The 46,881-nt window shown below is 37.0% G+C and carries 45 protein-coding genes, 2 tRNA genes, 1 pseudogene and 1 riboswitch; of the genes and pseudogenes, 40 read left to right on the top strand and 8 right to left on the bottom strand.

The window, feature by feature from the left end; all coding sequences use genetic code 11:
• A pseudogene (locus ACTTKP_RS03305) lies at positions 1-944 on the top strand (DNA repair protein RecN); the annotation flags it as partial.
• A gap of 25 nt (positions 945-969) precedes the next feature.
• Here ACTTKP_RS03305 and ACTTKP_RS03300 read toward each other — a convergent pair.
• Positions 970-1,233 (bottom strand): AbrB/MazE/SpoVT family DNA-binding domain-containing protein, encoded by a 264-nt coding sequence (locus tag ACTTKP_RS03300; protein ID WP_442552480.1) that lies wholly within the window; start codon positions 1,231-1,233, stop codon positions 970-972.
• Between the two features lie 217 nt (positions 1,234-1,450).
• On the opposite strand from ACTTKP_RS03300, the gene ACTTKP_RS03295 reads away from it, so the two are divergent.
• Positions 1,451-2,428 (top strand): sensor domain-containing diguanylate cyclase, encoded by a 978-nt coding sequence (locus ACTTKP_RS03295; RefSeq protein ID WP_442552479.1) that lies wholly within the window; start codon positions 1,451-1,453, stop codon positions 2,426-2,428.
• Positions 2,429-2,530: 102 nt separating this feature from the next.
• Positions 2,531-4,186, top strand: coding sequence for an ABC-F family ATP-binding cassette domain-containing protein (locus tag ACTTKP_RS03290; protein ID WP_442552478.1), 1,656 nt, complete (start codon positions 2,531-2,533; stop codon positions 4,184-4,186).
• Positions 4,187-4,273: 87 nt separating this feature from the next.
• Here the strand turns inward: ACTTKP_RS03290 and thiT are convergent, their stop codons facing one another.
• A complete protein-coding gene (gene thiT, locus ACTTKP_RS03285) occupies positions 4,274-4,984 on the bottom strand; it encodes an energy-coupled thiamine transporter ThiT (RefSeq protein WP_442552477.1) in 711 nt (236 codons plus the stop codon).
• Between the two features lie 27 nt (positions 4,985-5,011).
• Positions 5,012-5,112: riboswitch (TPP riboswitch) on the bottom strand.
• A 204-nt stretch (positions 5,113-5,316) separates the two neighbouring features.
• On the opposite strand from thiT, the gene rbr reads away from it, so the two are divergent.
• The 8 genes from rbr to ACTTKP_RS03245 all read left to right on the top strand — a co-directional run bounded on the left by rbr (position 5,317) and on the right by ACTTKP_RS03245 (position 12,982).
• Positions 5,317-5,880 carry a rubrerythrin gene (gene rbr / locus ACTTKP_RS03280; RefSeq protein WP_442552476.1) on the top strand — a complete coding sequence of 188 codons (564 nt, stop codon included), beginning with the start codon at positions 5,317-5,319 and terminating at the stop codon, positions 5,878-5,880.
• Between the two features lie 157 nt (positions 5,881-6,037).
• Positions 6,038-6,697 (top strand): hypothetical protein, encoded by a 660-nt coding sequence (locus ACTTKP_RS03275; protein ID WP_442552475.1) that lies wholly within the window; start codon positions 6,038-6,040, stop codon positions 6,695-6,697.
• Positions 6,669-7,340, top strand: a complete 672-nt coding sequence (locus ACTTKP_RS03270; protein WP_442552474.1) for a response regulator transcription factor — start codon at positions 6,669-6,671, stop codon at positions 7,338-7,340. The genes ACTTKP_RS03275 and ACTTKP_RS03270 overlap by 29 nt, the downstream gene beginning before the upstream one ends.
• 28 nt (positions 7,341-7,368) lie before the next feature.
• The gene (locus tag ACTTKP_RS03265; protein WP_442552473.1) at positions 7,369-8,901 is read left to right on the top strand and encodes a HAMP domain-containing sensor histidine kinase; all 1,533 of its coding nucleotides are present in this window, start codon (positions 7,369-7,371) and stop codon (positions 8,899-8,901) included.
• 14 nt (positions 8,902-8,915) lie between these two features.
• Positions 8,916-9,677: a hypothetical protein gene (locus ACTTKP_RS03260; protein WP_442552472.1), complete on the top strand. Its 762-nt coding sequence runs from the start codon at positions 8,916-8,918 to the stop codon at positions 9,675-9,677.
• A gap of 148 nt (positions 9,678-9,825) precedes the next feature.
• Positions 9,826-10,725: a chemotaxis protein gene (locus tag ACTTKP_RS03255; RefSeq protein ID WP_442552471.1), complete on the top strand. Its 900-nt coding sequence runs from the start codon at positions 9,826-9,828 to the stop codon at positions 10,723-10,725.
• Positions 10,726-10,770: 45 nt separating this feature from the next.
• Positions 10,771-12,297 (top strand): hypothetical protein, encoded by a 1,527-nt coding sequence (locus tag ACTTKP_RS03250; protein WP_442552470.1) that lies wholly within the window; start codon positions 10,771-10,773, stop codon positions 12,295-12,297.
• 13 nt (positions 12,298-12,310) lie between these two features.
• A complete protein-coding gene (locus tag ACTTKP_RS03245) occupies positions 12,311-12,982 on the top strand; it encodes a uracil-DNA glycosylase (RefSeq protein ID WP_442552469.1) in 672 nt (223 codons plus the stop codon).
• A 48-nt stretch (positions 12,983-13,030) separates the two neighbouring features.
• Here ACTTKP_RS03245 and asnA read toward each other — a convergent pair whose 3' ends face one another.
• On the bottom strand, positions 13,031-14,044 hold the full coding sequence (asnA, locus tag ACTTKP_RS03240; protein WP_442552468.1) for an aspartate--ammonia ligase: 1,014 nt from the start codon (positions 14,042-14,044) through the stop codon (positions 13,031-13,033).
• A 167-nt stretch (positions 14,045-14,211) separates the two neighbouring features.
• Here asnA and ACTTKP_RS03235 point away from each other — a divergent pair, with 167 nt between their 5' ends.
• The 3 genes from ACTTKP_RS03235 (at position 14,212) to ACTTKP_RS03225 (ending at position 15,978) form a co-directional block, all read left to right on the top strand.
• On the top strand, positions 14,212-15,075 hold the full coding sequence (locus ACTTKP_RS03235) for an NAD(P)/FAD-dependent oxidoreductase (RefSeq protein ID WP_442552467.1): 864 nt from the start codon (positions 14,212-14,214) through the stop codon (positions 15,073-15,075).
• 123 nt (positions 15,076-15,198) lie between these two features.
• Complete coding sequence (trxA, locus tag ACTTKP_RS03230; RefSeq protein ID WP_442552466.1) at positions 15,199-15,513, top strand: thioredoxin; 315 nt, start codon at positions 15,199-15,201, stop codon at positions 15,511-15,513.
• 27 nt (positions 15,514-15,540) lie between these two features.
• Entirely contained in the window at positions 15,541-15,978 is a 438-nt protein-coding gene (locus ACTTKP_RS03225; RefSeq protein WP_442552465.1) for a MarR family winged helix-turn-helix transcriptional regulator, read from the top strand.
• Between the two features lie 51 nt (positions 15,979-16,029).
• Here the strand turns inward: ACTTKP_RS03225 and ACTTKP_RS03220 are convergent, their stop codons facing one another.
• Entirely contained in the window at positions 16,030-16,401 is a 372-nt protein-coding gene (locus ACTTKP_RS03220; protein WP_442552464.1) for a metal-dependent transcriptional regulator, read from the bottom strand.
• A gap of 185 nt (positions 16,402-16,586) precedes the next feature.
• Here ACTTKP_RS03220 and ACTTKP_RS03215 point away from each other — a divergent pair, with 185 nt between their 5' ends.
• The 5 genes from ACTTKP_RS03215 to ACTTKP_RS03195 all read left to right on the top strand — a co-directional run bounded on the left by ACTTKP_RS03215 (position 16,587) and on the right by ACTTKP_RS03195 (position 20,803).
• Positions 16,587-17,225 carry a DUF3793 family protein gene (locus ACTTKP_RS03215; protein WP_442552463.1) on the top strand — a complete coding sequence of 213 codons (639 nt, stop codon included), beginning with the start codon at positions 16,587-16,589 and terminating at the stop codon, positions 17,223-17,225.
• Positions 17,226-17,261: 36 nt separating this feature from the next.
• Positions 17,262-17,693: a flavodoxin gene (locus ACTTKP_RS03210; RefSeq protein WP_442552462.1), complete on the top strand. Its 432-nt coding sequence runs from the start codon at positions 17,262-17,264 to the stop codon at positions 17,691-17,693.
• A gap of 36 nt (positions 17,694-17,729) precedes the next feature.
• The gene (locus ACTTKP_RS03205; protein WP_442552461.1) at positions 17,730-18,020 is read left to right on the top strand and encodes a DUF2325 domain-containing protein; all 291 of its coding nucleotides are present in this window, start codon (positions 17,730-17,732) and stop codon (positions 18,018-18,020) included.
• 316 nt (positions 18,021-18,336) lie between these two features.
• On the top strand, positions 18,337-18,627 hold the full coding sequence (locus ACTTKP_RS03200; protein ID WP_442552460.1) for a DUF6110 family protein: 291 nt from the start codon (positions 18,337-18,339) through the stop codon (positions 18,625-18,627).
• Between the two features lie 94 nt (positions 18,628-18,721).
• On the top strand, positions 18,722-20,803 hold the full coding sequence (locus ACTTKP_RS03195) for a heavy metal translocating P-type ATPase (RefSeq protein WP_442552459.1): 2,082 nt from the start codon (positions 18,722-18,724) through the stop codon (positions 20,801-20,803).
• Here ACTTKP_RS03195 and ACTTKP_RS03190 read toward each other — a convergent pair.
• Positions 20,796-21,986, bottom strand: coding sequence for an alanyl-tRNA editing protein (locus ACTTKP_RS03190; protein WP_442552458.1), 1,191 nt, complete (start codon positions 21,984-21,986; stop codon positions 20,796-20,798). The genes ACTTKP_RS03195 and ACTTKP_RS03190 overlap by 8 nt on opposite strands.
• Positions 21,987-22,180: 194 nt before the next feature.
• On the opposite strand from ACTTKP_RS03190, the gene ACTTKP_RS03185 reads away from it, so the two are divergent.
• Entirely contained in the window at positions 22,181-22,540 is a 360-nt protein-coding gene (locus tag ACTTKP_RS03185) for a response regulator (protein ID WP_023353798.1), read from the top strand.
• A gap of 125 nt (positions 22,541-22,665) precedes the next feature.
• Here the strand turns inward: ACTTKP_RS03185 and ACTTKP_RS03180 are convergent.
• Positions 22,666-22,736 (bottom strand) — tRNA-Gly (locus tag ACTTKP_RS03180).
• Between the two features lie 95 nt (positions 22,737-22,831).
• Here ACTTKP_RS03180 and ACTTKP_RS03175 point away from each other — a divergent pair.
• Entirely contained in the window at positions 22,832-23,809 is a 978-nt protein-coding gene (locus ACTTKP_RS03175) for a tRNA-dihydrouridine synthase (protein ID WP_442552457.1), read from the top strand.
• A gap of 57 nt (positions 23,810-23,866) precedes the next feature.
• Positions 23,867-25,087, top strand: coding sequence for an NADP-dependent isocitrate dehydrogenase (locus ACTTKP_RS03170; protein WP_442552456.1), 1,221 nt, complete (start codon positions 23,867-23,869; stop codon positions 25,085-25,087).
• Positions 25,088-25,169: 82 nt separating this feature from the next.
• On the opposite strand, the gene ACTTKP_RS03165 is transcribed toward ACTTKP_RS03170, so the two are convergent.
• A complete protein-coding gene (locus ACTTKP_RS03165) occupies positions 25,170-25,703 on the bottom strand; it encodes a glutathione peroxidase (protein WP_442552455.1) in 534 nt (177 codons plus the stop codon).
• Between the two features lie 236 nt (positions 25,704-25,939).
• Here ACTTKP_RS03165 and ACTTKP_RS03160 point away from each other — a divergent pair, with 236 nt between their 5' ends.
• The 6 genes from ACTTKP_RS03160 to ACTTKP_RS03135 all read left to right on the top strand — a co-directional run bounded on the left by ACTTKP_RS03160 (position 25,940) and on the right by ACTTKP_RS03135 (position 34,305).
• Positions 25,940-27,103, top strand: a complete 1,164-nt coding sequence (locus ACTTKP_RS03160; RefSeq protein WP_442552454.1) for a PucR family transcriptional regulator — start codon at positions 25,940-25,942, stop codon at positions 27,101-27,103.
• A gap of 31 nt (positions 27,104-27,134) precedes the next feature.
• A complete protein-coding gene (locus ACTTKP_RS03155; protein WP_442552453.1) occupies positions 27,135-28,559 on the top strand; it encodes a diguanylate cyclase in 1,425 nt (474 codons plus the stop codon).
• An 82-nt stretch (positions 28,560-28,641) separates the two neighbouring features.
• Positions 28,642-29,661, top strand: a complete 1,020-nt coding sequence (pheS, locus tag ACTTKP_RS03150) for a phenylalanine--tRNA ligase subunit alpha (RefSeq protein WP_442552452.1) — start codon at positions 28,642-28,644, stop codon at positions 29,659-29,661.
• 129 nt (positions 29,662-29,790) lie between these two features.
• The gene (gene pheT, locus ACTTKP_RS03145) at positions 29,791-32,229 is read left to right on the top strand and encodes a phenylalanine--tRNA ligase subunit beta (RefSeq protein WP_442552451.1); all 2,439 of its coding nucleotides are present in this window, start codon (positions 29,791-29,793) and stop codon (positions 32,227-32,229) included.
• 81 nt (positions 32,230-32,310) lie between these two features.
• Positions 32,311-33,822 (top strand): carboxypeptidase M32, encoded by a 1,512-nt coding sequence (locus tag ACTTKP_RS03140; protein ID WP_442552450.1) that lies wholly within the window; start codon positions 32,311-32,313, stop codon positions 33,820-33,822.
• Between the two features lie 9 nt (positions 33,823-33,831).
• On the top strand, positions 33,832-34,305 hold the full coding sequence (locus ACTTKP_RS03135) for a VanZ family protein (RefSeq protein ID WP_442552449.1): 474 nt from the start codon (positions 33,832-33,834) through the stop codon (positions 34,303-34,305).
• Positions 34,306-34,352: 47 nt separating this feature from the next.
• Here the strand turns inward: ACTTKP_RS03135 and ACTTKP_RS03130 are convergent.
• Positions 34,353-34,426, bottom strand: a tRNA-Arg gene (locus ACTTKP_RS03130).
• 83 nt (positions 34,427-34,509) lie between these two features.
• Between ACTTKP_RS03130 and ACTTKP_RS03125 the strand changes: the two genes are divergently transcribed.
• From ACTTKP_RS03125 to ACTTKP_RS03070, 12 genes are all read left to right on the top strand, one after another.
• Positions 34,510-35,730 carry an EAL and HDOD domain-containing protein gene (locus ACTTKP_RS03125; RefSeq protein WP_442552448.1) on the top strand — a complete coding sequence of 407 codons (1,221 nt, stop codon included), beginning with the start codon at positions 34,510-34,512 and terminating at the stop codon, positions 35,728-35,730.
• An 81-nt stretch (positions 35,731-35,811) separates the two neighbouring features.
• Positions 35,812-36,492, top strand: coding sequence for a F0F1 ATP synthase subunit A (locus ACTTKP_RS03120; protein WP_442552447.1), 681 nt, complete (start codon positions 35,812-35,814; stop codon positions 36,490-36,492).
• A 32-nt stretch (positions 36,493-36,524) separates the two neighbouring features.
• Positions 36,525-36,746 carry an ATP synthase F0 subunit C gene (atpE, locus tag ACTTKP_RS03115; protein WP_023353816.1) on the top strand — a complete coding sequence of 74 codons (222 nt, stop codon included), beginning with the start codon at positions 36,525-36,527 and terminating at the stop codon, positions 36,744-36,746.
• A 21-nt stretch (positions 36,747-36,767) separates the two neighbouring features.
• Positions 36,768-37,259, top strand: a complete 492-nt coding sequence (locus ACTTKP_RS03110) for an ATP synthase F0 subunit B (RefSeq protein ID WP_442552446.1) — start codon at positions 36,768-36,770, stop codon at positions 37,257-37,259.
• Complete coding sequence (gene atpA, locus ACTTKP_RS03105) at positions 37,249-39,078, top strand: F0F1 ATP synthase subunit alpha (protein WP_442552445.1); 1,830 nt, start codon at positions 37,249-37,251, stop codon at positions 39,076-39,078. The genes ACTTKP_RS03110 and atpA overlap by 11 nt, the downstream gene beginning before the upstream one ends.
• A 2-nt stretch (positions 39,079-39,080) precedes the next feature.
• Positions 39,081-39,971, top strand: a complete 891-nt coding sequence (gene atpG / locus ACTTKP_RS03100; RefSeq protein ID WP_442552444.1) for an ATP synthase F1 subunit gamma — start codon at positions 39,081-39,083, stop codon at positions 39,969-39,971.
• A 2-nt stretch (positions 39,972-39,973) separates the two neighbouring features.
• Complete coding sequence (gene atpD, locus ACTTKP_RS03095) at positions 39,974-41,374, top strand: F0F1 ATP synthase subunit beta (protein WP_442552443.1); 1,401 nt, start codon at positions 39,974-39,976, stop codon at positions 41,372-41,374.
• Positions 41,375-41,791: a FoF1 ATP synthase subunit delta/epsilon gene (locus tag ACTTKP_RS03090; protein ID WP_442552442.1), complete on the top strand. Its 417-nt coding sequence runs from the start codon at positions 41,375-41,377 to the stop codon at positions 41,789-41,791.
• Between the two features lie 141 nt (positions 41,792-41,932).
• Positions 41,933-43,138, top strand: a complete 1,206-nt coding sequence (locus tag ACTTKP_RS03085; protein ID WP_442552441.1) for an FprA family A-type flavoprotein — start codon at positions 41,933-41,935, stop codon at positions 43,136-43,138.
• A 189-nt stretch (positions 43,139-43,327) separates the two neighbouring features.
• Positions 43,328-45,289, top strand: a complete 1,962-nt coding sequence (locus tag ACTTKP_RS03080; RefSeq protein WP_442552440.1) for an NAD(+) synthase — start codon at positions 43,328-43,330, stop codon at positions 45,287-45,289.
• A 15-nt stretch (positions 45,290-45,304) separates the two neighbouring features.
• Complete coding sequence (locus tag ACTTKP_RS03075; protein ID WP_442552439.1) at positions 45,305-45,952, top strand: acetyltransferase; 648 nt, start codon at positions 45,305-45,307, stop codon at positions 45,950-45,952.
• Positions 45,953-45,965: 13 nt separating this feature from the next.
• The coding region (locus ACTTKP_RS03070; RefSeq protein ID WP_442552438.1) for a glycosyltransferase family 4 protein at positions 45,966-46,881 on the top strand (916 nt) is incomplete at its 3' end.

Here is a 46,881-nt window from a genome sequence, read left to right as displayed (position 1 = left end):
GAAGTATTGTAAGAGCTATGTCAAGGCTATCAGATGTAGACGATGGAGCTGTAGAGCTTCTTAATCAAATATCCGAGATAGAAAGTTTATTAAATGATTTTGAAAGGTCGCTTTCAGACTATGCTGAAGAAAACTTATTTGATGAAAGTGATTTTATGCAGTCTGAAGCAAGGTTGGATAAGATAAGAAACATATTTGCAAAGCATGGTGGCTCATATGAGACTACTTTAGAATTTCTTGAAACTTCGCTTAAGCAGATAGAAAAGTATAAAAATGCCTCTGAGTATAAGGCAAGATTATCAGTAGAAGTAGAAAAATTACGGGGAGATATACTTAGTGAGTGTGATAAACTTACAGAGGTTCGCAAAAAAGGTGCAAAAGAACTTGTAAGTAAGGTAAAGCAGGCACTCGTAGATTTGAACTTCTTACAAGTGGAGTTTGATTTGGAATTTACTAAGGCGAAGGATTTCACGGCAAAAGGCAATGATGAGGTTATATTTAAAATCTCTACCAACCCCGGAGAAGAGCTGAGATCTATTTCTGAAATAGCATCAGGTGGTGAACTTTCCAGAATAATGCTTGCAATAAAATCTGTTATGGCAGACACTGATGAAGTTCCTACATTGATATTTGATGAGGTGGATACAGGAATTAGCGGCAGAACAGCACAGATGGTTGCTGAAAAAATGGCACTGCTCTCGGGTAAAAGACAGATTATTGCAATTACCCATCTTGCACAAATAGCTGCAATGGCAGACAGCCATTATCTGATAGAGAAGAAGTCTGACAAAACTCATACTGCTACGCATATAAGGAAGCTTGATGATGAAGCAGAAATAATGGAACTTGCAAGAATTTTAGGAGGAGTTGCGATTACAGAAAATGTAATCAATTCTGCTAAAGAAATGAGAATTCTTGCCTTGGAGACTAAATCTAAATTCTAAAACAAAGATGATAGAGTCGGTAGCTTTAATCAATTATGCCGGCTAATTTTGCCAACGCCAGTATTGAAGTTTTGGCAACTTTATTTCCGTGATATTCATAATAATGACCATCATCGGATTCGTTGCCAAATACATCAGGACTGGCTTGTTTTCTTATGATTATTTTATTTTCATCTGCAATTATTTCGAGTTCTTCTAAGTCCCTGATATTTAAATCTTTCCTAAAATCAGCCGGTAGGGTTATTCGTCCGAGCCTATCCAGTTTGCGGGATGAAATTTTATTTTTCATTTAACCTCCTCGATGTATAAATTGGTATTTATATAATTTAAGTATAATACTTAAATAGCAGATAAAATAGTATATATAATTAGATATGAAAGAGCTCAGTTATAAGATAATTATAAAACTATCGCATTTTTAATTAAAGAATGATATAATAATTGAGTGTACTCTTGGAAATGAAATTCGCCATAGACTTTAATTTGATGATAATAGCGGGGATAATATGGATAGAGAAGAATTTGTAAAACAGATGCTTAAGTATTCGGCATCAGCAGGGGATATAGAAACAAATATAGTGCATATACTGGACTACATAGGTAGAAAATTGGAAGCTGATAGAACCTATATTTTTGAAAAGAATATAGAGGGAAGTTCAGATAATACATATGAGTGGTGCTCTGAAAATGCAATACCTCAAAAGGATCAGCTTCAGAATGTTGGTCATGAGGGATTATTGGATTTGTGGTATGATGAATTTGGCAACAATAGAGGTATATTTATTGAAAATCTTGAAGAATATAAAGAAATAAGTTCTCCTATGTACGAACTCTTAAAACCACAGGACATTCATTCTTTAATAGCCTGGCCGATATTTGTAGATGAAATTTGCATAGGATTTTTGGGAATAGACAATCCTCTAAGAAAACACATGGAAGATGTGGTACGCATTTTTGAAATGGTGGGCTACATAATGTCTATAATCATAAGACAGAGGGACAATGTAAGGATGCTAAGGAAACTGAGTTATGAGGATCAGTTGACAGGAGTGAAGAACAGGCGTGAGCTTGATACTTTTGGTACAAATGAATATGCGAGAGTTTATTCTGTTGGGATACTTTCTTGTGATTTGAACGGGCTTAAGCGTATAAATGATACTCTTGGGCATGAAGCAGGTGATAAATATATAATTAAAGTTGCAAATAACCTTGCTAAAATATTTGGGCATAATTATGTCTATAGAATGGGTGGAGATGAATTTATTGCTCTTGCCATAAATCTTACAGCTGCCGAGTTTGAACTAAATGTAGAAAAATTGCTTGAAATTATGGAAAAGGAAGAAATTCCGGTGGCAGCGGGTTATATATTTAAGGCAGATAATACAACTGAATTTTATTCACTGATAGATGAAGCTGATAAGAAAATGTATGAGGATAAAGGAAGATATTATTCTGATACAAAAAATGAAAGGCGAAGAAGATGATACATCTCTTGCAAAATTCTATATATAAAGGTACAATATAGGATGGTTGTGAAAAACCGGTTTAGTGCATTATAGTAATAAAGTTTGGAAAGGATAATTGAAATGATTCAGGCAAGTAATATTACATTAAGACTTGGCAAAAAAGCTCTTTTTGAAGAGGTAAATATTAAGTTTACAGAGGGAAACTGCTACGGACTTATAGGAGCAAATGGAACGGGAAAATCTACATTTTTGAGAATTTTATCAGGTAAATTGGAACCTACAACCGGTGATGTAATAATAACCCCGGGTCAGCGTCTCTCCTTCTTACAGCAGGATCATTTTAAATACGATGCTTATCCGGTTTTGGATACGGTTATCATGGGAAATAAAAGACTGTATGACATAATGAAGGAAAAAGAAGCCATTTATGCAAAAGAAGATTTTACAGATGAAGACGGAATAAGAGCCAGTGAGCTTGAAGGAGAATTTGCAACTATGAATGGCTGGGAAGCGGAGTCAGATGCGGCTACCCTCCTTAATGGTCTCGGAATAGATACTGAATATCACTATATGATGATGAGCGAGATAGAGGCATCAAAGAAAGTAAAAATACTGCTTGCTCAGGCACTTTTTGGCAATCCTGACATACTGCTTCTTGACGAGCCTACCAACCACCTTGATATGGATGCAATCGGATGGCTTGAAGAGTTCCTCATCAACTTTGAAAATACAGTAATAGTAGTATCACATGACCGTTATTTTCTTAACAAAGTTTGTACTCACACCGCTGATATAGACTATGGAAAGATTCAGCTCTATGCAGGAAACTATGACTTTTGGTATGAGTCAAGTCAGCTCATGATTCGTCAGCAGAAAGAAGCTAATAAAAAGAAAGAAGAAAAAATTAAGGAACTACAGGAATTTATTCAGAGATTCTCTGCAAATGCAAGTAAGTCTAAACAGGCTACAAGTAGAAAGAGGGCTCTTGAGAAGATTGAACTTGATGACATTAAACCGTCCAGTCGTAAATATCCTTACATTGATTTCCGTCCTGCAAGGGAGATTGGAAATGAGGTTCTCACCGTGTCCGGCATTTCAAAGACCATAGATGGTGTTAAAGTTCTTGATAACATATCTTTTGTTGTGGGAAGGGAAGATAAGATTGCTTTTGTAGGACCTAATGTAAAGGCTATTTCTACTTTATTTAAAATACTGGCAGGAGAAATGGAGCCTGATGAGGGAGATTATAAGTGGGGAGTAACAACCACACAGGGGTATTTTCCTAAGGATAATACAGAATTGTTTAAAGGAAATGAAAATATTACTGAATTCCTGCTTCCGTTTTCACCTGAAAAAGATGCAACCTATGTAAGAAACTTCCTTGGCCGTATGCTTTTCCCGGGAGATGCAGGAGTAAAACAGGTTAAGGTGCTTTCAGGTGGAGAAAGAGTGAGGGTACTTCTCTCAAAAATGATGATAATGGCAACTAATGTTCTCATTCTTGATGAGCCTACCAACCATCTTGATATGGAGTCAATTACTTCGCTGAATAACGGTATAATTAAGTTTCCGGGAGTGGTACTTTTTACTTCACAAGACCACCAGTTCATTCAAACCATAGCAAATAGAATTATGGAAATTACACCGAATGGTCTTATTGATAAGATAAGTACTTATGACGAATATCTTGAGAGTGATGAAATGGCTAGAAAGCGTCAGGTAATGACTATTTCTGATGAAGAACTTGCTGAAAATGAAGGAAGCGATGAAGAATAGATGTTAAATAAAAGAGCTGCCCATTAAGAACTTTGTTCTTAATGTGACAGCTTTTTATATTATAACTATTATATAAAAAGTTCAATTTTATGACATCGGCTTTGTTGTAGGAAGTTCTGAATAAGCAGCTTTTGACCTTACATAAGACATGGCTTTACTCACAGCCGGTATGCTGATGATAAATACGGTAGCAATAGCTTCAGGTAATATGTAAGTTGCATTGTAAGTTAAGGAATAGATGGCTGCAGGAGTTCCTTCGGGTGCATAATGCCCAAAGAATACAAGTCCTGAAATAAAGGCGAATACATATCGTCCTATTACTCCAAGGATATACCCCTTTATGAGTCCGTTTTTCTTTTCTGCAAAAAAGCCTGATAATCCAAGAGCTCCAAATGCCAAAGGATAATCAATTATTAGCTGAATAGGACTGTAAAAAACAGGGTCAGTAAGGAACTGAAGCAGACCGTAAGCAAAGCCTGTTAAAAGTCCGGCTTTTAGTCCGTACCAATAACCTATAAGTACTATGAAAAGCATGCTAAAGAGAGTTATAGAACCTCCCATAGGCAGTCTTGTAAATTTGATTTCAGCTGTCACAATAGCAAGTGCCATAGCCACTGCGGAAAAAACCAGCTGCGTGGTTGCCATAGCCTTTGCCTTGCCTGCAATTTTCGGTCTTAAGATAATAGCAATGAGGACAAGTACGGCAATCAGAATGGCTACAGTGATTAGTCCGGAATCAGTAAGTTTAAATACATTTTCTTCGTATTTATTAATAGTGGGTATTGCAAAAAATGACATAAAAAAACCTCCTTTTGATATAGCGTAAGGAGAGATATTACGCTTCCCTACGCCGGTATTATCCGGTTCAAGTAATAAGGGTTAGAAGCTTAACTTCATCTCAGCCAACGGCACCCCTAGCAAAAAAGATTATATACTATTTAATTGCACCTGTCAACTGATAATGAATATCAATTGTAGCAAGAGAATAATAATTATTATCATTTATCAGATAATATAGGAGATATTTTGTAAAAATATTTACAATTCAATTGAAAAGTTATGGTTCTAATGTTACAATTCAACTTATGGCATATGGATTAAGCCAAATAAATTTTTGGAGGGAGACGAAAATGGCAGAAGGCAGATTAGAACAGTTAGGAAAAGATATTAAAGGAACCAAAACAGAAAAGAACCTGATGGAAGCATTTGCAGGTGAGTCACAGGCTAGAAATAAATATACTTATTTTGCTTCTAAGGCAAGAAAAGACGGATATGTGCAGATAGCTGAGATATTTGAAGAGACCGCAGGGAATGAGAAAGAGCATGCAAAAATTTGGTTTAAAATTCTTTCAGGTATAGGGGTTACAGCTGAGAACCTTGAGCATGCGGCAGATGGTGAAGCTTATGAATGGCAGGAAATGTATCCGACTTTTGCTAAAGAAGCAAGAGAAGAGGGATTTACAGCTATTGCGAAGCTGTTTGAGATGGTAGCTGATATTGAAAAAGAGCATGAGGCAAGATACCGTAAACTGCTTGAAAATGTAAAGGGAGACGTGGTATTTTCAGCAGATGGTGATGCTATCTGGCAGTGCATCAACTGTGGACATATCGTAGTTGGACCTAAGGCTCCAAAGGTCTGTCCGGTATGTGACCATCCACAGAGTTATTTCCAAAAAAAAGTGGAAAATTATTAAAATATATACTTAACAGGTCTTGAGAGATTAGTCTTGAGGTCTGTTTTGTTATTTAATGGGAAATTCTTATTGTTGTATAATTCTGTTATTTGTGGTACTATACTAAATACAGTAAAATGTACAAATAATTTTAACTATAAACAGGCAGGTTTCATAAATGGCAGATAAAAAGAAATATATTCTGGACGGCTACCGTTTTGATGATTCGGAGTCTTTTGAACAGGGTAAGAGAGAATTTAACAGAATTGCTGAGATTAAATCAGAAAATGATTTGAAGGATGAGGTCGGACTTAGACAGGTTTATGACAGGCTGGTAGAAAGTGAAGAGTTTGTAACTCCCATTGGAATCGGATTTTTGCGTGAAATCCAGAAAAGACTGGTAAAAAATCCGGAACAGAGAAAAACAATGAAAGCGATTCCTTTTTTTTCATATATTTCAGATATACCGGAAGAAAAAAATAAAGAAGAGCTGTACGAAAAGAATACGGAAACTGATAAGTCTGATAATATGGAACCGGATATTGCCATAATCAATAATTTTGGGCGAAAATTGCGGAATTACAGGATTATTATTGCATTTATGGCTGTTATGATAATAGTACCGTTTGGAATCGTTGCTTATGACAAGATATTTTATTCAAATGGGGCAGAAGAAGCACTTATCAATGAGTATGCTTCTTGGAAAGAAGAGCTTACAAGGAAAGAACAGGAATTAAATGAGAGAGAAAGACTGTTTGAAGGAATGGCAGATAAAGAAATAAATAATGAGATTAAGGCTGGTGAGGAAAATGGAGAGAGCCAAAATTCTGGTAGTTGATGATGAAAGCAGAATGCGGAAGTTAGTCGGTGACTTCCTCCATCACGAAGGATATGGTGTAGTGGAGGCTGAAGACGGAGAAAAAGCTGTAGAAATCTTTTTTGAGGATAGCAGTATCGAACTTATTATTTTGGATGTAATGATGCCTAAGATGGATGGATGGCAGGTATGTAGGGAAATAAGGAGACATTCTTCAGTACCGATAATTATGCTCACTGCAAAGTCGGATGAAAAAGATGAACTTCAGGGTTTTGAACTTGGAGTTGATGAGTATGTATCTAAGCCTTTCAGTCCCAAAATACTTATGGCAAGAGTGGAAGCAATTTTAAGGAGGGCAGGCTCAGGCAGTGAAGACAGTTTTGAGATTGGAGGAATCAAGATAGACAGAGCTTCACATGAAGTAATTATAAATGAGAAAACTGTGGATTTAAGTGTGAAAGAGTTTGAACTTTTGCTGTATTTTATGACTAATAAGGGAATTGCATTGTCAAGGGAGAAGATTCTTAACAATGTTTGGAACTATGATTATTTTGGTGATGCACGAACAATAGATACACATGTTAAAAAGTTAAGAGCTAAGATGGGAGACAAGGGAGATCTGATTAAGACTATTTGGGGAATAGGGTATAAGTTTGAGCCGTAAGAACAATATAGATTAATCAGAGGTAGAGATGAAATATTCTATTAAAATGCGTTTGATAATTATCCTGCTAACCTTATTAAGTTCAACTATATTTTTTAGTTGGATGGTTAATAGGCTGTTTTTGGAAAAGTACTATGAAAACTATAAGACTAACAGGCTTGGAGAAACATATTTTCAAGTGAATGCAATATATGATGCTGAAAAAATTTTAGATTTGAGTCTTAGTTTTGAACAGCTTGCCTCAAAACAGAATGTATCCTTATATATTTTTGATGGATTCAGCTATTCAGGAGGAATAATTTTAGAAACTAAATTTCCGACAAGCCTTAATGAATCTCAAAGTGAGAGACTTCAGAGTGAAATTATTGATTATTATAGAAAGACCAGGTCGGTTGAGGAAGCAGGAGCAAATGACAAAGAGTCTACACAGCTTTTGGTAAAAACTGATAAATATAGCATATATAGACATTTTGATTCCAGGCTTGAGGTTAATTATATTGAACTTTATGGAAACCTTGACAGTGGAGACAAAATTTTTATAAGGAGTAATTATGATAATATAGCGGAGAGTGCAACCATATCCAATACATTTTTTGCTTATGTAGGAATAGCATCTATTATGATAGGCTCTTGGATTATGTATTTTATTGGAGAAGGTTTTACTAAACCGATTAGAGAACTTTCTAAAATTACAAAGTCGATAAGTAATTTAAATTTTGATAATTGTTATAAAGAGGATAGACAGGATGAAGTAGGAGAGCTGGGACATAGTATCAATGTGCTGTCGGAAAAACTTGAAAACACTATTTCTTCATTGAAGTCTGCCAATAATGAATTGCAGAATGATATAAGGAAAAAGGAGCAGTTGGAAGAAATGAGAAAGGAATTTCTCTCCAATGTATCACATGAGCTAAAGACTCCTATAGCTTTGATACAGGGTTATGCGGAGGGACTTAAGGATAATATACAGACAGACGAAGCGAGTAGAGATTTTTACTGTGAAGTTATTGTAGATGAAGCAGCAAAAATGAACAGTATGGTAAAAAGACTTCTAAGTTTAAGTGAACTGGAGTTTGGAGACAATAAACCGCAATTTGACAGATTCGATATAATACCGCTTCTTAAATCGGTGGTAAATTCCATGGATATGGTTTTTAAACAGAAAGATGCAGTTTCAGAGATGTATAGCAAGGAAAATTGTTTTGTATGGGCGGATGAGTACTTGGTGGAAGAAGTTGTTACCAACTATATAAGCAATGCTCTAAACCATGTAGAAAGAGATGGAGAAGGCAAGAAGGCAGTTACGGTCTGTGTTAAGGAATTTGATAATAAAATAAGGGTTTCTATATTTAATACGGGCAGGCCTATTCCTGAGGAAGATATTGCAAGGATATGGGACAAGTTCTATAAGGTGGATAAGGCCAGAACAAGGGAATATGGAGGCAATGGTATAGGATTGTCGATAGTAAAGGCCATCATGAATTCTTTAAATAGAGAATGTGGAGTAAAAAACTGGGATAATGGAGTAGAATTCTGGTTTGAATTAGACACAAAGGCTTAAAGGAGAATAGAAAAATGAAGAAGAAAATTGCAATGATTGTACTGTCGGGCATAATAGCGGTCAACCTGTCAGCCTGTGCTGTAGGTGATACGGGGCTTTCGGATGGAGAGTTAAAACAGGTGGCTGAATATGCAGCGAAACTTGTACTTAAGCATACAAGGAACTATGAGCCTACATTACAGGAAGAACTTGCAATTAAGGAAAATCCGGGAGTTGTAAAAGAAGAATTTGATGTGGCAGGTAATACTTCAGAAAAACAGACAGAGAGCCGACCGCCGATTAAGGAAGAACAGAAAGTCGGTGAGGATGAGAAGGAGGATGGAGAAGCTTCGGATATAAATGAAACTAATGGTGATGAAGATACTGCATCTTCTTTAAGCAATATATATGAGGTTGACGGTTTTGAAGTAGTTTATGGAGGAGCCGGAGAATATTCAAGGTATCCTAAAAATGAAGGGTATTTTTCATTGGTGGCAGCCGATAATATGAAACTTTATGTAGTTGAGTTTTCTATTAGAAATAAGACAAATAAAAATAAAAAATTCTCGCAAGGCAGCGAAGTGGGGTATAATCTGACATTTGACGGAGAGAACTACTACAAGCCAAGTCTTACGCTGCTTGAAAATGATATGCAGTCATTAGATATATCAGTTGGAGGAGGCAAATCTGCAAAGGGAGTAGTTGTATTCAATGTTCCTAAAAAAGCAGATAAAAATAAAGCTAAATTGAAGGTGGTGAAGGGGAGTAAAAGTTATACTCTTCATGTCACGCAGTGATAACCGAAGATAAAATTAACTAAAAATTAAAATTACACTTTACCTGGACATATATTGAATGTTATAATATAAGAGCTGTTACTATGTATTTTATCATTCCTTAAACGGATTAATAATTATAGTATAGACAAAACTGAGGGAGGTTACTATGGATACTGGAATTTTACTTCAAAGTGGTACAAATGAATTGGAGGTACTTGAGTTCAATATTGGACCAAACCATTATGGAATTAATGTAGCTAAGGTAAAGGAAATTATGCCTTTTACTGAGCCTACGCCTATTCCTAATGCACATGAGACAATTGAAGGTATTTTTATGCCAAGAGATACTATAGTTACAATAGTGGATCTTGCCAAGAGTCTCATGATACCACCATCACCTGACAGAAATAAAGATATGTATATAGTTACAAATTTTAATAATTTAAATATAGGTTTCCATGTACATGGAGTTCAGGGTATCCACAGGCTTACATGGTCAGATATAACAAAGCCTGATGAAACTATAAATGATGCAGAGCGCAGTGTTGCTACAGGTATTATTAAATTTGATCACAGGCTTATAGTAGTTTTGGATTTTGAAAAGATTGTTTCTACAATAAATCCTGAAACAGGAATTAAAGCAAAAGATATAGATAAGCTTGGAGTGAGGACAAGAAATAATTCTCCAATTCTTATAGCAGAAGACTCTCCAATGCTTGAAAAGATGATTGTTGATTGCCTTACAAAGGCAGGATATGTGAATATAACAGCTACGGCTAATGGAGAAGAGGCTTGGAATACCCTGCTCCGTTATAAGTCAGAGGGAAAGGCTACTGACCAGTGCCATTGTATAATTACTGATATAGAGATGCCTAGGATGGATGGTCATAGGCTTACAAAACTTGTAAAGGATGATAATGAGCTGAAGGAAATTCCACTTATAATCTTCTCTTCGTTGATAAATGATGAAATGAGAAGAAAAGGAGAATCTCTTGGAGCAGATGTACAGCTTACAAAACCGGAAATAGGTAAACTGGTAGAAGCAATAGATACATTAGTTTTATAAAATAAATTTTAATAAAGCTGGAAATGCTTTAGGATGGAGGAGAGATTGGATAAGGATAAAGAATCTTACCTAGATGGACTGCTTGAATCTGCCATGCAGGAACCTCCATATGAAACTGACAGGAGGCGAAAGGCTACTGCCCGTGCTAAGTCCGGTAAAAATAAAGTGCCATCTAAAGATATAAGTATAGACTCCTTAGAAGAGGAATTTAATTTAGATGATTTAGATGATTCGTTTTTAGATGACATAGATTTAGATGATATGTTAGAAACTTCTGATGAAAGTAGTGATGTTGATAAAGAGGGCGGTTCTGATAATGAAGAGTTTTCCGCTGAAGAGGAGGAAGCTGAGAATGCAATCGAAGTTCCTTCTTCCGAGGAAGTAGATTCTAGAGAAACAGAGTCTGCTGGTCAGACAGAAGTGAATGGAAATGAGGATGTTGTCAGCACAGAAGAGGTTTCTTCGGAAGAAGTTTCAGCTGAAGGTGGCAGCGGTGAATTTGAAATTGCAACTGAGCTGGGAGTTGAAATAGGCGGAGATGATGAAGAAATTAGTTTTGATGAAACGGGAATGGTAGTAGAGGAAGAACCTTTGCCTGTAATTAATCCGCTTGACGATATGGGTACCCCGGAAGTTTTGTCGGATGAAGAAATAAAGTCTAAAATTCACTCTAAAAAAGGGAAGCCGGTTTCAAAAAACAATTCAGAAAAAAAAGGCCTTTTCACAGCTCTTTTCCATAAGCTTTTTGCTAATATACCTTTAACTGAGGAAGAACTTGCAGCTATTCCTACTCCTGAGCAGGAAGCGGCAGCGAAAAAAGAAAAGGCGGATGAGGCTGCTAAGAAGAAAGAAGAGAAAAAAGCGGCTGCGGAAGCTAATAAAAAGAAAAAAGCGGAAGAAGCTAAGAAGAAAGCGGCTGATAATAAGGCTAAGAAAGCAGCTAAAGATGCGGCTAAGAAGGCTGCAAAGAAGGAGGCTGAATTAAAACGCCTTAGAGCAGAAGCTCTTGAACAGCCGGAAGGAAAAATAAATAAAGCAGGTGCTATAATAATCTTCCTGTTTTTCATTGTTGCAGGTGCAGTGGTTATAGTTGGAACAAATATTTTTTCTTATGATATAAGTATAGCAGATGCAACTTATAAGTTTGGAAACCGTAAGTATACCGAGGCTTATGAGGGGATAAGGGGACTTGAGATTAAAGAAAAGGATATGGAGTTGCATGATAAGATTTATACTGTAATGTTTGTAAATAAACAGTTAAATTCATATAATAACTTTTTTGCAATGGGAGATTATCCGTCTGCCTTAGATTCTTTGGTTAAGGGACTTTCCCGTTATGACAAGTATATTGCACTTGCAAGGCAGTTAGGAATAAACACTGACCTTGACTATGTAAGAGGGCAGATAATGTCGGAATTGCAGTCTACCTATGGTATCTCAGAAAGAGAAGCACTGGAATTAATGGGAATGGTAGACAGGCAGGAATATAGTGAGAGAATATATAGCATAGTATCTAAACTTGATACTAAGGCGATAGAGGCAGGAAAAGAGAAAAAGGAATTAGTACCATAGAGGTTTTAGTTGTATGAGCAAAGTTACAAATGACTGGCTTCCTGTAGTCGAAGAGGAGGCTGATAAAGAGTATTATCAAAGATTGTATCTCTTTTTAAGAGAAGAGTACAGTACTCATATTGTTTATCCGCCGTCTGATGATATTTTTAATGCCTTACACCTCACACCTTTAAGTCAGGTGAAGGTAGTAATACTTGGTCAAGATCCCTACCATGAGCCCGGGCAGGCTGAAGGGCTGAGTTTTTCAGTGCCGTTGGGGTGTCAGATTCCGCCTTCGCTTCAAAATATTTATAAAGAAATAAATAGTGAGTTGGGCTGTTATATACCAAGGCATGGTTCGCTTAGAAAATGGGCAAAACAAGGAGTATTGCTCTTGAATACACTTTTAACAGTGAGGGCACATAGTGCTTTCTCTCATCAGGGTAAAGGCTGGGAGAATTTTACAGATGCGTTGATTAAGGCAGTAAATAAAGAAGATAGGCCTATAGTATATTTACTATGGGGCAGGGCTGCGAGAGATAAAAAGAAAATGCTTGATAATCCTAAACATCTGATATTGGAATCGGCTCATCCGAGTCCGCTTTCCGCACATAGAGGATTTATGGGAAATGGACATTTTAAGAAGGCTAATGAGTTTCTTATTAAAAATGGAGCAGAGCCGATTGATTGGCAGATTGAAGATTAAAAAAAATCTCCGATTAACTAATTTAGTTATCGGAGATTTTTTATATGATTATAATAAAATGATTCCATGAGAATCAGCATTTTCCATAGTTTCAGGAGTCCATACTGAGGACTGTACCTCACCAATATGAGCCTTCTTTAAGAAGAACATACAGATTCTGGACTGGCCTATTCCGCCACCTATGGTATAAGGCAGCTCTTTATTAAGTACGGCTTTTTGGAATGGCAGTTCAGCCCTGTCCATGCAGTTTGATATTTGAAGCTGTTCTTTAAGGCGGTCTTCATCCACCCTTACACCCATTGAAGAAAGTTCGAGGGCTATATCAAGTAGAGGATAGTAAACTATGATGTCGCCGTTTAACTGCCAGTCATCATAGTCAGGAGCTCTGCCGTCATGTTTTTCTCCTGAGTTAAGAGCACCGCCAATCTGACTGATAAATACTGCACCATGCGATTTAGCAGCTTTGTACTCTCTTTCTTTTGCGGTTAAATCAGGGTATTCATTTTCCAACTCTTGAGAAGTTACAAAACATATCTGCTCAGGAAGCTCAGGTTTAATATAATTATATTTTCTTGCCATATGCATTTCAGTACTTTTAAGGGCTTCATATACCGACATAACAGTCTTTTTAAGTGTATGTTCATTCCGCTCTTCCTTGTTGATAATTTTTTCCCAGTCCCACTGGTCTACAAAAATAGAATGAATATTGTCGGTATCTTCATCTCTTCTTATGGCGTTCATATCGGTATAAAGTCCTTCGCCTGAATGGAAACCATATCTTTGGAGAGCAAATCTTTTCCACTTAGCAAGAGAATGTACTATTTCAAGTGCTGCCTGATTTGGCTGCTCTTTTAAATCAAAAGATACAGGTCTTTCCACGCCGTTTAGGTTATCGTTCAATCCTGTTTCGGGGCGTACAAAAAGTGGAGCGGAAACTCGTGTGAGATTGAGCTGCTTAGCAAGCTCTCTCTCGAAATAATCTTTAACTGATTTGATGGCAACCTCGGTTTCCCTTATACTGAGGGCAGGGGAGTATCCATCAGGAAATATCTCATTTTTCATATATAAACTCCTATATTTATCTAAGTAATGTGAAAGCTATTATATGATATTTTTATAAAGTTATCAAGTAAATAATGATGTCCTACTTGACAAATCTAATTGTATGCAATATAATCATACCAAAATAAATAGCTTGTTTTAATAATTTTTATTAGAGTTGAGGTGTTATGAAGAGATATGATATTGCAATAGTAGGGACGGGGCCGGGTGGGCTCGAAGCTGCTGTTACGGCAAAACTTAGGAATAAAGATATATTATTATTTGGAAATAAGGAGCTTAGCCTTAAGATAACAAAAGCTTCCGATATTAAGAATTATCTGGGTCTGCCTGATATTACCGGAAAAGAGCTTGCAGAGGCATATAAGAGCCATTTGCAAAAGATGGATATTGGCATTAATTATTCAAGGATAAATGCTGTTTATGCTATGGGAGATTATTTTGCACTTCAATCTGCTGAGGAAATGTTTGAGGCAAAATCCGTGATTATTGCAACAGGTGTGGTTACAGGAAAGACAGTGCCCGGAGAAAATGAAAATTTGGGAAGTGGGGTAAGTTACTGTGCGACCTGTGATGCAGCTCTTTATAAAGGCAGGGAAGCAGTGGTTGTGGGCTATGCACCTAAAGAGGAAGAAGAGGTTGTTTTTCTTGCAGAAAGAGCTAAAAAGGTGACATATATTGCACTATATAAAAATGTGCCATTTCTTGCAGATAATATAGAAGTTGTTGAGGGAGAACTTCCTAAGGAGATTGTTAGAGAGGGAGAGCATATTACTCTTATGACTAATAAAAGCAGTTATGAAACAGACGGCATATTTATTTTAAGGGATGCAGTATCTCCTGATAAGCTTGTACCGGGGCTTGACATAGAGGACGGTCATATTGTAACGGATCGCTTAATGCGGACCAATATTGAAGGAATATTTGCCTGTGGTGATGTTACAGGCAAGCCGTATCAGTATATGAAAGCTGCCGGGGAGGGAAATGTAGCTGCACTTTCTGCAGTTTCATATTTGGCAGGCAAAGTAAGTTGATTCTAAAATATGAACAGCTGCAATCCTTATCAGAGGATATACAATATGCCCTGATAATAATTCTAAAGTAACTCATTGGGTTATATGATAAAATTAGGTGTAATCACCGGAAAAGAGGATAATATGGTTAAAAAAATTAATGAAGCGGAATTTTCAGAGGTTAAGAATAGCAAACTTGCTGTTGTGGATTTCAATGCTACCTGGTGTGGACCTTGTAAGATGTTAGGTCCTGTACTTGAGGAGGCATCGGAGGAACTTAGTGGTAAGGCTGATTTCTTTGCAGTTGATGTGGATGATAATCAGAGTCTTGCTGTAAAGTATAAGATTCAGAGCATACCTGCAATCGTTATTTTTAAAAATGGAGAACCTGTAGACAGACAGATAGGGTTTATTCCAAAGGCACCACTTATTGATTTTATAAATAAAAGTGTAAGCTAAATAATCTTAATATAATAAGGATGAATCATGCAAAAAGAAGATAAATATAAAATGCTAAGACTTTCAAGCCAGCTTTGTTTTCCGCTATATGCCTGTGCTAAGGAAATAGTAAAAAAATATAAGCCTTTTTTAGATGAATTAGATCTTACATACACCCAGTATATTACTATGATGGTTATGTGGGAAAATGAGAAGGTGAATGTGAAAGAACTTGGAGAACTGCTTTATTTGGATTCAGGAACTTTAACTCCAGTGCTTAAAAAGCTTGAACAGAAGAATTTTATCGACCGTTGCAGAGATAAGGATGATGAAAGGGTTCTTAATGTTACTCTTACTGAAAATGGGAGAGAACTGAAGGATAAGGCTTTAGATGTGCCCAAAAAAATGGGAGCCTGTTTGAGGCTCACAGAAGAAGAAATGTCAACACTCCATAATATCTTAGATAAGATGCTTAAGGAATTTTGATAAAACATATGTAAAGGAGGCTGTGATTTATGCAGCCTCCTTTACATATGTTTAGTTGTTTTTTGAATTTAAGAATTCTTTCATTGCTGAAAAGCTTTCTTTACTTATGACATGCTCAATTCTGCAAGCATCTTCCAGAGCAGTCTCTTTATTTACGCCCAAACTGATAAGCCAACTGGAAAAGAACTTATGTCTTTCGTAAATCATATCGGCAACTTCTTTGCCGGTAGGAGTAAGCTTGATATAACCGTTTTCATCTACAACAATATGTCCGGTAGAACGAAGATTTTTCATGGCCACACTGACACTTGATTTTTTAAATCCCATTTCATTAGAAATATCTACAGAACGGACATTTCCAATTTTTTCGGTAAGGACAAGTATTGTTTCCAAATAATCTTCAGCAGATTCATGTATTTCCATTAAGCATCACCTCCAAGCCTGTTTATTTAAGTATAACAAAGATTGAAGTTCTGTGCAAGGGCAGAAGAATTAATGTTGTGATGAAAATAAGAATAATTATCAAAAACTATTGACAAACAGATTCATTTTAGTTATTATTTTAATCAGTTAGTAAAAACTAACTATAAAATACTTGGAGAGATAATATGAGTTTTGATATAGTAGATATTGTAAAAAGCATGGATGCCGGTTCAGTTCCTCTACAGCTTACACTTCAATGTGCACCAGTCATTGCAGGAATGAAAATATCCAATCTTTTAACCATATCAGCTAAGAAACTTAGGGATTTGTCCGTTATTTTGACACAAACAGATCTTTCCTTCAGAGTTATTTATCCGGGTAAGAGCAGGCTTGTAATCCTTGTGTATAGAGAGGGTGAACTTAGGGAATATTTGAACTCTTACACGGTAAAAGATTTCATATCCAGGTGTGGTTATGAGTATACCGATATGAGCAGGATTTTTCCCAGGTTTGTAAGGAATTATATAAGCTATATGAACAATAAAGGGAACTTTCCTCATGAGCTTGGGCTGCTTTTAGGCTATCCTATTGAGGATGTGGAAGGCTTCATTAAGAATAATGGAAAAAACTATCTGCACAGCGGTTACTGGAAGGTATATAAGGATGCTGATGCTAAAATAAGGCTGTTTAAGGATTATGAGAAAGTTCAGACAGAAATGGTGAGAATGTTATATGAGGGACTGGATATAACAGACATTATCAATAATTACAGTAACATAGGTCATTATGGAGAGGAAAAAACTGTTCAGATGATTTGTGCATAGAAAAAACAGTGTGAATACACAGAAAGAGGGTTTATTATGAGTAAGATTAGTGTAGTTTATTGGTCACAGACAGGAAATACTCAAGCAATGGCAGAAGCAGTTGCAGAGGGAGTTAAGGCAGCAGGTGCTGAGGTAGAATTACTTGAGGTTGGCTCAGCTTCAATAGATGTACTTAAGGAAGAGAAGGCTTTTGCACTTGGATGTCCTGCTATGGGTTCAGAAGTGCTTGAGGAGTGTGAAATGGAGCCTTTTGTGGCAGAGCTTGAGGCACATGTATCGGGCAAGGTTATAGGTCTTTTTGGTTCTTATGACTGGGGCGACGGCACATGGATGAGTGACTGGGTAGAAAGAATGAAGGCGGCAGGAGCAACAGTTGTTGGTGATGAGGGTATTATCTGCAATCTCGAGCCTGATGCTGAAGGAATAGAAAAGTGTAAAGAGCTTGGTAAACAGCTTGCACAGGCATAAGAAACAGTAAACTTATATAGTGATGAGAGGTGCATTATGAGTGTGGTTATAGTAGGCGGTCATGACCGTATGGTTTGTATGTATAAGAAAATTTGTAAAGAACATAAATGCAAGGCAAAAGTATTTACACAGATGTCTGCTAATTTAAGCGGGCAGATAGGCTCTCCGGATCTTCTGATACTATTTACAAACACTGTATCACACAAGATGGTGCGCACTGCCTTAGCGGAAGCAGAGAAGTGTAAAGCTAACATTATCAGGAGTCATACAAGCAGCGGTACTGCGTTAAATGAGATTCTTGATACTGTTATGCCGGCTATGGCTTAGATTTGGTCTGATTAAAGATAATTAGAAGGGTAGCATATTATGTGCTATTCTTCTTTTTTTACATTGTTTTAAGCTGATTTTTTGATAATAGAAGTCAGTTTCGTGCAATAATGAAAGTCAATATTTATAAGAGGCATTTTTATGTAAAAAAATTAAAGAAATGTTAAAAAATAATTGAAAATAAAAATTTCAATTGATATAATCAAATTGTAATTGATGTGAAACAGGTATTACTCAAAGCCGAAAACTTGTATTTAAGAATTTTGATACGGCAGTTTGACATCTTAGCAATCTTAAAATAAAAGGAGGTCCTGAGATGTGGGATAAAGGTGATTGGAAGAAAGTAGGTTTGTTTATAGGTGGAGTTGCATTTGGAACGATTGGACTTAAGGCGTTGCTCAGTAAAGATGCAAAAAAATGCTACACGCATGTAACTGCTGCGGCACTTAGGGTTAAGGATTACGCATTACAGCGTACAGAAACCTTGAGAGAGAATTGTGAAGATATCTATGAAGATGCAATGGATATCAACGAGGACAGAAAGGCTGCTGAAGAAGCTATATTTGAAGATACTTCTGATACATATAAAGAAGTTGAAGAAGAGTAAGAATTAAGCCCATAGGGAGTTAGCAGTTAGTTTTAGCTCTCTATGGGATTTTTCTTTATCTGCAGTATTATAAAGGGTGAAATTGAGGTAAAATATGAAATTTAAAATATTGTCGGAGTCGGATAGTAGAATAAGGATACAGATTTTGCAAAAAAGCATGAGTTTTGAGCAGGCTGATACCTTAGTTTATTATATCAGGCATATAAGAGGAGTGACCTTTACAAGAGTAGCGGATAGGACTTGTACAGCTACAATTAAGTTTAATGGAGATAAGTGGAATATAGTGGCTGCTCTTCAGAAATTTAACTATGAACGGTTTGAAGCACCTGAAGAATTTATCAAAAATTCAAGTAGGGCATTGAATGCTAAGTATCAGGACAAGCTGGTCAGGATGATTGCCGTGCGGTTTTTAAGGCGTACATTTATGCCGTCTCCGCTTAGGATGGGATTTATAATGTTTAAGTCATTTAAATATGTGAGAGCAGGACTTAAATGCCTTTTTAGAGGTAAGATAGAGGTGGCGTTGTTAGATGGAGCAGCTGTGGGAGTTTCCGTGCTTAGAAGAGACTTTAGGACGGCAGGCTCGGTTATGTTTTTACTTAAAATAGGTGAGCTTTTAGAAGAATGGACCGAAAAGAAGACAACGGCAGACCTTGCAGGGGTGCTTTCGCTAAATATAAGCAAGGTATGGCTTAAGAAAGATAATACTGAAGTTTTGGTTAATTACTCCGAAGTAAAGGAAGATGATGAGGTTCTGGTTCATTTAAGCGGAGTGGTGCCGTTTGACGGAGTAGTGACAGAGGGTGAAGCTATGATAAATCAGGCTTCTATGACCGGAGAAAGTGAGGCTGTAAGGAAGGAAGTTGGAAGTACAGTTTTTGCAGGTACAGTGATTGAGGAGGGTGAAATCACTTTTAAGGTTAAGAAGACCGGAGGCAATTCCAAGTTTGAAAAGATTGTAAAAATGATAGAAGAGACAGAGAAACTTAAGTCAGGAGCCGAAGGTAAGGCACTTAGGCTTGCGGATAAATTAGTTCCTTATACTCTTGCAGGTACGGGACTTGTTTATCTCCTTACGAGAAATGTGACTAAGGCACTGGCTGTGCTTATGGTAGATTTTTCATGTGCACTTAAATTAGCTATGCCTGTGTCGGTACTTTCTGCTATTAGAGAGGCTTCTGAAAATGGTATTACGGTTAAGGGAGGAAAATTCTTAGAAGCTGTTGCAGATGCAGAAACTATAGTGTTTGATAAAACCGGTACTCTTACAAAGGCTGAACCTGTTGTAACTTCTGTGATTTCATTTGAAGACAGGAATGAAGATGAATTACTTAGGATAGCAGCCTGTCTTGAAGAACATTTTCCTCACTCTATGGCAAATGCAGTAGTAGAGGCTGCAAGAAAAAAAGGATTAAAGCATGATGAGATGCATTCCAAAGTAAATTATATTGTTGCACATGGAATAAGCAGCAGTATTTCGGATAAAAAAGTAATCATAGGAAGTTATCATTTTGTTTTTGAAGATGAGGGTGTTATTGTTCCAAAAGGGCTTGAAGATAGATTTGCGAATATACCTGAGGATTCATCTCATCTTTATATGGCGATAGAAGGTAAGCTTTCGGCAGTAATCTGTATTTCTGATCCTGTAAGAGAAGAGGCAAGAGAGGTAATAAGTAAACTTAGGGTTCTTGGAATTAAAAAAGTAGTAATGATGACCGGAGATAATAAAAGGACTGCAAGGGCGGTAGCTGCACAGGTTGGAGTAGATAAGTACTATGCAGAGGTACTTCCTGAAGATAAGGCAAGGTTTGTAGAAGAGGAGAAGGCGAAAGGAAGAAAAGTTATAATGGTAGGAGATGGCATCAACGATTCTCCGGCACTTTCTGCGGCAGACTGTGGAATAGCTATAAGTGATGGGGCGGAACTTGCCAGAGAAATTGCAGACATAACAATAGTGGCAGATAATTTGAATGAATTAGTTAAATTAAAGATGCTTTCAAATTCGCTTATGAAGAGAATAAATAGCAATTATAGAAGCATAGTGGGCATTAATGGAGGACTTATAGGGCTGGGAGTATTTGGCGTTATAAGACCAACCACTTCAGCCCTTGTGCATAACCTGTCCACACTTGCTATAGGAGTACATTCCACAACCAATCTTATGGATTTTAAATAAAAGGAAAAGTATTGAGAAGGGATTCAAGCTCTGATTTTGAAGTATTCACAAACCCCTGTATCATTTCCTTTTTACCGCCTCCCTTAGCATTAAAACATTCTTTTAATTTAGTTTGAATTAGCAATGTATCAAGGCTGTTGCTACCAATAAGGTAGGAATAGCCTTTTTTGTCATTTCCTGTAAGTAAGGCACAATAATTATTCCTCTTGCCAACTAAGTAATTTAGAGCCTCCCGCAGACTCTTAGCATCACTTTCTTCTACAAATATAATGGCAGGAGAAGTTGTTAAAATTTTATCAATATCTGATATTAATAAATTTTTAGTAATATCTCTTAGCCTTGTCTTTAATGAATCTCTTTCGCTTTTCAGAGAAGTAACATTAGTTATAATCTCGCTCTGTTCAGAAGAAAGTAAGGCTCTAAGGCTGTCAGAGAGTTTTGATAAGGTATTAAAATATGCTAAAGCTCTGAAACCGCAGAGAATTGAAAGTCTTACTCCGCCTTTGTAGCGGATTGAAGAGAGCACTTTAAAAATGCCTATTTCGCCGGTTTTTCTTACATGTGGACAACAGCAGGCACAGATGTCGGTATCTTTAATTTCAACAATCCTTATATTTCCTGTCAATTCGCTCTTACATCTGTAATCTATATTTTTTAGTTCATCTGAATCCGGATAATAACAGATTATATCTTTGTTTTCATATATAGTTTTATTTACTTCAAATTCTATTTCGGCAACCTGTTCCGGAGTAAGATAGCCGTCATAATCCATGGTTACTATATTATCGGATAGATGAAAGCCTACATTTTCATAGCCGTATTTCTTTTTCACTATGCCGGAAAAGATATGTTCACCACTATGCTGCTGCATATTATAAAAACGATGTTCCCAATTTATTTCGCCATATACAGTGGTTTCTGCAGAGATTTCAAGATTATGCTCAGAACTTATAATATGAGTTATAGTGTTTTTTTCATCTATCATAACATTTTCAACTATAACATTAATATTTCCTATAGAAATTATGCCTTTATCACAGGACTGACCTCCTGATTCAGGAAAGAAAAGAGTCCGGTCAAGGATTAATTTACAGGTATTGTTTTTATAAGGAGTCAGATTAAGTATGTTTGCAGTAAAGTAAGTACAGTATGGCAAGTCATCATAAAGTTTAATAGTAGGCATAAATCTTCCTTTCAAAATGATATTTAACTATTGCTAAACATCATTATAATGACAATAATAAAAAAATGCTAGTATCAGAGGTTGAAAAATATATTAAAATACAGTATAATAGGTTTTCAGAACAGGAATCTGCATGTTATAATTTTAAGCTGAAGTCTAAATAATATTTAAAATATGTGAAAGGAAGTATAATAATGGCTAAGAGAGTGTTGGTAGTGGATGATGCGGCTTTTATGAGAATGATGCTTAAGGACATCCTCTCAAAGAATGGTTATGAGGTTGTAGGTGAGGGTGTTAATGGAAATGACGGATTTGAAAAGTATAAAGAGCTGAAACCGGACATCGTTACTCTTGATATAACAATGCCTGAGTGTGACGGCTTGCAGTGTCTTAAGAAGATTAAAGAATTTGATGCCGCAGCAAATGTAGTTATGTGTTCCGCTATGGGACAGCAGGCTATGGTTATTGAGTCTATTCAGAGTGGAGCAAAGGACTTTATTGTAAAGCCTTTCCAGCAGGACAGGGTATTGGAGTCTCTTGCTAAGATTAAATAATTAAGATATTAAATTTAAGATATTAAATTTTAAATATTGAGATAAAATAAACTAAGGCTGTTTTCTTAAGAGAAAATGGTCTTAGTTTGTTGTCTAATTATAGGAATTATGAGGCAAAAATAAAAAGCAGATGACGGGAATCGAACCCGCCTCTCAACCTTGGGAAGGTCGCATTCTACCGATGAACTACATCTGCTTATGATACTTATTTTGACATCCATATATTATTATAATCCCAAGCATTAATTTTGTAAAGTTCAAATTTTAGACAGTTTAGAAAAGAGAGGGCTGATGGTAGATTATTTTATAAGTTTTGCACCGATGGAAGGGATAACAGGGAGAATTTTTAGAAAAACATTTGACCGACATTTTAAAGGGGTGACAGATTACTATACTCCTTTTATAACTCCGAAGGAGAAGAGGGGATTAGATAAAAAAGACATAAAAGAATTAATGCCGAAAAATAATGACGGCTTAAAAATAATTCCGCAGATACTTACTAACTCGTATGAAGCCTTTAATCTTACAGCAAAAAAGCTTATGGAACTTGGCTATGAAGAAATAAATATAAACCTTGGTTGTCCGTCAGGAACTGTGGTTAATAAGGGCAGGGGAGCAGGAGCTTTAAAAGATTTAGACAGCCTTCGTAAACTCTTGGATGGCATCTATAGTGAATCAGAAAAAATGGGACTGCTGGTATCTATAAAAACCAGGATAGGATATAATGAAGCGGATGAATTTGCAGAAATTCTCTCTGTATATAAAAAATTTCCATTAGCTAAGTTGATTATTCATCCGAGGACAAGGATGGAATTTTATAAAGGAAAGGTTCACAAAGAAAGTTTTTCTTTGGCATTACAGGAATATTCTGAAAAAGGAAGAATTGATGGACTTTGCTTTAATGGTGAACTTAACAATGTAAGTGATATAAAAGATTTGGCACATGAATTTTCAAATCTTAACCATATTATGATAGGAAGAGGACTACTTAGAAATCCATTTTTGGCAGAAGACATTATAGCTGTGAATAATATGGATAGGAGTAAGCGATTGCGACTATATTTGGATGACTTATTGTTCGGATATTTAGAGGAATTTAACGGGAGTAATGCCGCCATTCTTAAGATGAAGGAATTATGGTTTTATGTTAAAGAAAGTTTTGAGGATTCAGAGCATTATTTAAAAGATATTAAGAAGGCGAAAGGAGTAGCGGAATACAGGGCGGCAGTAAATGTATTATTTTCAAATTGCAGGATAAAACAGGCTTGATATAAGAGAGGGGTTGTGCTAATCTTTACAGATAAGAATGTATTGAGGAGGTAGGTTATGGCAAAAATAGAGATGAAGACTCCGTTAGTTGAAATGGACGGAGATGAGATGACAAGGGTTATTTGGAAGATGATAAAGGATGAACTGATAAATCCTTTTATTAATTTGAAGTCGGAATACTATGATTTGGGGCTTAAATATAGAAATGAAACTGATGATGAGGTGACTGTAGAATCTGCTAAGGCTACACTAAAGTATGGAGTTGCGGTTAAATGTGCCACTATTACACCGAATGCAGCAAGGGTGAAAGAGTACAATCTTAAAGAAATGTGGAAGAGTCCGAACGGAACAATAAGAGCCATGTTGGATGGAACGGTGTTTAGGACACCTATTCTTGTGAAAGGAATAGAGCCTTATGTGCGTACATGGAAAGAGCCTATAACTATTGCCCGCCATGCCTATGGAGATGTATATAAAAATACAGAAATTAAAGTAGATTGTCCGGGAAAAGCGGAACTTGTGTTTACTTCAGAGGATGGAACTGAAACTAGAGAATTAATACATGAATTTAAAGGGGCAGGAGTTATTCAGGGCATACATAACTTAAATGTATCAATAGAAAGCTTTGCAAGAGCCTGCTTTGAGTATGCTCTTGAATTGGGAGTTGACCTTTGGTTTTCTTCTAAAGATACGATTTCAAAGAAATATGATCATACTTTCAAAGATATTTTTGCGGAAATATATGAGAATGAATATAAAGATAAATTTAAGAATAAAGGAATTACTTATTTTTACACATTAATAGATGATGCGGTAGCAAGGGTGATAAGAAGCGAAGGCGGTTTTATTTGGGCTTGTAAGAATTATGATGGAGATGTGATGAGTGATATGCTTGCGACAGCCTTCGGTTCGTTGTCGATGATGACATCTGTACTTGTATCTCCAAAGGGAGTTTGGGAGTATGAGGCGGCTCATGGCACTGTACAAAGGCATTATTACAGGCATCTTGAGGGAGAGAAGACATCTACCAACTCCATAGCTACAATCTTTGCCTGGAGCGGGGCGCTTAGAAAAAGGGGAGAGTTAGACGGACTCAGTGAGCTGGTTAGTTTTGCGGATAAACTTGAGAAGGCTGTAATTGACACTGTTGAAAGTGGAACTATGACAAAAGACTTGGCAGACATTACCACTCTTAAAAATGTGACTGCAGCTGATACTGAGGGGTTTATTAAGGCTATAAGAAAGAGGCTGGAAAAAAGTTTGGAACTGATGATATAATGAAAAAATAAAATTATCGTCATATATTAGGAGTTATCCTGATATGTGGCGATGATTTTTATTGGTGAATGAAAACTGATTATTACAGAAGCTTTTTAACGTAAGCATCCATATCTTCGCTTGTTACAGTTGGTGAAAATCTTTCAACTACATTTCCATCCTTATCAACTAAGAACTTGGTGAAGTTCCAATTAATCTCACTACCCGGAAAAACCTGTCCAAGGCTTGCGAGTTTCTCAAGTAAGCCTGCTGTAGCTGCGTTGGTTACTTCCTCAGGCTTCTGCTCTTTGAGGTATTTGAAAAGAGGATGTGCATTCTCGCCATTTACTTCGAGTTTCTCGAAATTCTCAAAAGTAACACCGTAGTTTACCATACAGAACTTAACTGTTTCTTTTCCGTCTTCAGGATTCTGGTCAAGGAACTGCCCGCAAGGGAAGCCGATTATTTCAAAACCGTCTTTGTTGTATTTCTGATATAACTTCTCAAGGTCTTCAAGCTGTGGTGTAAGACCGCATCCTGTAGCAATATTTACTATAAGAAGAACTTTTCCCTTATATTCTGAAAGACTTGTCATACCGCCTTCTACATTTTTAACACTGAAATTATAAATACTCATGTTTTCCTCCTCTGCTTAATAAAGCAACTTAAATTTGATGCAGTCAATGATAACATTTTTAAAGAAAAAATACTACATGTAAAATAACTAAAATTGTGCACAATTAAATTGAATCATTTGTATATATTTAAAAACATTTATCTTTATATTATTACTTGTTATAAACGATTAATCTTGATAAACTTAAAATAAGATTATATAATGCTTTATATATGGTCGAAGGCGGAGATGATTTCATGGTTGAAGAGGTGTTGAAAGAACTTGATGTTTTGCAAAATTTTATACGGCTGGGAATTGATAATAGAACCGGTGAGCCTATAATGGAATATTTGCAGAGCATCTTAAAATGTGATTTTATTTTTTATAACTATGTCTATGACAAGAAAATTGTTATGGGCAGTAAGGACAAAGTAGGAAGTTCTGAAAAATTTGAACATCTTATCAGAGTTAATGGTGAGCTTTTGGGCAAGATTGAGGTGATGATGCCTGAAAAGGAGGCTTCAGAGTTTCAAAAGAAGGCTCTTAAATATGTTTCAGATATATTTATTCTTGTTAATAAGGAAAAGCTTTCGGTGGCAAGAGTAGAAAAGGATTTGAAACAGGAACTTGTACTTGATATTTTTACGGGAAATATAAAATCACGGGAAGAACTTTCCATAAGAAGTAAGCTTAACGGTTGGAAAATACAGGATAATATTGTGGTTGTTATTTTTGATTTGGACGGTTATAAGAAGAAGACTGTAGATTTAAAAGAATCCAGTGGTAAAATAGAGGCTGTTAAGGAAAAGATGTTTAGGGATCTGAGAAATAATTTTTTAGATGCAGGCATGACTTTTTATAACTATCAAAACAGTGACAGCATTATCTTTTTGTTTGAGACAGACAGTAATTACTATGAGCATAAAGAAATGCTTATAAAAAAAGTTATGAAAGATTCGATGGCAGAATACGGATTTACTTATACTGTGGGAATTGGGAATGAGGTGAACAGCATTTTTGATGTTCCAATATCCTATAAAGGTGCAAAAGAGGCGGTGAAGATAGGCAGAAGCATGCTAGGGCTTGGAATGGTTCATGAATATAAGGATTTGGAACTTTTCTCGTTTTTAAATAATGCTGTAAATAAGGATATACTTGCAGGAGAACTTATGAGTCCTCTTAGAAAGCTAATTGAGTATGACAGGGATAATGAAACGGAATATTATGCTTTTTTGAAGGAACTTATAAATGCAAGCTGGAGCTTAACAAGAGCCTCCGAAACCAATTATATACATTATAATACTGCAAAGTACAGGCTGAAGAAAACAGAGGAAATTATGGACTTGGCTGTAGACAATGCTAACAGCAGATTTAAGCTTGAGCTTGCACTCAGGCTCTATGAATTAAAAAATATGGTATAGTATTTAAAATAATGTATTTACGGAGAGAATAATGCGGATATATGAAAAATTAAAAGAAAAATCACGAGAAAAATTAGGGTTAAGTACTATTAATTCTAAAATTGTACTGGCAGGGATTATCATTGCTATTATTATAGTGTTTTTTGTAAGTTTCGTTGTGTCGGGGACTATAACAAGTCTTGAAGAGAGGCTTATAGCAAGCAGGCTTGAAGCTGATATTAATTATGTCAAGGATTTGGTATCAGGGAATGATAATGAGGCAAAATGGAATGTAAGAGGAGATACTATCTTCTTTGGTGATTATGCAATTGGAGATGGGACAGCTGACAATGCCAATTTAGCACCATTTTTGGAGCATTATGCAAAAACAGGAACAATGGCATATATTTTTATGAAAGTAAGTGATGACGATCCCAAATTTAAAGCTGCACAGGAGCAGAAGCTGGGATATGAGGTAGGTCATTATTACAGGGTGGCAGGCAGTACCTTGGGCGAGGGTGGAAAATCAATTTTAGGGACTTTTATGACCAAGAATGTTGCTGATGAACTTGATAGGAAAGGTGTATACTCCGGAGAAGCTAATGTTGCAGGAGATATGATATTCTGTCTTTACAGAGTACTTGAAGATAAAGACGGTTTTGTAGTAGGTGCTGTTGTGGTTGGCAGGAGCATCAGGGAGATGAACCATGAAATCGGTAAGGCAGTTATAAAGGTAGCTCTTTTTACTCTTTTTATTATTGGAGTAATTATAATTATTATATTTATTATTATTTCACAGTTTTTGAATACAATAAATAACATAGTTTTTTATTTAAGGCAGCTGGAAGTTGGAGTTATACCTAATACAAGGCTGAATATAAGATCTATAAGTGAGATAAACCTTGTTGTGGAAAGTATCAATAACCTGGTAGGGTATCTTAGAGAAAATCTTGTATTGCAAAAGAAATCGGAAATTGATGCTTTGACAGGACTTCCTAATAGAATGTCTTATGATGAGTATTCTGTAGAACTTGAAAAGTATCTCCATGCAAATCAGAAGACCTTAGGGGTTGAAATTCTGGATATAGATTATTTTAAACAGTATAATGATAACTATGGGCATCAGAATGGTGACGAGTGTATTAAAATGATTGCAGGCGAGTTACAGAAGCTGGTTCAGGACTGTCCTAAGATTTATGCTGCAAGATATGGCGGAGATGAATTCGTAATTATATATCCGGGACTGCTGTACAGCGAAGTAGAAGGGTTTGTGAAATCACTTAAGAAAAATGTACAGGGAAATGCGATGGAGCATAAATATTCAAAGGCAGCAGATGTAGTCACAGTTACACAGGGAGTTTGCTTTGATATATTTTCACAAGGAAAAACTATAGCTGATTTCCTTAAGAGAGCTGATGAGGCATTGTATGAAGAAAAGAAGATTGGAAGAAACAGCTATAGGATAATACAGATGTAGGGCTTGACTTTAAGCTTATAAAATGCCCCCGCATTATGCAGGGGCTTTTTTGTTGAATAGGAATGGATGTTGGAGGAAAAAGATGAAAGAGAAATTAAGAGAAATTGTAAATTCTGCATTAAAGCAGATTGAAGAAGCTGTAGATGGAGATAAACTTAATGAAGCAAGGGTAAGTTTTCTGGGTAAAAAGGGTGAACTCACTCAGGTATTAAAAAGTCTCAAAGATGTAGCACCTGAGGACAGACCGAAGGTGGGTCAGCTTGTGAATGAGGCGAGAGAAACTATTGAAAAAAGGCTTGAAGAACGCAAAAAAGAGTTTGAAAAAAAGATGTTGGACTTAAAACTGGCTACGGAAACTATAGATGTTACTCTTCCTGCAAAAAAGCCTATGATAGGGCATAGACATCCAAATACCATAGCTCTTGATGAAGTAAAGAAAATCTTCATAGGTATGGGATATCAGGTGGTAGACGGTCCTGAGATAGAATATGATTACTATAATTTTGAAGCGTTGAATATTCCTGCAAATCATCCTGCAAAGGATGAACAGGATACATTTTATATAAATGATAAGCTTCTGCTTCGTACCCAGACTTCATCGGTTCAGGTACATGTGATGGAAAAAGAAAAACCGCCTATCAGAATTATTGCTCCGGGAAGAGTATTCCGTTCAGATGAGGTTGATGCTACACATTCACCTTCTTTCCATCAGGTTGAAGGGCTTGTAATAGATAAGAGTGTGACATTTGCAGACCTGAAGGGAACTCTTGCAGAGTTTGCAAGAAGAATCTTCGGTGAGGATACAAGAGTGAAGTTTAGACCGCACCATTTCCCATTTACAGAGCCATCGGCAGAAATGGATGTTTCCTGCTTCAAGTGTGGAGGAAAGGGCTGTCGTTTCTGTAAAAATGAGGGCTGGATTGAGATTCTTGGTTGTGGAATGGTACATCCTCATGTACTTGAGATGCGTGGAATAGATCCTAAGGAATATCAAGGCTTTGCTTTTGGTATGGGACTTGAGAGAATTGCTCTCCTTAAGTATGAGGTAGATGATATGCGCCTTCTTTATGAGAATGATGTGCGTTTCTTAAGGCAGTTCTAGGATGTGGATGATTGATAACAGTAAAAGCTGTCTAATGAAAATTGCATAGTTAGTATAAGTTTTGACTATATTCTACAGCGATAGAATTTTAGGCTTAGCTTAAAATCAAGTAAGTAAGAGGAGATTAACATGAATACACCTTTATCATGGATAAAAGAAATGGTGCCGGAGCTTGACTGCAGCCCGGCAGAGTATATGGATGCAATGACACTTAGCGGAACTAAGGCTGAAAGTGTAGAGTATTTTGATAAAAATTTAGATAAAATCATAGTAGGAAGAATAAATAAAATAGAGCAGCATCCTGATGCAGATAAGCTTGTTATCTGTCAGGTACAGGTAGATGAAGCAGGTAAAGAGGTGCAGATAGTTACAGGTGCACCGAATGTTTTTGAAGGAGCTGTGGTTCCGGTAGTGCTTGATGGTGGTAAGGTAGCCTGTGATCACTCAGGAAACAGGGCTGCAGGAGGTTTTGAAATAAAGGCAGGCAAGCTTAGAGGAGTTGATTCTTATGGAATGATGTGCTCCATAGACGAGCTTGGCAGGGATAAGACTTACTATCCTGAAGTGGATGAAGAAGGACTTTATATTTTCAATAAAATAGAGGGCGGAAGTGAGCTTAAACTTGGAAGCTATGCTTTAGAAGCACTCGGTTTAAGAGATGCCCTTGTGGAATATGAAGTAACCAGTAACAGGGTAGACTGCTTCGGTATAGAGGGTATAGCCAGAGAGGCGGCAGCTACCTTCCGTAAGGAGTTTAAGCCTCCTGTAATAAAAGAAACAGGAAATTCCGAGAAGGCAGAAGATTATATTTCTGTTGAAATTAAAGATAATGAACTTTGCAAGCGTTTTGTTGCAAGAGTGGTTAAAAATGTAAAAATAGCACCTTCCCCACTTTGGATGCAACGCAGGCTTTCTTCGGTAGGTATCCGTCCTATCAATAATATAGTAGATATTACAAACTATGTAATGACAGAGATGAGTCAGCCTATGCATGCCTATGACCTTTCTACTATTGAGGATAGGAAGATTATAGTAGAAAGAGCTGTTAAGGGAGAGAAATTTACCACACTTGACGGAGAAGAAAGAGAACTTGACGATACAGTTCTGCTTATAAAAGATGGTAAAAAAGCAGTAGGTATAGCCGGTATTATGGGTGGTGAGAACTCAAAAATAAATGACAATCTTGATACAGTTCTCCTTGAAGCAGCCTGCTTTGACGGTACCAATATCCGCCTTTCAAGTAAGAAGGTAGGACTTAGAACTGATGCTTCAGGCAAATTTGAAAAAGGGCTTCACCCAAACACAGCTCTGCTTGCTATGAACAGAGCCTGCCAGCTCATAGAGGAAATCGGTGCAGGTGAGGTAGTAGGTGGAGTAGTAGATGTTTATCCTATAAAAGAAGGCGACAGAATAGTAGAATTTGATCTTGATGCCTGCAACCGTTTGCTTGGTACTAATATAAGCAGAGAAGAGGCAGACGGGTATTTTAAAAGGCTTGAAATTAAGATAAATGATGATGGAAAAACTGTAACAGTACCTTATTTCAGACAGGATTTACTTCGTAATGCGGATATTGCTGAGGAACTTGCAAGGTTCTTCGGATATGATAAGATACCTACCACTCTTCCAAGCGGAGAATCAACAGCGGGCGGAGAGACTTTACAGATGGAGATAGAAGGTAAGGCAAGGGCGCTTGCTGAGCAGTTTGGCTTCTGTGAAGGTATGACCTTCTCTTTTGAAAGTCCTAAGGTATTTGAGAAACTTATGCTGCCTGAAGATGCTAAGGAAAGAGAAAGCATTAAACTTATGAATCCTCTTGGTGAGGACTATTCCATAATGCGTACCCAGATTGTAAACGGTATGATTACCTCCCTTGGAACCAATTCAGCAAGAAGAAATAAGAATGTAAGACTTTATGAAATATCAAATATTTACATTGCAAAGGAGCTTCCGCTTGCAGATTATCCTGAGGAGAAAAAACAATTCTGTCTTGGTATGTATGGAGAAGGAGATTTCTTTGTATTAAAAGGAGTTGTTGAAGAATTCTTATATAAAGTCGGTATGAAAAAGCTTCCTTCTTATAAGGCAGATGCCGGCAAGACCTTCCTTCATCCGGGAAGACAGGCAGAGATTATTTACGATGGAGAGCCGGTAGGTTATCTTGGTGAAGTACATCCGCTGGTACAGGAAGCCTATGGTATAAGTGAAAGAACCTATATTGCCAATATTGATTTAAGTAAAATTTGTGAAAAGGCAGATTTTGGTGTGAAATACGAAGGTATTGCTAAGTTCCCGGCTGTTGTAAGAGATATAAGCCTTATTATGGATAAAAAACTCACAGCAGGTGAAATAGAGGGAGCAATAAGAAACAATGGTGGCGGTATCTTAGAAAATCTTGAGCTTTTTGATATTTATGAGGGAGAAAGAATAGGAGCAGACAAAAAGTCTATGGCTTATTCAATCACATTCAGAAATAAGGAAAAGACCTTAGAAGAAGCAGAGATAAATGCTGTAATGGAAAGCATATTAAAGGGGCTTGAGGTTATAGGAGCTGTATTAAGAAGTTGATAGTTGCAATATTTTAGTTGCAAATAATCATAAAATAGTGGATAATGATATAAGTAGTGTATAATTTAGAGAGGAGATAGCATGAATAACGATTTCGCTGCATTGAAACCGTATTTGGATAAAGCCGAAGCAATGGATACTTCCATCCGCTTATTCGAGTGGGATACAGAAACACTTGCCCCAAAGGCGGCGGTGGAACAGACTGCTAAAATTGTAGGCGTTTTAGCAGGAGAAGCCTATAATGCTATTATGAATGATGAAGTTAAAACTATAGTTTATAAACTTTCAGAAGAAATAAAAGCAGGTAAGGCAGATAACCTCACTGATGTAGAAAAAGGGATAGTAAAACAGCTTAAGAAGAATTATGAAATTTTAGAAAACATACCTTCAGAGGAGTATCAGGCGTACTCTGAATTACAGGCTATGGGAGGATCTAAATGGGCTGAGGCTAAAAATGCTGATGATTTCAGTAAATTTATGCCTACACTTACATCTCTTATAGAATATAACAGAAAATTTGCAGGATACAGACTTAAAGAAGGTGAGAAGCCGTATGATGTATTGCTGAATGACTTTGAGGAAGGCTTTAATCAGGAGGTATTGGACAGGTTTTTTGGAAGGCTGAAAGAAGCAATTGTTCCTCTTCTTAAGAGAATTAGTGAAAAACCTCAGGTTGAATTTGATTTTCTTTTTAAGAACTATCCTATAGATAAGCAGAAAGAATTTTGCAGTTTTGTAGCAGAATACCTCGGTTTTGATATGGAGAGAGGAGTAATAGCAGAAAGCGAGCATCCTTTTACTAATAATCTTCATAACAAAGATGTGAGAATTACTAACCATTTTTATGAAAACAATTTAGAGAGTGCGATATTTTCTATAATTCATGAAGCAGGTCATGGAATTTATGAGATGAATATTCCTGATGAGCTTACGCAGACTCCTGTTGGCGGAGGGTCTTCAATGGGGCTTCATGAGTCACAGTCAAGGTTTTGTGAAAATATTATCGGAAGAAGCAAAGTATTTTGGGAACCTATTTATGGAAGGCTTGTGGAAACTTTCCCGGAGCAGTTAAAGGGAGTGGAGCTTGATAAATTTATAACAGCTATCAATCGTGCTGAGGCAGGACTTATCCGTACTGAAGCTGATGAACTTACTTACAGTCTTCATGTGCTTGTAAGGTATGAGGTAGAAAAAAAGATTTTTAATGAGAACTATCCTGTGGATAAGCTTCCTGAACTCTGGAATGATTTATATGAGGAATACCTTGGAGTTCGTCCGGAAAGCTACAAGGATGGTATACTTCAGGATGTGCATTGGGCAGGAGGCAGTTTTGGCTATTTTTCGAGCTATGCTCTGGGTAATGCGATAGGAGCCCAACTGTATCATCAGATGAAGAAGGAAATGAACTTTGATGAATTGCTGAGAAAGGGTGAAATCTCACAGGTTATAGGCTGGATGAGGGATAAAGTACATAAATATGGGAAGTTAAAAAACACAAACGAAATTCTCCTTTTGGCTACCGGAGAAGAACTGAATGCAGATTATTATGTAGAATATCTCACAGAAAAGTTTACGAGGGAGTATGGGCTATAAAAATACATAATGAAAAAAGTTAAGGATAGAAATAAGAAGCTTGCTGTTAGTTTAGTCTTTTTTATTTACCTGATGTTTCTGGGATATCACCTGTTTTTAAGTGATATCCTGGGAAAAAGGGAAGTTGCAGAAGCATATAGGTACAATTTTGTTTTATTTAGAGAAATAAGCAGGTATATAACTAATATTGAGATAATTGGAGTTAAACTTGTTTTTTTTAATATTGCAGGTAATGTACTTGCTTTTGTGCCGTTTGGAATCTTTGTTAATTATTTTTTGAATAATAGCAGATATAGTTTTTTTAAGAGTGTTTTTTTAGGGCTGATGTTAACAACGGTTATTGAGGGAGTTCAGTTAATAACCAGGGTAGGAAGCTGTGATGTGGATGACATTTTCTTGAACTTCATAGGAGTTGTGATAGGTGCGGTTTTTGCAAAAATGATTTATAGAAGGAGACATGGTGTTGAATCTGAAACAAGTTGAAGGTGATTTTGATAAAAGAAAAGGTACCACCGAAGTGATACCTGATATGTATGTGACAAGATTCGAACTCGCGACCTTCTGATCCGTAGTCAGACGCTCTATCCAGCTGAGCTACACATACAAATTGTCGAACGAGTAATATTATATCATATTGTTTGTAAAATGTAAAGTATAAAATTAAAACATTTGAAAGGAAAGATGAGTATGCTGGCAACATTGATACCTTTATTTGATAGTAAAATGGAAGTATGTGCTTATTCCGTTTTTGCAAGGAGAGAGAATTTTTTGATGAATCCTGCTCTTTTAGGCACAGGAAGTTTGGATGCTGCAGCAGGGTTATTGGGGTTAGAAGTAGTTGAGAGTATGGGAATTGGTACTCTCGCAGGAGATAAGGAGGTATTTATAGAAGTAAATAATATTTCTTTATTTTCAGATATTGAGGAGCAGTGTAGTGCACCGCCAAGTAAGGTGGTACTGCTTATTGACTATAAGATAAATACGGAGCAGATGTATATTGACAGGATAGTAGCACTTAAGGACAAGGGATATAAGTTTGCTATTAGAAAGTTAAAAATAGAGCGGTTTGAGGAGTATAAGGCAGTACTTAACTTAATGGACTACATTCTGCTTGACCATAAGAAGATAAAAATTGATAAGGCTAAAATCTATTTTGGACAGGTATACCCTAATATTAAGCTGATTGCTGTTAATGTAGATACTAAAGAAGAGTACGAGAAACTTACAGAGAGTGGAGGTTATCATCTGTTTGAGGGAGATTTCTTTAGAATGCCGGCAATTTCTAAGGCAGGCGAGATGGCCCCTCTTAAGATTACTTATATAGAGCTTTTAAACCTTGTAAATCAGCCTGATTTTGACCTTACAGAGGCGGCAGATATAATTTCAAAGGATACAGCTCTTGTAATCAATATGTTAGAGATAGTAAATAAATTTGCAAGGAATTCAAAGATTACATCTATAAGGGCAGCTACCGCCATGCTTGGTCAGAAGGAAATAAGAAGATGGGCAAGTACGGCAGCTACCAAGTCTCTCTGTGCAGATAAGCCTAGTGAAATTATGCGTCTTTCGCTTATTCGTGCAAAATTTGCAGAGAATCTTGCTTATTGTTTTGAATTAGGGGCAGTTACACAGGAACTTTTCCTTATGGGACTTTTCTCGGTTCTTGACATACTTTTAGAAAAAAGCATGAAAGAAGCATTAGAGTTAGTTAATATTTCCGAAGAAATCAGTTTGGCTCTGGTTGAACGAAAGGGCAGACTGGCACCTCTACTTAACTTTATGCTTCATTATGAAAATGCAGATTGGCAGGAAGTGAGCAGGCTTATGACAGTGTTAAATATTGATGTAAAAAATATACACACAGCCTACATAGATGCTCTTATATGGTACAGGGATATGTTTCTATAGTTAGTATTGACTATAATAAAAATGAGGACTATAATGACCTAGGTTGTATAAATTTAGATAATAATAAGGAAAGGAGAGGTAATGGGAGATTTGGCAGAACGGCTGGCAGAAGAGCTGCATGTCGAAACGGTGTTTGAAGTTCCGTTTTTTGGTGGAATTTCTGAATCAGTAGTGGTGACATGGATAATAATGGCAGTTTTTCTTGTTATTTCAATTTTGCTTACAAGAAATTTAAAAGTGGAAAACCCCGGTAAAAGGCAGCTTGCTGTGGAATACGCAGTAACATGGCTTCAGGGGGCAGTAAAAAATATTGTAGGTGAGCATGGAAGTGCCTATGTTCCGTACTTGACAAGCATACTGATGTATATTGCAGTTGCTAATGTCGTTGGAGTTTTAGGTTTTAAACCTCCTACAAAAGACTTAAATGTTACTATTGCACTTGCGGTATTCAGTATTATTATAATTGAATATGCAGGCATACATAAAAAAGGTGTTGGGAAGTGGCTGAAAAGTTTTACAGAGCCTATGGTGGTGATAACTCCAATTAAGATACTTGAAGTATTTACTACGCCGCTATCACTATGTATGCGACTTTTTGGAAATGTATTGGGAGCTTTTGTAGTTATGAAACTCATTGAGTTTGTACTTCCTGTAGGGCTTCCTGTTATATTTAGTTTTTATTTTGACATCTTTGACGGACTTATTCAGGCCTATGTATTTGTGTTCCTGACCGGATTATTTATTGGCGAACAGCTTGAATAAGCCGGTTTAAAATAAAGATAAGGAGAAAAATTATGAATTTATTAGGAATTGGTGCTGGTATTGCGGTTTTAGCAGGTTTAGGTGCAGGAATCGGTATTGGTATTGCTACAGGCAAGGCTGCAGATGCTACTGCAAGACAGCCTGAGGCAGCAGAGAAGATCCGTAGTGTACTCATTCTTGGTGCGGCTCTTGCAGAGGCAACGGCTATCTATGGTTTCGTTATTGCAGTCCTTATAATAATGATGCTGAAATAAGGGGCATACTAAGGAGGGATAATGCTTAAAATAGGTTGGGATCTCCTCTTTACGGCAATTAATATTGTTATGTGGTATATAATAATAAAATTATTTTTATTTAAGCCGGTCAACAATATACTTGAAAAAAGAAGAGAGACAATAAACGGTAAATTTAATGAGGCGGAGTCAGCCAAGCAGGATGCTTATGCACTAAAGGCAAAGTATGAAGAGGCTGTAGGCAATGCTTCAAATGAAAGACAGAGTATAATTGAAAAAGCCAGAGCAAGTGCTGATGAAGAATACAGGCGTATTTTAGAAGAAGCGGATGTGAAGGCAGGAGCAGTTATTAATAATGCTAAAGAACAGGCAAAGGAAGAGCATCAGAAGATAATAAGAGAAGCGGATATGGAAATAGCTCGTCTTGTTATGGAAGCTACCACAAAGCTGATGCATGATAGCAGCAATGGAGCTAGTGATAAGCATCTTTATGATGAATTTATAACAAAAGAGGGTGAACACAGTGAGTCTTGATAATAATGTTAAAGAGTTAAAGGTGAGCCTTTTTTATGTTACACCGCCACTTGACTCCCAGCTTGACAAAATGAAAGAATTTGTCGCTTCTAAAAAGGGTGTAAATAAAGAAGATGTTCAGATAGAACTTATAGAGAAAACAGATTTGGTTGGTGGCTTTGTACTTCGTATAGGTACACATGAATATGACTGGAGTACGAAAGGCAGGCTTGACCAACTTATGGCAGAGCTTCTTAATTCCGGCAATGATTCAGCAGAAGCCTCAGATACAAATTATATAGATGACGGTTTGGATGCTGAAAGCATAGCTAAAGACAGGCTTTCCAAACTAAGAAGCAGTATAGCCGGATTTGCTCCTAAGACCAAAGAGCAGGAAGTTGGTTTTGTAACATCAGTTGGTGATGGTATTGCAAGGATTCAGGGTATAGATCATGCTATGTATGGTGAGATTATAGACTTTGAATCAGGTGCTAAGGGCATGGTTCAGGACATTAAGGCTGACAGTATAGGCTGTATTCTCTTTAATAAGGCAGAAACAGTTGTAGAGGGGGCAAGGGTCAGCCGTACAGGTAAGAAGACCGGTGTTCCTGTAGGAGAAGGATTCCTTGGAAGAGTTGTAGACGCACTCGGAAATCCGATAGATGGAGGCGGTGACATTATTGCTTCCGACTTCAGACCTGTAGAGCATGAAGCACCCGGAATAGTAGAAAGAAAGTCGGTGTCTGTGCCTCTTGAAACAGGAATTTTAGCTATTGACTCTATGTTTCCGATAGGAAGAGGACAGAGAGAGCTTATTATAGGTGACAGACAGACGGGTAAGACAGCAATAGCTGTTGATACTATTATCAATCAGAAAGGCAAGGGAGTTATCTGTATCTATGTAGCAATAGGACAGAAATCCTCAACAGTTGCCAAGTTGGTTAATACTTTAGAAAAAAATGGTGCTTTAGGTTATTCTATAGTGGTAGCGGCTACTGCTTCAGATTCTGCTGCCCTCCAGTACATTGCACCTTATGCTGCAACATCTATGGCAGAATATTTTATGTATAAGGGTAAGGATGTACTTATTGTTTATGATGACTTAAGTAAGCATGCGGTGGCATATAGAGCCTTATCACTTCTTCTTGAGAGATCACCGGGGCGTGAGGCTTATCCGGGAGATGTATTCTACCTCCATTCAAGACTTCTTGAGAGGAGCAGCCGTCTTTCGGATGAAGCAGGAGGTGGCTCAATCACAGCACTTCCTATTATTGAAACGCAGGCAGGAGATGTATCTGCCTATATTCCTACCAATGTAATCTCGATTACTGACGGACAGATATTCTTAGAGAGCAGTCTGTTCTTCTCAGGACAGAGACCGGCTGTTAATGTAGGTCTTTCGGTATCCCGTGTTGGTGGAGCAGCCCAGAGTAAAGCTATGAAGAAGGCATCCGGTTCTATAAGAATTGACCTTGCACAGTATCGTGAAATGGAAGTGTTTACACAGTTCTCATCTGATCTTGATCAGGTGACAAAGAACCAGCTTACCTATGGTAAGGGGCTTATGGAACTTCTTAAACAACCGCTTTGCAAACCTCTTTCACTGCATGAGCAGGTTATAACCCTTGTTGTTGCTACCAAAAAGGTTATGATGCTTGTAGAGAGTGATAATATTAAAGAATTCCAAATGGAAATGTTGGATTATTTTGAAACTCATCATCCTGAAATTACAAGAGAAATTGAGAATCAGAAGGTGCTTACAGAGGATCTCACTGAGAGAATCGTAGATGCAGCAACTCAGTTCCGTAATTTTTATCTTGGTGCAAAAGAAGGTAAATAGATATGGCTAATGCAAGAGAGATTAAAAACAGAATCTCAAGCGTTAAGGATACGGCAAAGATAACAAAGGCGATGTACCTGATATCTTCTACAAAACTTAGGAAGGCTAAGAAGAGTCTTGAAGATACTGAGCCGTATTTTTACAATCTTCAGATGGCTATTGCAAGACTCTTAAGACATATGCCTGATATGAGACATAGTTTTCTTAAGAATCTTAATGACATAGAGCCTGAAAATAGAAGACGGGGACTCATTATTGTAACAGCAGATAAAGGGCTGGCAGGAGCATATAACCATAATGTTATTAAGGCTACTGAAAAGTGGCTTAAAGAGCCGGGAATAAATTCTTTATTTGTTGTTGGTGAGTTGGGAAGAGGCTATTTTATGAATAAGGGAATGGATATAGATTCCCACTTCCGCTATACAACGCAGAATCCATCGCTTCACAGGGCAAGAAAGATAATTGGTGCAGTTGTAGATAAGTATCAGGCAGGAGAGTTGGATGAGATAACCATAGTTTATACAAGGATGGTAAACAGCATGGTTACACAGACTGAAACGGTACCACTTTTACCACTTGATAAGAAAAAAATTATGGGAAATATTCCCGCCGGTTTTATCACACAGCAGGATATTACGATGCTTCCATCCCCGAAGGAAGTTTTGGATACTGTTATTCCTAATTATCTTGTAGGCTTTGTATATGGAGCGCTGGTAGAATCATTTTGTTCAGAACAGAATGCCAGAATGATGGCGATGCAGGCGGCAAATGACAATGCAGACGAAATAATCAAAGATTTATCAATACAATACAATCGTGTAAGGCAGGCAGCTATAACTCAGGAAATAACTGAAGTAGTTGCCGGTGCTAAAGCACAGCATTTGAGGAAATGAGAATGAAAAACGGTAAGATAATACAGGTAATGGGACCTGTTGTAGATGTCCTATTTCCGGATGAAGATGTACCAAAGATTAAAGATGCCCTACTTGTAGACAACCATGGCAAGAAATGTCTTATGGAAGTTTCTTCTCATCAGGGTGGTAACATAGTCAGATGTATCATGCTCACTGCCTCAGAGGGACTTAGCAGAGACATGGAGGTAATAGCGACAGGTGACGGTATTAAAGTTCCTGTTGGTGAGGCTACACTTGGAAGGCTCTTCAATGTATTCGGAGATACAATAGATGGCGGTGAAAGCCTTGAAAATGAAGAGCATTGGACTATACATAGAGAACCTCCAAAGTTTTCAGATCAGAGTCCTGCTGTTGAGATACTTGAAACAGGAATTAAGGTAATTGATCTTCTTGCACCTTATGCAAAGGGTGGAAAGATTGGTCTTTTTGGCGGTGCCGGTGTAGGTAAAACAGTACTTATTCAGGAGCTTATAAGAAATATAGCTACCGAGCATGGCGGATATTCTATATTTACAGGTGTTGGTGAGCGTTCAAGAGAGGGTAATGATCTTTGGACTGAGATGAAGGAGTCGGGTGTTATAGCTAAGACTGCCTTAGTATTTGGACAGATGAACGAGCCGCCGGGAGCAAGAATGAGGGTTGCTGAAACAGGACTTACGATGGCGGAGTATTTTAGAGATGAAAAGAATGCGGATGTGCTTCTCTTCATAGATAATATTTTCCGTTTTGTGCAGGCGGGCTCAGAAGTTTCAGCTCTGCTTGGGCGTATGCCGTCAGCAGTGGGATACCAGCCTACACTTGCAACAGATGTTGGTGAACTTCAGGAGAGGATTGCTTCCACGAAGTCAGGTTCAGTTACCTCGGTTCAGGCAGTATATGTACCTGCGGATGATATTACAGATCCGGCTCCTGCAACTACATTTACACACCTTGATGCAACTACAGTACTTTCCAGAAAAATAGTTGAGCAGGGTATATATCCTGCAGTAGATCCGCTTGAATCATCTTCCAGAGTACTTGAGGCGGATGTAGTAGGTGAAGAACATTATAACACTGCAAGAAAAGTACAGGAAATGCTTCAGAAATATAGGGAGTTACAGGATATAATTGCAATCCTCGGTATGGAAGAGCTTTCAGAGGCAGACAAGCAGACTGTTAACAGGGCAAGAAAAATACAGCGTTTCCTTTCACAGCCTTTCTTTGTGGCGGAGACATTTACGGGAGTACAGGGTAAATATGTACCGCTTGCAGAAACTATTAGAGGTTTTAAAGCAATTATTGAAGGTGAAATGGATGAATATCCGGAGGCAGCCTTCTTTAATGTAGGAACTATTGATGAAGTTAAGGCGAAAGCGGAAGCTATGGAGCGGGAGGCCGTATAAGTGGCAAATAGAACATTTTATCTTAAAGTATATGCAAGTGACAGAATCTTTTTTGAGGGACAGTGTAGGATGCTCGTCATACCTCAGAGCGACGGATTGAGGGCAATACAGGCTTATCATGAAGATATGGTGCTTGCTGTGGACATAGGTCAGGGACATATAGTTGAAGAAGATGGCACTGTTACTTATGTAGTAGTTGGAAGCGGTATGGTGCAGATTTTCCATAACAGGGCAATAATGCTTGTGGACACTGCAGAGCTTCCTGATGAAATAGATTCTAAGAGGGCTGGAGATGCGCTGGAGAGAGCGAAAGAACAGCTTAGGCAGAAGCAGAGTATACAGGAACATAAGATGAGTCAGGCTTCACTGGCAAGAGCCTTAACAAGGCTTAAAGAGAGTTCAAAGTATAATGCTTAATGTGAACTAAATAAAAAACATGAGAAGCTAAACTTAGGCTTTAGTTTCTCATGTTTTTATTGTATAATATGGACAGGTTTGCAGTTTAACAAATATTGTTATTATTTTAACGAAATTGTGTTTATGAAAGGGGATAATACAATGAAGTGTACCAGGCGGATTACAGATGACCTGTATTATGTAGGCGGAAGCGATAGGAGGCTTTCCCTTTTTGAAAATTGTTTTCCTATACCTGATGGAGTGGCATACAATTCTTACCTCCTGATGGATGAAAAGACGGTACTTTTTGATACAGTTGATTATGCGATAGGCAGGCAGTTTATAGATAATCTTACTTCTATTCTTGAAAATAGAAAGCTGGATTATCTGGTTGTAAATCATATGGAGCCTGACCACTGTTCATTAATTACCCAGATTATCTCTATCTATCCTGATGTACAACTTATTGCAAATAAAAAGACTATAGGGCTTATCTCACAGTTTTATAATATAGATATGACCGAACGTACTATTTTTGTGGGAGATGGTGACAGCTTTTCTACAGGAGCACACAGTCTTAAGTTTTTTACAGCTCCTATGGTACATTGGCCGGAGGTAATGTTTACCTATGATGAAACAGATAAGGTGCTTTTTTCTGCGGATGCCTTTGGTACCTTTGGAGCGTTAGACGGAAGAATATTTAATGATGAATTTGATTACAGACATGAATTTGTTAATGAAGCAAGAAGATACTATGCTAATATAGTAGGTAAATATGGTGCTCAGGTACAGTCTGTATTTAAAAAGCTTCCGTCTGAAATTGCTTATATCTGTCCTTTACATGGACCGGTTTGGAGAAGAGATATCCCTTTCATTTTGGAAAAATATCAGGCATGGAGTACATATACTCCTGAGGAAAACGGAGTATTTATAGCCTATGCTTCTATGTACGGAGATACAGAGCTGGTTGCGAGTGTGCTTGCAGCAAAGCTTGCTGAGAGAGGTATGGTGAATATGAAGATGGTTGATGTATCCAATAACCATTATTCATATCATATCAGCGATATATTTAAGTACAGTACTATAGTATTTGCTGCACCTTCATACAATATGTCAGTGCATCCTAAGATGAATGAGCTTATTCAAGAAATGAAGGAAATTACTATAAGAAATAGAGCATATGCTGTTATAGAAAATGGTTCTTGGGCTCCAAGTGCAGCAAAGACGATTAAGGGAGTTGTGGATGGGCTTAAGGACATGAGGCAGATAGGGGATACAATTACAATTAAATCAGCTATTTCAGAGGATCAGGAAGAAAGCTTGAGTAAACTTGCTGACATTATAGTTGATGAGGTAAGGGAAGATTAAATTTGGGTAATTTTGTCTGACAGCACCGCTTGTGTGTAGGGTGTCGCACTAAGAATTATGTATACATAATATAGTTAATATATGAAGATAGACTTGCTATATTTTGTAGTACTTTCTTCAATGCGACAACCCTTTTTTAAGTGCTGATAAATCAAATAAGAAAAGTAGAAAGGATATGGTTGTAAAAATATGAGACATGGATTTATAAAAGTAGCAGCAGTTACACCGGATATAAGAGTAGCAGACTGTGTTTTTAATGGTGAAAGTATAATAAGAGAAATGAAATTTTGTGTGGAAAGGGGAGTTAAGATTGCAGTATTTCCTGAACTTGTAATAACAGGATATACTTGTGGTGAATTATTTTTACAGGACAAGCTTCTGAATTCAGCAGTAGCTACACTTCATAAGATAATACAGGCAGGAAAAGATATGGATATGCTTGTTTTTGTAGGGCTTCCATTTGAATTAGATGGTAAGCTTTATAATGTGGCAGCAGCTTTTAAGGATGGAGAGCTTTTAGGGCTTATTCCTAAAAAGCATATACCGGAATTTTCGGAATTATACGAGTTACGTTATTTTGCTGCTGCACCTGAAAAAAATCAGATAATAAAATGGGAATATAATGTATCAGGAATAACTTATTTTGGAAATAAACTTATATTTACAAGTAAAGAAATGAAAAATCTTAGAGTTGCTGCCGAAATTTGTGAAGATTTGTGGGTAATAATTCCTCCAAGTAATTATCATGCACAGGCTGGAGCTACAATTATAGCAAATCTTTCTGCGAGTCCTGAAACAACAGGCAAACATGATTACAGAAAAGCATTGGTGAATGGACAGTCTGCAAGGCTTAATGCAGGTTATATTTATTCAACAAATGGAGAAGGAGAGTCAACTACAGATCTGGTATTTGGAGGGCATGATTTAATTTGTGAAAATGGAACTGTTCTTGCAGAGAAGAAACGTTTTGAAAATGGCTTTATCACAGCAGAAATAAATGTGGACAGATTGGTTTATGAAAGACGCAGGATGAATACTTATGCTATAAGTGGCAAAGAAGAATACGAATATATCCCATTTTCTTTTAATAGTCCATATATAACAGAAAAAAATGAATATGGAGAGATGGAGCAAAGGCTGGTTAAAATTCCCCTTGAGAGGAAATTTTCTAAAACTCCTTTTGTAGCAGAAGATCAAAAAGAGAGGGATGAACATTCGGAAGAAATAATCACCTTGCAGGCATTGGGACTTAAAAAGAGGCTGCTACATACAGGAGTAAAGCATGCTGTTATAGGAATTTCAGGAGGTCTTGATTCAACTTTGGCAGTTTTGGTTGTATGTCGGGCTTTTGATATGCTGAGATTCAGTAGAGAAAATATAATATCAGTTACTATGCCTTGTTTTGGAACTACAGATAGGACATATAATAATGCAATTGGACTTGCTAAGGAGCTTGGAATAACTCTGCGTGAAATCAATATAAGAGATTCAGTGCTTAGACATTTTAAAGATATAGGACATGATGAGCATATACATAATGTGACATTTGAAAATGCACAGGCACGAGAAAGAACTCAAGTTCTCATGGATCTGGCCAATGAGTGTAATGGTTTGGTTATAGGAACGGGAGATATGAGTGAGCTTGCCCTTGGTTTTGCAACTTATAATGGAGATCAGATGTCTATGTATGGGGTGAATGCTTCTGTTCCAAAGACACTTATAAGATATATGGTACAGTATTGCTCAGAAGAATGTAGGATGAAAGGGAAAGACTCTCTTGCAAATGTGCTTATGGACATAGTTAATACTCCGGTAAGCCCTGAACTACTCCCACCTGACGAAGTAGGTGAGATAGCTCAGAAAACGGAGGATTTGGTAGGACCATATGAACTTAGTGACTTTTTTCTTTATCACATAGTACGCTGGGGTGTAGAGCCTGATAAACTATTTAGGCTTGCTTGTGAAACTTTTATAGGAGAGTATACAGAAGAAGAAATCGCAAAATGGCAGAAAAGTTTTTATAATAGATTTTTTAATCAACAATATAAACGCTCCTGTATGCCTGATGGGCCTAAAGTGGGTTCTATAAGCCTTTCTCCAAGAGGGGATTTCAGGATGCCATCTGATGCTGTAGGAAGACTTTGGGTATAATAAATATAAGGAGATATGATGGTACTTGGTATATATGGATATGGTGGGCATGGCTTAGAAGTAGAAGAACTTGCAAGAACCATAAATTTTAAGGAAAACAGATGGGAGAAAATTATTTTCATAGATGACACTCCTTCAAAAGTAGATAATCAAAAGGTATTTTCCTTTGAAACTATACTCAGTACATATTCGGAATCGGAGATTGAGTTCATGGTTGGCTTGGGAGAACCTGTGCTTAGAGAAAAAATATTTTACAAGATAAAAGTAAGAGGATATAAGCTTGCGAGGCTCATTCATCCATCAGCTGTTGTGGCAGAAGATGTTGCAATTAATGAGGGAACCATGGTTTCTGCGAATGCCTTTATTTCCGTAAAAGCAGATATATCTGAAAATGTTCTTGTTCAGCCTATGGCAGCAATTCATCACGAATGTAGGGTTGGTAAGCATTCAGTTATCGGCACTTCGGCTTCAATGGGAGGCAATAGTTCCATAGGAGATAATTCGTTTATGGGATTAAATTCTTCGCTAAAACAGGGAATTACAGTAGGCAATGGTTCAGTAATAGGTATGGGTGCTGTTGTGATCAAGGATGTGGCGGATAAGACAACTGTTGCAGGTAATCCTGCGAGAGTGATAAAAGAAGGAGATGTAAGAGCATTTTAGAAAGGTTTATGACATGAGAATTTTATTCCTTACACTTGTAAAAATAGTTTCAATAGCGGATGAAGGTATATATATGGATTTGATGAAATGTTTTGTAAGAAATGGGCATGAGGTATATATAGTATCTCCGCTTGAAAAAAAGGATGGCGGTGAGGAAGAACTTATTTCGGAGGGGAACATACATTTACTCAGGTGTAAGACAGGCAACCTTTTCGGTGTAGGAATGATTACGAAGGGCATTTCTCAAACACTACTTCCGCTTAGGTATTCTAAATCAATAGAAAAACATTTTTCAAAAATAAACTTTGACCTGATTCTATATTCCACTCCACCGGTAAGTCTTGCAGACATTGTGGTTAAGATTAAGAAAAAAACAAGAGCTAAGACCTATCTGCTTTTAAAAGACATTTTTCCACAAAATGCGGTAGACATAGGACTTATTAGTCCGTTTATGGCTAATGTATTATTTAGGCATAAGGAGAAAAAACTTTATGGAATTTCCGACTATATAGGTTGTATGTCGCCTGCTAATGTAGAATTTTTATTAAAACATAATGAAGTAAATAGTGGGAAAGTTGAGGTCTGTCCCAATTCTGTAGAGGTAGAACAAAAAGAGATAGTTATTGAGGATAGAAGCGAAGTTTTATCCAAGTATAATCTTCCTACGAATAAAATTTTGTTTTTGTATGGAGGAAATTTAGGCCTGCCACAGGATATTCCTTTTATTATAAAATGTATACAGAAGGCGTTGGTTGTTGAAGAGGCGCATTTTGTAATATGTGGCAATGGTACAGAGTATTATAGGCTGGAGGAATTTATCAATACTGACAAGCCTGATAATTTTACCCTAATTAAAGGACTTCCTAAAATGGAGTATGACAGGCTTGTGAGAGTCTGTGATGTAGGAATGATATTTTTAGACCATAGAT

Source organism: Catonella sp. (genome assembly GCF_052169795.1).
Classification (GTDB): Bacteria; Bacillota; Clostridia; order Lachnospirales; family Lachnospiraceae; genus Catonella.
Note: the sequence above shows the minus strand (reverse complement) of the source record. Positions and strands in the feature narration are given on the sequence as shown.

Coding starts and splice junctions, on each gene's coding strand:
- ACTTKP_RS03075 (WP_442552439.1), top strand. CDS start 45,305: ATGATGGTACTTGGTATATATGGATATGGTGGGCATGGCTTAGAAGTA.
- atpE (WP_023353816.1), top strand. CDS start 36,525: ATGAATTTATTAGGAATTGGTGCTGGTATTGCGGTTTTAGCAGGTTTA.
- ACTTKP_RS03215 (WP_442552463.1), top strand. CDS start 16,587: ATGAGTTTTGATATAGTAGATATTGTAAAAAGCATGGATGCCGGTTCA.
- ACTTKP_RS03245 (WP_442552469.1), top strand. CDS start 12,311: ATGAGCAAAGTTACAAATGACTGGCTTCCTGTAGTCGAAGAGGAGGCT.
- ACTTKP_RS03300 (WP_442552480.1), bottom strand. CDS start 1,233: ATGAAAAATAAAATTTCATCCCGCAAACTGGATAGGCTCGGACGAATA.
- ACTTKP_RS03290 (WP_442552478.1), top strand. CDS start 2,531: ATGATTCAGGCAAGTAATATTACATTAAGACTTGGCAAAAAAGCTCTT.
- trxA (WP_442552466.1), top strand. CDS start 15,199: ATGGTTAAAAAAATTAATGAAGCGGAATTTTCAGAGGTTAAGAATAGC.
- ACTTKP_RS03080 (WP_442552440.1), top strand. CDS start 43,328: ATGAGACATGGATTTATAAAAGTAGCAGCAGTTACACCGGATATAAGA.
- ACTTKP_RS03155 (WP_442552453.1), top strand. CDS start 27,135: ATGCGGATATATGAAAAATTAAAAGAAAAATCACGAGAAAAATTAGGG.
- ACTTKP_RS03255 (WP_442552471.1), top strand. CDS start 9,826: ATGGATACTGGAATTTTACTTCAAAGTGGTACAAATGAATTGGAGGTA.
- ACTTKP_RS03225 (WP_442552465.1), top strand. CDS start 15,541: ATGCAAAAAGAAGATAAATATAAAATGCTAAGACTTTCAAGCCAGCTT.
- ACTTKP_RS03270 (WP_442552474.1), top strand. CDS start 6,669: ATGGAGAGAGCCAAAATTCTGGTAGTTGATGATGAAAGCAGAATGCGG.
- ACTTKP_RS03140 (WP_442552450.1), top strand. CDS start 32,311: ATGAATAACGATTTCGCTGCATTGAAACCGTATTTGGATAAAGCCGAA.
- ACTTKP_RS03260 (WP_442552472.1), top strand. CDS start 8,916: ATGAAGAAGAAAATTGCAATGATTGTACTGTCGGGCATAATAGCGGTC.
- ACTTKP_RS03210 (WP_442552462.1), top strand. CDS start 17,262: ATGAGTAAGATTAGTGTAGTTTATTGGTCACAGACAGGAAATACTCAA.
- ACTTKP_RS03275 (WP_442552475.1), top strand. CDS start 6,038: ATGGCAGATAAAAAGAAATATATTCTGGACGGCTACCGTTTTGATGAT.
- ACTTKP_RS03195 (WP_442552459.1), top strand. CDS start 18,722: ATGAAATTTAAAATATTGTCGGAGTCGGATAGTAGAATAAGGATACAG.
- ACTTKP_RS03125 (WP_442552448.1), top strand. CDS start 34,510: ATGCTGGCAACATTGATACCTTTATTTGATAGTAAAATGGAAGTATGT.
- ACTTKP_RS03295 (WP_442552479.1), top strand. CDS start 1,451: ATGGATAGAGAAGAATTTGTAAAACAGATGCTTAAGTATTCGGCATCA.
- pheT (WP_442552451.1), top strand. CDS start 29,791: ATGAATACACCTTTATCATGGATAAAAGAAATGGTGCCGGAGCTTGAC.
- atpD (WP_442552443.1), top strand. CDS start 39,974: ATGAAAAACGGTAAGATAATACAGGTAATGGGACCTGTTGTAGATGTC.
- thiT (WP_442552477.1), bottom strand. CDS start 4,984: ATGTCATTTTTTGCAATACCCACTATTAATAAATACGAAGAAAATGTA.
- ACTTKP_RS03175 (WP_442552457.1), top strand. CDS start 22,832: ATGGTAGATTATTTTATAAGTTTTGCACCGATGGAAGGGATAACAGGG.
- ACTTKP_RS03265 (WP_442552473.1), top strand. CDS start 7,369: ATGAAATATTCTATTAAAATGCGTTTGATAATTATCCTGCTAACCTTA.
- ACTTKP_RS03165 (WP_442552455.1), bottom strand. CDS start 25,703: ATGAGTATTTATAATTTCAGTGTTAAAAATGTAGAAGGCGGTATGACA.
- pheS (WP_442552452.1), top strand. CDS start 28,642: ATGAAAGAGAAATTAAGAGAAATTGTAAATTCTGCATTAAAGCAGATT.
- ACTTKP_RS03120 (WP_442552447.1), top strand. CDS start 35,812: ATGGGAGATTTGGCAGAACGGCTGGCAGAAGAGCTGCATGTCGAAACG.
- ACTTKP_RS03170 (WP_442552456.1), top strand. CDS start 23,867: ATGGCAAAAATAGAGATGAAGACTCCGTTAGTTGAAATGGACGGAGAT.
- ACTTKP_RS03160 (WP_442552454.1), top strand. CDS start 25,940: ATGGTTGAAGAGGTGTTGAAAGAACTTGATGTTTTGCAAAATTTTATA.
- rbr (WP_442552476.1), top strand. CDS start 5,317: ATGGCAGAAGGCAGATTAGAACAGTTAGGAAAAGATATTAAAGGAACC.
- ACTTKP_RS03110 (WP_442552446.1), top strand. CDS start 36,768: ATGCTTAAAATAGGTTGGGATCTCCTCTTTACGGCAATTAATATTGTT.
- asnA (WP_442552468.1), bottom strand. CDS start 14,044: ATGAAAAATGAGATATTTCCTGATGGATACTCCCCTGCCCTCAGTATA.
- ACTTKP_RS03220 (WP_442552464.1), bottom strand. CDS start 16,401: ATGGAAATACATGAATCTGCTGAAGATTATTTGGAAACAATACTTGTC.
- ACTTKP_RS03135 (WP_442552449.1), top strand. CDS start 33,832: ATGAAAAAAGTTAAGGATAGAAATAAGAAGCTTGCTGTTAGTTTAGTC.
- ACTTKP_RS03185 (WP_023353798.1), top strand. CDS start 22,181: ATGGCTAAGAGAGTGTTGGTAGTGGATGATGCGGCTTTTATGAGAATG.
- ACTTKP_RS03235 (WP_442552467.1), top strand. CDS start 14,212: ATGAAGAGATATGATATTGCAATAGTAGGGACGGGGCCGGGTGGGCTC.
- ACTTKP_RS03085 (WP_442552441.1), top strand. CDS start 41,933: ATGAAGTGTACCAGGCGGATTACAGATGACCTGTATTATGTAGGCGGA.
- atpG (WP_442552444.1), top strand. CDS start 39,081: ATGGCTAATGCAAGAGAGATTAAAAACAGAATCTCAAGCGTTAAGGAT.
- ACTTKP_RS03190 (WP_442552458.1), bottom strand. CDS start 21,986: ATGCCTACTATTAAACTTTATGATGACTTGCCATACTGTACTTACTTT.
- ACTTKP_RS03205 (WP_442552461.1), top strand. CDS start 17,730: ATGAGTGTGGTTATAGTAGGCGGTCATGACCGTATGGTTTGTATGTAT.
- ACTTKP_RS03200 (WP_442552460.1), top strand. CDS start 18,337: ATGTGGGATAAAGGTGATTGGAAGAAAGTAGGTTTGTTTATAGGTGGA.